This window comes from Alteromonas sp. ABE4_545 (assembly GCF_056161325.1).
In genome coordinates this window covers 1-57,671 of the sequence record NZ_JBSWYY010000003.1, presented here as the reverse complement: position 1 = coordinate 57,671, position 57,671 = coordinate 1, and the positions used below count along the sequence as shown (strand labels likewise).

General features: G+C 47.3%; 54 protein-coding genes and 1 pseudogene (1 of these 55 running past the window's edge). 22 read left to right on the top strand and 33 right to left on the bottom strand.

The genetic code is table 11. The annotated features are described in order from the left end of the window. Positions 1–165: the 5' portion of an OpgD/OpgG family glucan biosynthesis protein gene (locus tag ACXAH6_RS04155; RefSeq protein ID WP_474875376.1), read on the bottom strand. It extends 1,485 nt beyond the left edge of the window; only the first 165 of its 1,650 coding nucleotides appear in the window; it begins with the start codon at positions 163–165; its stop codon lies off the left edge, out of view. 367 nt (positions 166–532) lie between these two features. On the opposite strand from ACXAH6_RS04155, the gene ACXAH6_RS04150 reads away from it, so the two are divergent. Beyond that, a complete protein-coding gene (locus tag ACXAH6_RS04150) occupies positions 533–1,081 on the top strand; it encodes an outer membrane beta-barrel protein (RefSeq protein WP_474875375.1) in 549 nt (182 codons plus the stop codon). A 17-nt stretch (positions 1,082–1,098) separates the two neighbouring features. Here the strand turns inward: ACXAH6_RS04150 and ACXAH6_RS04145 are convergent, their stop codons facing one another. Genes ACXAH6_RS04145 through ACXAH6_RS04130 form a run of 4 tightly spaced genes read right to left on the bottom strand, consistent with a single transcriptional unit; the run spans position 1,099 to position 4,768 of the window. Next, positions 1,099–1,344, bottom strand: coding sequence for a YheU family protein (locus ACXAH6_RS04145; RefSeq protein ID WP_474875374.1), 246 nt, complete (start codon positions 1,342–1,344; stop codon positions 1,099–1,101). 2 nt (positions 1,345–1,346) lie between these two features. After that, a complete protein-coding gene (locus tag ACXAH6_RS04140; RefSeq protein WP_474875373.1) occupies positions 1,347–2,357 on the bottom strand; it encodes a hydrolase in 1,011 nt (336 codons plus the stop codon). A 15-nt stretch (positions 2,358–2,372) separates the two neighbouring features. Then, positions 2,373–2,861: a TIGR02444 family protein gene (locus tag ACXAH6_RS04135; protein ID WP_474875372.1), complete on the bottom strand. Its 489-nt coding sequence runs from the start codon at positions 2,859–2,861 to the stop codon at positions 2,373–2,375. Then, positions 2,858–4,768 carry an ATP-binding cassette domain-containing protein gene (locus ACXAH6_RS04130; RefSeq protein WP_474875371.1) on the bottom strand — a complete coding sequence of 637 codons (1,911 nt, stop codon included), beginning with the start codon at positions 4,766–4,768 and terminating at the stop codon, positions 2,858–2,860. The genes ACXAH6_RS04135 and ACXAH6_RS04130 overlap by 4 nt, the downstream gene beginning before the upstream one ends. Positions 4,769–4,888: 120 nt before the next feature. Between ACXAH6_RS04130 and ACXAH6_RS04125 the strand changes: the two genes are divergently transcribed. Together ACXAH6_RS04125 and ACXAH6_RS04120 are read left to right on the top strand one after the other, a co-directional pair. Beyond that, entirely contained in the window at positions 4,889–5,095 is a 207-nt protein-coding gene (locus ACXAH6_RS04125; protein WP_474875370.1) for a YheV family putative zinc ribbon protein, read from the top strand. A 14-nt stretch (positions 5,096–5,109) separates the two neighbouring features. Beyond that, entirely contained in the window at positions 5,110–5,622 is a 513-nt protein-coding gene (locus ACXAH6_RS04120; protein WP_474875369.1) for a YgjV family protein, read from the top strand. 26 nt (positions 5,623–5,648) lie between these two features. Here ACXAH6_RS04120 and ACXAH6_RS04115 read toward each other — a convergent pair whose 3' ends face one another. Both ACXAH6_RS04115 and ACXAH6_RS04110 read right to left on the bottom strand, forming a co-directional pair. After that, positions 5,649–5,897 carry a SlyX family protein gene (locus ACXAH6_RS04115; protein WP_474875368.1) on the bottom strand — a complete coding sequence of 83 codons (249 nt, stop codon included), beginning with the start codon at positions 5,895–5,897 and terminating at the stop codon, positions 5,649–5,651. 3 nt (positions 5,898–5,900) lie between these two features. Further along, positions 5,901–6,875, bottom strand: a complete 975-nt coding sequence (locus ACXAH6_RS04110; RefSeq protein ID WP_474875367.1) for a WD40 repeat domain-containing protein — start codon at positions 6,873–6,875, stop codon at positions 5,901–5,903. Between the two features lie 120 nt (positions 6,876–6,995). On the opposite strand from ACXAH6_RS04110, the gene ACXAH6_RS04105 reads away from it, so the two are divergent. Further along, a complete protein-coding gene (locus ACXAH6_RS04105) occupies positions 6,996–7,760 on the top strand; it encodes an FKBP-type peptidyl-prolyl cis-trans isomerase (RefSeq protein WP_474875366.1) in 765 nt (254 codons plus the stop codon). Between the two features lie 240 nt (positions 7,761–8,000). Here ACXAH6_RS04105 and ACXAH6_RS04100 read toward each other — a convergent pair whose 3' ends face one another. Then, positions 8,001–8,294, bottom strand: a complete 294-nt coding sequence (locus ACXAH6_RS04100; protein WP_474875365.1) for a hypothetical protein — start codon at positions 8,292–8,294, stop codon at positions 8,001–8,003. Between the two features lie 245 nt (positions 8,295–8,539). On the opposite strand from ACXAH6_RS04100, the gene greB reads away from it, so the two are divergent. Together greB and ACXAH6_RS04090 are read left to right on the top strand one after the other, a co-directional pair. Next, positions 8,540–9,031 carry a transcription elongation factor GreB gene (gene greB, locus ACXAH6_RS04095; protein ID WP_474875364.1) on the top strand — a complete coding sequence of 164 codons (492 nt, stop codon included), beginning with the start codon at positions 8,540–8,542 and terminating at the stop codon, positions 9,029–9,031. A gap of 177 nt (positions 9,032–9,208) precedes the next feature. Further along, positions 9,209–11,539, top strand: coding sequence for a Tex family protein (locus tag ACXAH6_RS04090; RefSeq protein ID WP_474875363.1), 2,331 nt, complete (start codon positions 9,209–9,211; stop codon positions 11,537–11,539). A gap of 111 nt (positions 11,540–11,650) precedes the next feature. Here ACXAH6_RS04090 and ACXAH6_RS04085 read toward each other — a convergent pair whose 3' ends face one another. The 3 genes from ACXAH6_RS04085 to bioH all read right to left on the bottom strand — a co-directional run bounded on the left by ACXAH6_RS04085 (position 11,651) and on the right by bioH (position 13,877). Continuing rightward, positions 11,651–12,619 carry a putative metalloprotease CJM1_0395 family protein gene (locus tag ACXAH6_RS04085; protein WP_474875568.1) on the bottom strand — a complete coding sequence of 323 codons (969 nt, stop codon included), beginning with the start codon at positions 12,617–12,619 and terminating at the stop codon, positions 11,651–11,653. A 36-nt stretch (positions 12,620–12,655) separates the two neighbouring features. Then, the gene (locus tag ACXAH6_RS04080) at positions 12,656–12,988 is read right to left on the bottom strand and encodes a hypothetical protein (protein WP_474875362.1); all 333 of its coding nucleotides are present in this window, start codon (positions 12,986–12,988) and stop codon (positions 12,656–12,658) included. 73 nt (positions 12,989–13,061) lie between these two features. After that, complete coding sequence (gene bioH / locus ACXAH6_RS04075; RefSeq protein WP_474875361.1) at positions 13,062–13,877, bottom strand: pimeloyl-ACP methyl ester esterase BioH; 816 nt, start codon at positions 13,875–13,877, stop codon at positions 13,062–13,064. A 37-nt stretch (positions 13,878–13,914) separates the two neighbouring features. On the opposite strand from bioH, the gene ACXAH6_RS04070 reads away from it, so the two are divergent. Next, the gene (locus ACXAH6_RS04070) at positions 13,915–14,640 is read left to right on the top strand and encodes a ComF family protein (RefSeq protein ID WP_474875360.1); all 726 of its coding nucleotides are present in this window, start codon (positions 13,915–13,917) and stop codon (positions 14,638–14,640) included. A gap of 22 nt (positions 14,641–14,662) precedes the next feature. Here the strand turns inward: ACXAH6_RS04070 and ACXAH6_RS04065 are convergent, their stop codons facing one another. Next, complete coding sequence (locus ACXAH6_RS04065; RefSeq protein WP_474875359.1) at positions 14,663–15,043, bottom strand: hypothetical protein; 381 nt, start codon at positions 15,041–15,043, stop codon at positions 14,663–14,665. A gap of 143 nt (positions 15,044–15,186) precedes the next feature. Between ACXAH6_RS04065 and ACXAH6_RS04060 the strand changes: the two genes are divergently transcribed. Further along, positions 15,187–15,891, top strand: coding sequence for a response regulator (locus ACXAH6_RS04060; RefSeq protein WP_474875358.1), 705 nt, complete (start codon positions 15,187–15,189; stop codon positions 15,889–15,891). Beyond that, the gene (locus tag ACXAH6_RS04055; RefSeq protein WP_474875357.1) at positions 15,888–17,303 is read left to right on the top strand and encodes an ATP-binding protein; all 1,416 of its coding nucleotides are present in this window, start codon (positions 15,888–15,890) and stop codon (positions 17,301–17,303) included. The genes ACXAH6_RS04060 and ACXAH6_RS04055 overlap by 4 nt, the downstream gene beginning before the upstream one ends. 65 nt (positions 17,304–17,368) lie before the next feature. Here the strand turns inward: ACXAH6_RS04055 and ACXAH6_RS04050 are convergent, their stop codons facing one another. The 4 genes from ACXAH6_RS04050 to ACXAH6_RS04035 form a co-directional block, all read right to left on the bottom strand. Next, the gene (locus ACXAH6_RS04050; RefSeq protein WP_474875356.1) at positions 17,369–18,733 is read right to left on the bottom strand and encodes a TolC family protein; all 1,365 of its coding nucleotides are present in this window, start codon (positions 18,731–18,733) and stop codon (positions 17,369–17,371) included. 2 nt (positions 18,734–18,735) lie between these two features. Further along, positions 18,736–20,676, bottom strand: coding sequence for a MacB family efflux pump subunit (locus ACXAH6_RS04045; RefSeq protein WP_474875355.1), 1,941 nt, complete (start codon positions 20,674–20,676; stop codon positions 18,736–18,738). Further along, entirely contained in the window at positions 20,666–21,844 is a 1,179-nt protein-coding gene (locus ACXAH6_RS04040; RefSeq protein WP_474875354.1) for an efflux RND transporter periplasmic adaptor subunit, read from the bottom strand. Before ACXAH6_RS04040 ends, ACXAH6_RS04045 begins: the two co-directional genes overlap by 11 nt. Before the next feature lie 118 nt (positions 21,845–21,962). Beyond that, positions 21,963–24,569 carry a M14 family zinc carboxypeptidase gene (locus ACXAH6_RS04035; RefSeq protein ID WP_474875353.1) on the bottom strand — a complete coding sequence of 869 codons (2,607 nt, stop codon included), beginning with the start codon at positions 24,567–24,569 and terminating at the stop codon, positions 21,963–21,965. Between the two features lie 125 nt (positions 24,570–24,694). Between ACXAH6_RS04035 and nfuA the strand changes: the two genes are divergently transcribed. After that, on the top strand, positions 24,695–25,273 hold the full coding sequence (nfuA, locus tag ACXAH6_RS04030; protein ID WP_474875352.1) for a Fe-S biogenesis protein NfuA: 579 nt from the start codon (positions 24,695–24,697) through the stop codon (positions 25,271–25,273). Positions 25,274–25,285: 12 nt separating this feature from the next. Beyond that, a complete protein-coding gene (locus tag ACXAH6_RS04025; protein ID WP_474875351.1) occupies positions 25,286–25,540 on the top strand; it encodes a hypothetical protein in 255 nt (84 codons plus the stop codon). Here ACXAH6_RS04025 and ACXAH6_RS04020 read toward each other — a convergent pair. Beyond that, on the bottom strand, positions 25,512–26,780 hold the full coding sequence (locus ACXAH6_RS04020) for an MATE family efflux transporter (protein WP_474875567.1): 1,269 nt from the start codon (positions 26,778–26,780) through the stop codon (positions 25,512–25,514). The two genes, ACXAH6_RS04025 and ACXAH6_RS04020, sit on opposite strands and share 29 nt — an antisense overlap. Before the next feature lie 123 nt (positions 26,781–26,903). Between ACXAH6_RS04020 and ACXAH6_RS04015 the strand changes: the two genes are divergently transcribed. Continuing rightward, entirely contained in the window at positions 26,904–28,004 is a 1,101-nt protein-coding gene (locus ACXAH6_RS04015) for a polysaccharide deacetylase family protein (RefSeq protein ID WP_474875350.1), read from the top strand. Here the strand turns inward: ACXAH6_RS04015 and ACXAH6_RS04010 are convergent. From ACXAH6_RS04010 to ACXAH6_RS03985, 6 genes are read right to left on the bottom strand one after another with little or no spacing between them, the layout of a single operon-like run. Further along, positions 28,001–28,636 carry a GNAT family N-acetyltransferase gene (locus ACXAH6_RS04010; protein ID WP_474875349.1) on the bottom strand — a complete coding sequence of 212 codons (636 nt, stop codon included), beginning with the start codon at positions 28,634–28,636 and terminating at the stop codon, positions 28,001–28,003. The genes ACXAH6_RS04015 and ACXAH6_RS04010 overlap by 4 nt on opposite strands. Before the next feature lie 3 nt (positions 28,637–28,639). Continuing rightward, positions 28,640–29,287, bottom strand: coding sequence for an SCO family protein (locus ACXAH6_RS04005; RefSeq protein ID WP_474875348.1), 648 nt, complete (start codon positions 29,285–29,287; stop codon positions 28,640–28,642). Continuing rightward, on the bottom strand, positions 29,284–30,195 hold the full coding sequence (gene cyoE, locus ACXAH6_RS04000) for a heme o synthase (RefSeq protein WP_474875347.1): 912 nt from the start codon (positions 30,193–30,195) through the stop codon (positions 29,284–29,286). The genes ACXAH6_RS04005 and cyoE overlap by 4 nt, the downstream gene beginning before the upstream one ends. 6 nt (positions 30,196–30,201) lie before the next feature. After that, a complete protein-coding gene (locus ACXAH6_RS03995) occupies positions 30,202–31,179 on the bottom strand; it encodes a COX15/CtaA family protein (RefSeq protein ID WP_474875346.1) in 978 nt (325 codons plus the stop codon). A 9-nt stretch (positions 31,180–31,188) separates the two neighbouring features. Further along, positions 31,189–31,752 (bottom strand): hypothetical protein, encoded by a 564-nt coding sequence (locus ACXAH6_RS03990; protein ID WP_474875345.1) that lies wholly within the window; start codon positions 31,750–31,752, stop codon positions 31,189–31,191. Further along, complete coding sequence (locus tag ACXAH6_RS03985; protein WP_474875344.1) at positions 31,749–32,456, bottom strand: SURF1 family protein; 708 nt, start codon at positions 32,454–32,456, stop codon at positions 31,749–31,751. Before ACXAH6_RS03985 ends, ACXAH6_RS03990 begins: the two co-directional genes overlap by 4 nt. A gap of 27 nt (positions 32,457–32,483) precedes the next feature. Here ACXAH6_RS03985 and ACXAH6_RS03980 point away from each other — a divergent pair, with 27 nt between their 5' ends. After that, positions 32,484–32,693 (top strand): DUF2909 domain-containing protein, encoded by a 210-nt coding sequence (locus ACXAH6_RS03980; protein ID WP_474875343.1) that lies wholly within the window; start codon positions 32,484–32,486, stop codon positions 32,691–32,693. Positions 32,694–32,703: 10 nt separating this feature from the next. Here the strand turns inward: ACXAH6_RS03980 and ACXAH6_RS03975 are convergent, their stop codons facing one another. The 5 genes from ACXAH6_RS03975 to lexA all read right to left on the bottom strand — a co-directional run bounded on the left by ACXAH6_RS03975 (position 32,704) and on the right by lexA (position 37,946). Beyond that, a complete protein-coding gene (locus ACXAH6_RS03975) occupies positions 32,704–33,582 on the bottom strand; it encodes a cytochrome c oxidase subunit 3 (protein ID WP_474875342.1) in 879 nt (292 codons plus the stop codon). Between the two features lie 11 nt (positions 33,583–33,593). Continuing rightward, positions 33,594–34,184 carry a cytochrome c oxidase assembly protein gene (locus ACXAH6_RS03970; RefSeq protein ID WP_474875341.1) on the bottom strand — a complete coding sequence of 197 codons (591 nt, stop codon included), beginning with the start codon at positions 34,182–34,184 and terminating at the stop codon, positions 33,594–33,596. A 10-nt stretch (positions 34,185–34,194) separates the two neighbouring features. Then, the gene (gene ctaD, locus ACXAH6_RS03965; RefSeq protein ID WP_474875340.1) at positions 34,195–35,802 is read right to left on the bottom strand and encodes a cytochrome c oxidase subunit I; all 1,608 of its coding nucleotides are present in this window, start codon (positions 35,800–35,802) and stop codon (positions 34,195–34,197) included. Positions 35,803–35,811: 9 nt separating this feature from the next. Next, on the bottom strand, positions 35,812–36,927 hold the full coding sequence (coxB, locus tag ACXAH6_RS03960) for a cytochrome c oxidase subunit II (RefSeq protein ID WP_474875566.1): 1,116 nt from the start codon (positions 36,925–36,927) through the stop codon (positions 35,812–35,814). A gap of 395 nt (positions 36,928–37,322) precedes the next feature. Further along, a complete protein-coding gene (gene lexA, locus ACXAH6_RS03955) occupies positions 37,323–37,946 on the bottom strand; it encodes a transcriptional repressor LexA (protein ID WP_474875339.1) in 624 nt (207 codons plus the stop codon). 197 nt (positions 37,947–38,143) lie between these two features. Between lexA and plsB the strand changes: the two genes are divergently transcribed. The 5 genes from plsB to ACXAH6_RS03930 all read left to right on the top strand — a co-directional run bounded on the left by plsB (position 38,144) and on the right by ACXAH6_RS03930 (position 45,562). Then, positions 38,144–40,597 (top strand): glycerol-3-phosphate 1-O-acyltransferase PlsB, encoded by a 2,454-nt coding sequence (gene plsB / locus ACXAH6_RS03950; RefSeq protein WP_474875338.1) that lies wholly within the window; start codon positions 38,144–38,146, stop codon positions 40,595–40,597. A 173-nt stretch (positions 40,598–40,770) separates the two neighbouring features. Next, on the top strand, positions 40,771–41,154 hold the full coding sequence (locus tag ACXAH6_RS03945; RefSeq protein ID WP_474875337.1) for a MerC domain-containing protein: 384 nt from the start codon (positions 40,771–40,773) through the stop codon (positions 41,152–41,154). Positions 41,155–41,286: 132 nt separating this feature from the next. Next, positions 41,287–42,063, top strand: a complete 777-nt coding sequence (locus ACXAH6_RS03940) for an HAD family acid phosphatase (RefSeq protein ID WP_474875336.1) — start codon at positions 41,287–41,289, stop codon at positions 42,061–42,063. Between the two features lie 12 nt (positions 42,064–42,075). After that, a complete protein-coding gene (locus ACXAH6_RS03935; RefSeq protein WP_474875335.1) occupies positions 42,076–42,645 on the top strand; it encodes a nucleotidyltransferase family protein in 570 nt (189 codons plus the stop codon). A gap of 100 nt (positions 42,646–42,745) precedes the next feature. After that, positions 42,746–45,562: a trypsin-like peptidase domain-containing protein gene (locus ACXAH6_RS03930; protein WP_474875334.1), complete on the top strand. Its 2,817-nt coding sequence runs from the start codon at positions 42,746–42,748 to the stop codon at positions 45,560–45,562. A 104-nt stretch (positions 45,563–45,666) separates the two neighbouring features. Here the strand turns inward: ACXAH6_RS03930 and ilvA are convergent, their stop codons facing one another. Genes ilvA through ACXAH6_RS03915 form a run of 3 tightly spaced genes read right to left on the bottom strand, consistent with a single transcriptional unit; the run spans position 45,667 to position 50,009 of the window. Continuing rightward, the gene (gene ilvA, locus ACXAH6_RS03925) at positions 45,667–47,208 is read right to left on the bottom strand and encodes a threonine ammonia-lyase, biosynthetic (RefSeq protein WP_474875333.1); all 1,542 of its coding nucleotides are present in this window, start codon (positions 47,206–47,208) and stop codon (positions 45,667–45,669) included. After that, positions 47,205–49,055: a dihydroxy-acid dehydratase gene (gene ilvD, locus ACXAH6_RS03920; RefSeq protein WP_474875332.1), complete on the bottom strand. Its 1,851-nt coding sequence runs from the start codon at positions 49,053–49,055 to the stop codon at positions 47,205–47,207. Before ilvD ends, ilvA begins: the two co-directional genes overlap by 4 nt. Before the next feature lie 21 nt (positions 49,056–49,076). Further along, positions 49,077–50,009, bottom strand: a complete 933-nt coding sequence (locus ACXAH6_RS03915) for a branched-chain amino acid transaminase (RefSeq protein ID WP_474875331.1) — start codon at positions 50,007–50,009, stop codon at positions 49,077–49,079. Positions 50,010–50,503: 494 nt separating this feature from the next. Here ACXAH6_RS03915 and ACXAH6_RS03910 point away from each other — a divergent pair, with 494 nt between their 5' ends. Further along, positions 50,504–51,118 carry a trimeric intracellular cation channel family protein gene (locus ACXAH6_RS03910; RefSeq protein ID WP_474875330.1) on the top strand — a complete coding sequence of 205 codons (615 nt, stop codon included), beginning with the start codon at positions 50,504–50,506 and terminating at the stop codon, positions 51,116–51,118. A 79-nt stretch (positions 51,119–51,197) separates the two neighbouring features. Then, positions 51,198–52,712 carry a YifB family Mg chelatase-like AAA ATPase gene (locus ACXAH6_RS03905; RefSeq protein WP_474875329.1) on the top strand — a complete coding sequence of 505 codons (1,515 nt, stop codon included), beginning with the start codon at positions 51,198–51,200 and terminating at the stop codon, positions 52,710–52,712. Here ACXAH6_RS03905 and ilvY read toward each other — a convergent pair. Further along, positions 52,694–53,557, bottom strand: a complete 864-nt coding sequence (ilvY, locus tag ACXAH6_RS03900) for an HTH-type transcriptional activator IlvY (protein ID WP_474875328.1) — start codon at positions 53,555–53,557, stop codon at positions 52,694–52,696. The two genes, ACXAH6_RS03905 and ilvY, sit on opposite strands and share 19 nt — an antisense overlap. 152 nt (positions 53,558–53,709) lie before the next feature. On the opposite strand from ilvY, the gene ilvC reads away from it, so the two are divergent. Both ilvC and ACXAH6_RS03890 read left to right on the top strand, forming a co-directional pair. Continuing rightward, positions 53,710–55,191, top strand: a complete 1,482-nt coding sequence (gene ilvC, locus ACXAH6_RS03895; protein ID WP_474875327.1) for a ketol-acid reductoisomerase — start codon at positions 53,710–53,712, stop codon at positions 55,189–55,191. Between the two features lie 303 nt (positions 55,192–55,494). Then, positions 55,495–57,381: a CocE/NonD family hydrolase gene (locus ACXAH6_RS03890; RefSeq protein WP_474875326.1), complete on the top strand. Its 1,887-nt coding sequence runs from the start codon at positions 55,495–55,497 to the stop codon at positions 57,379–57,381. A gap of 48 nt (positions 57,382–57,429) precedes the next feature. Here the strand turns inward: ACXAH6_RS03890 and ACXAH6_RS03885 are convergent. After that, positions 57,430–57,671: pseudogene (locus ACXAH6_RS03885) on the bottom strand (IS4 family transposase); the annotation flags it as partial.

The window sequence follows — 57,671 nt, the reverse complement described above, 5'->3', positions numbered from 1 at the left end:
TAGGTTTTCTTGTGTTACCTCATCAGCGCTACTGATACTTGCACTAAGCAATGCTACTGCAGAAACGGTACAGGTAAGTAGTCGGCGAATACCCAAGCCTTTCTGCAATGCTTGAAATACTTTTTTTATAGAAAATGCATTGTGTTGGCTGTTGTTGGAAAACATAAAAAACTCCGTGAACAAGATTCACATTGACTAGAGCAATTGTCGTTCCAACATGGTAAAAAACTTTAATAATACAATAATTACAAATACTTACACTAAACTGAACGGTTTTTCCGCGGCTTTCAATTAGGTTTATTATACTTTTGGCTAATCTCACTGTTGGCTTTTAGCGACACTTCAGTACTAACTCTAGCGATATTTACACCACAGTGATAACACTCATGAACATACCCAACACAACCAAAGACAAGTAACTATATATTTTTAAAGGATAATTTTATTTTTCTTTGCTTTTTTATTAATTCTGGCCTGCCCTTTGCGAGAGTCTAAGCCACAGCGTAGTTATAAATCGAAAAAGGAGACACTCATGCGCAAATCAACAACGGCTTTAGCATTACTGATTGCAGCAGGTACATTTTCAACAGCAGTTCTGGCCAATGGCCCTGCATGGCGATATGTAGAGGGTGGCTACACCTCATTAGATGGTGACGGGGGTTTAGATGCTGATGGTGCTTTTATTGGTGGTAAGTATCAGATTAACCCAAATGTATATTTAAACGGTGAATTCACCTTTGTTGAAGAAGGCAGCGCCGATATTAACCTACTCACTTTAGGTGGGGGCTACATCGTACCTTTGAATACCACCACAGACGCATACGCGGGCATTAACTTTGAACGAGTAGACACTGATGGCTATGACGATAACGGCTACAGCTTGGCGGCAGGCGTTCGCTCAATGGTGACAGACGTTGTTGAAGTAACAGGTGAGCTAGGCTATTACGACGTCAGTGACGGTGATATGACCTTCAAAGTGGGTGGTAACTACTACATCAGCCCAGAACTGTCGGTTGGTGCGAGCTACAAGTTTATGGACGGCGGCGACATTATGCAACTCGGCGCACGTTACGCATTTTAAATAGCAAAAGGGCTGGTTTATTCCAGCCCTTGATATTCTTCTCCGTCTAGCGTGACTTGGTCTTTCGGCCTGATATCAACCGTTTCATGTAATTCAGAATACACAAGCACGGCTTCTTTACTGGCTAATAGCCCCAACACTTGCTCAACTTTATCCTCAAAACTGGCTTCTTCTTCACCGTAATCGGTCCCTTCTCTCAACACGAAAGCTTCAGCAATATTACGTAGCGTGTCTTTTTCTATTTCATCAATAGGGATAATCATATTCAGGCTCTCGGTAAATAGTCCGCCACAAAACGGCGTACTCGTTCATGTAGCCATACAGTTGGCTTATTGAAAGCACCTTGCATAAAGCCAACATGCCCACCTTCTTCACTCAATTCCAATGTGACAGCACGTGCCAACTCTTGTTCCGATGGAACAATGACCGGCGACATAAATGGGTCGTCGATAGAGTGTAAAATCAACGTAGGACAATGAATCGCGCTGAGAAAGTGATACGCACTGCATTTCTCATAATAGTCTTCTGCGTCACTAAAGCCATGTAGTGGCGCAGTGATCAAGGTGTCGAAGCGTTTAAAGCTATGAATGGTGTCGACGTCGTCGTGGTTAAGCTGGATCAAGTTGCGATAGTCGATATGCGCCATTTTCTTCAGCAGTGTGCGTTTCATGCTCGCGAGTAGATACTTCTGATACACTCTTGAGAAACCACGATCGATACTTTGCGCACATTCACCTAACTTCAAGGGTGCAGAAATGGCAATAGCGGCGGAAAGCCAGTGTTGTGAGGGGTTTTCGCCCAGCAATTTGAGCAACATATTGCCCCCAAGTGAAAATCCAATTCCCACCATAGGCAACCCTGGGTAACGCGCGGCAAGTAGCTCCAGCACATAACTCGGATCTTCCGTTTCACCTGAGTGATACGCACGCGGTTTAATATTCGGCTCGCCACTACAGCCGCGATAATGCATCAAAACAACTTGCCAACCATCGCGGCTTAACGTCGCCATCATGTCGTTTGCATAATGGCTCTTAATAGACCCTTCCAAGCCATGAAATAAGACCACAAGCCCTGTGAGTTTTTCCGGCTTTGGCCCCCATGCTAAGTCGAGAAAGTCCCCATCCGGCAGCGAGATACGCTCGGTGGTATACGTGAGGGGCTGGCGCTTTTGTAAAAAGCGTGGCCAGATTGTTTGGATGTGGCGATTCTTCGCCCATTTAGGCGCCACAAAGCTACTCTTGATAATTCTGCCGTGGGCGAGATTTTCCTTGATCATGTATTACCTAATACGTCACACCGTGTTAAAAATCACATCTATCGCTTGTTGCGCTTGTTGTTGGTTTTGCCAGTGATAGTGCGCAATAAGCACCTGAGTATTCGACAAGTTATCTGGCGCACTGGTGCGCACTTCCGCAGTGTTCAATTCAATTAAACACTCGACTAGCAGCTTTTGCTGCTGTTGCTCTAAAACCAGCTCTTGTTGTTTGTAATCTTCGTATTTGTCTGGCTCCGCCACTTTCGCTTCTCGGCGTTGCATACGAAATACCTGAAGGGCGTGATCATTGCGTTTAATTTTGGCTTCCAGAGAAGCCACATCATGCGGTGACAACGTTAACCCTAAACTATCACACCACAGCACCAACAAGCAGAGATTTACATTCGCGCCATAGGTATCTTGCAAAAACAAACACTGACTAGCGATACCTTTACGGGCATAAACCGCAAGGCTAAAGTGCCAAAATGCTTGGTCAGTCAGTTGCGAAGACGCAGGGAGCTTCATGCAGACGCCTGTTCAAAGGCCGTTTTTGCTGCTTCCAGTTGTTCTTGCGCATCAAGCCAGGCCATTTCTTCTTCTTCGAGCTGCTGCTTCAATACCGCTTGTTGATCCAATAACTTCAGCAATTGCGCTTTATTGGCTTCGTCATACAAGCTGGCATCACCCAAACTCGTTTCAACTTCGGCCAACGCGGCACCATGCTTGTCCATAGCCTTTTCGTGTTTGTCGATAGCCTTTCTGAGCGGAGCAGTGGCTTGCCTAAACTCAGCCTCGCGACGCTTTTCGGCTTTGCGGTCTATTTTGGGCTTATCTTCACTATTAGAGACAGGTTTGTCTTCTTGTTGCTGTTGCAAAATCCACTGTCGGTAGTCATCTAAATCACCATTAAAGGCATCCACTTGACCACGATCTACCAAGTAAAACTCTTCACACACTGAAGCAAGTAAGAAGCGGTCGTGAGAAACCAATACCATAGCGCCATTAAAGCCTTGCAAGGCGAGGTTCAATGCATGGCGCATTTCTAAATCTAGGTGGTTGGTCGGTTCATCGAGTAGCAGTAAGTTCGGCTGTTGATACACGATGAGCGCCAACACCAAACGCGCTTTTTCTCCGCCCGACATGGGCGCGACAGGGGCAACCGCATTGTCGCCATGAAAGCCGAAACCACCGAGGAAATCGCGTAGCTCTTGTTCGGTTGCCTTATTATTCAGGCGCTGTAGATGTAACAAAGCAGATGCGTCTGGGTCGAGATATTCCAATTGGTGCTGTGCGAAATACCCGACCTTCAGCCCTTTAGCGGTATTGAACACCCCTTGCATAGGGTCATGAACGCCGGCTAACAATTTGATCAGCGTTGATTTACCTTGCCCATTGCGCCCAAGTAGACCGATCCGACTACCTGGCACCAAATTCAATTTCACTTGTTCGAGAATGATCTTCTCGCCATACCCAAGCTGAACCTTTTCCATTTGAATCAGCGGGTTGGGTAAAGAAGCCGGCTCTTTAAAACTAAAGCTGAATTCACTCTCACTGTGCGCGGGTAACAAGGCTTCCATTTTTTCGAGTTGCTTGATTCGGCTTTGCGCTTGCTTGGCTTTACTGGCTTTGGCTTTAAAGCGATTAATAAAGGACTCTAAATGAGCGCGTTTATCTTGTTGTTTGCGATATTCAATATCTTGCAAGCGCAAGCGCTCTGCACGTTGGGTTTCGTAGCTCGAGTAATTGCCCGTGTAGGTGACTAACTTTTGTTGTTCAACACTCACGATTTGCTCTGCACAACTGTCGATAAAGGCTTTGTCGTGAGAAATTAGTAACAGTGTGCCAGCATAGCGCTGTAACCAGCGCTCAAGCCAAATTACGGCATCGAGATCCAAGTGGTTTGTAGGCTCATCCAGCAATAATAAATCAGAAGGGCAGAGTAGCGCTTGAGCGAGGTTTAGTCGCATACGCCAACCACCAGAAAAGTCCTTTACCGGGGCGCGAAGTTGCTCGGTACTAAAGCCTAAACCGGCCAAAATGGTGGCCGCACGCGCTTCTACATCATAGGCACCGGCTTGGGCCAATTGGTCGTGTAAGTGGCCAATACGCTCGCCCTCATGGGCCGCTTCGGCCTTTAGCAAATCAGCCTGAATTTGGCGTAGTTGTTTATCGCCGTCAATCACATACTCTATGGCTTCCCGTTCAACAGCAGGGGTTTCCTGAGCCACACTGACAATGCGCCATTGCTCTGGAATATGCACGTCACCGGCGTCAATGGCCAACTCTTGGCGAATCAGTGCGAATAAACTCGACTTTCCACAGCCGTTCTTACCGATAAGCGCCACTTTATGGCCCGGATAAATTTGTGCCGACGCGTCTTCCAGCAATACTTTGCTGCCACGCATAAAAGTGATGTTTGAAAGTTGGATCATACCGCTGCTAATGATTGCCTAAAACAAGGCCGGCTAGTGTACCAAATACACGCCCGCCTCGCGTAGTGAAGAAATTAAAGGCATAATACCCTATCTTTGTTTTCAATGTGATTGAGTCTTATGTCTACACGCCAAAAACGTCGATTTATTGCCGGCGCCACTTGCCCCAAATGCAAAGCCCAAGACACCATCATGTTGTTTATGGAAAACAACGTTGAAAAGCTCGCTTGTGTAGAGTGTGATTACACTGAGTCGCAAGCCGATACACAAGTGCAAGCAGCCACACGGAAAGAGGAAAACGTCATTGGTGTGTTTAAACCTGACTAATACGAGAGCCCATTATGCTCGCTAGCCTGCCAGAACTGACTATTGCACAGGGCTTCGGTTTACTGAGTTTTGCTATTGGTATTGCCTGTTTTTACCAAAAACAGGATCGCCAATTGAAAATCATACTTGCCATACTACAACTTAATAATGCGATTCATTTTTTGCTGATGGGTGCAATTCCAGCAGCACTCGGCACCACCTTTTCCTTAATTCGTACCGGTGTTGCACTTAAAACCTCGTCAGCCCCCATCGCCTATATCTTTATTATACTCACCGCCCTCGTGAGCGGTGCTTTTGTGGATGTATGGTGGCAGTGGTTTTCAGTGATAGGCGCTTGTATTGGTACGTACGCAGTATTTTGTTTAACAGGTATTGCCATGCGCATAGCATTACTTATCGGGGCATGCTGTTGGCTGACCAACAATATTTTAATTGGCTCAATCGGCGGTACTATGCTCGAGGGCACGCTGATAGTGGTTAATTTAACCACTATTGCGCGACTGTATTTTTTCCCTAAGCCCGAATAAACACAGACAGAGCCAAATACGCTGAATCAATAATGAGGCGGAGGCGTTTCTTCCGACATTTTCGCAATGTTCGAAGGTTCCATCGCTTTGAGTTTGTCGGTGGTCACGCGCAACACCGATTGCATCTTGTCGAGCTGATGCTGTTGAGAGGTAAGGGCATCGTTAAGTTGGTCAATGGTGTACTCTTGAAAGGCAACCTTAGTTTCCAACTCATCAATTTTTGCTTCTGCTGCTTCCAATTGAGCCGCTAAGGTTTCTAACGTGTTATTCGACATGTTTTATCTATCCCAGTATTCGGCAAGGCCGCTACTACTTACCGTGATAATTTGATTGTTTGGTTCAAAACCCACCGCATACACTACCGCTGTTGGTAGCGATTGGCCTTCTCTCGGCGCCACTTTCCAACTGCTCACTTGCTCGCCTGTTTTAACATCCCACAAAGTCACATTTCGGGAGGGCGAACCAGTAAGCAAATACTTACCATCATCAGAAAACACGGCATCGGTGAATATTTTCTGGCGCGCAATATACTGCAAAGTACTAATGGGTTCACCTGTTTGTACGTCCCATATTTGCGATTTTTGCTGACTATCGGCGGTGAACACATAGCGCCCTTGGTCATCTAGGGCCACTTTTGACACACGGCTCGGGTGCGGGAAGGTATGAATCACTTGCCCCGTTTCGGTATCCCAAAGATAAGCGACATAATCATTGCCACCGGACAGGGCATACCGGCCATTGGGAGAAATATCTACGCTATTAATTCGTTCTTGATGCCCTAAAAACTCGATACGACGCCCTGTCGCAGGCTCGAAAGCCATCACTTTACCATTAGCGCGCCCCACCAGTACGACACGACCACCATCTGAAATAGCGACATCGCGAATCGTCGACTCGTCAATGCGCCAAAAACCTGTAGGTTCGCCTGTTTCCACACTCCAAATAGCAAACGCTTCACGGTCGGATGTGACTACGTATTTTGCGTCAGCAGAAATGTGAACATTGGCCACCAAGTTATTGCCTTCACCTTGATGACTCCAATTAAATAAGGGTTTGTTGTCAGGTAGCTGCCAGACATTAATGCCATTATCCACACCGGAAACCACGCTTATCGTGCCATCAGGAGAGATATCAGCCGCGTAGGCGCCTTCTTTGGCCTGCTGAAACACTTCGTCAGGCTCGGTTTCCGGCAGACTGCACGCTGTGAGAGACAAACAGCCAGTGATTATGGTGAACAAATAGAGGTATTTCATGTCCTATGGGTTTCGCTTTACCGCTGCTACGTTTACCATAGCACGGAATCTATCGAATTTGACATTGCGTGAGGCCACCAAATTGAAATCTCGCAATTTACATTAAATATGGAGAAGTATATGCGTAAGTCGCTTGTTGCCTTATCTACCGTTGCTGCATTGGGTTTGTTTGCATGTCAGCCAAACACACAAGAAAAAGCCGACGCACCAGCACTGTCAGCAGAAAAAATGACCGAGACACAAAAGCAATCCTACGCCATGGGCGCGAGCATGGGTTTGTTCATCGCTGATCGAAAAGCACAATTTGAAGAAATGGGCTTAGAATTCGACGTTGCAGCATTACAACAGGGTTTTGCTGAAGGCATGGCAGACACCGCGCAATTTGATCGTCCACAACTACAAGAACTAGCACAAGCTGGTGAGCAAGCGTTCCGTGCAAAACAGCAGGAAAAAGCACAAGCAGCCGCTGAAGAGAACATTGAAAAAGGCGCAGCATTCTTGGCTGAAAACGCGAAGAAAGACGGTGTTGTTACTACTGAGTCAGGCTTGCAGTACGAAATTATCGAACAAGGTGAAGGCGCAAGCCCTGCGGCTACTGATACAGTAAAAGTACACTACCGTGGCACTTTGATCGACGGCACACAGTTTGACTCTTCATATGATCGTGGCGAGCCTATTGAATTCCCACTTAACCATGTTATTCCGGGCTGGACTGAAGGTGTTCAACTAATGCAAGAAGGTGGTAAATTCCGTTTCTACATTCCTGCTGAATTGGGTTACGGCGCGCGTGGCCAGGGCCAGATCACACCAAATTCTACGTTAATTTTTGATGTTGAGTTGCTAGAAGTCATCAAGCCTGAAGCAGACACAGCTGAAGGCGAATAAGCAGCCGCATACGCTGTAAAGACAAAAAGAAGAAAGCCGGCTTACGCCGGCTTCTTTACATCTTACAAGCATCTGTCCATGCTTAACTGGAAGTCCTTAGACTTACTTCGCTTCCCCCGCCACATTTCGGGGCAAGCATATGCCCAAATAGATGTTCGGGCCTTGGCTTAACGCAGTTTGTTTGTCTCTTTAAAACTAGTACAAATTCGAAAAATTTCCCGCGAAATTTCACTATTTTTGCTAAATCGCAGAATAATAACGACTTCTTCTTCTACCGTTTTTTCGCTCTCGCTGAGATAACAATGGTCTCGTCGCACATTTAAACAATACGAACCGCCCGAGCTTATACGCCACAAAACTGGCAACGAAATACAGCACTACGTTAATTGTTGGGGCCACAAAAAGCATTTCCATAACCGTTATAGCCAACAACAACACACCCGACGTCATCAAAACAAACCCCAGTAGCGTGGCCAGCACCGACTTTTCCTGCGGTGACGATTTTGATGTTGTATTACGCGATGACAAAGTCATAGTCTACACTCCCTGAATAGGTACGACGGTTGAGACGAAATTTACCTTAGTGCTACTCTCCAAACGACAATATTGCACAATATTTACTCCATGCAATCTATCAACTCTTTGGGTGTTACTCAAGTGATAGTAGGTAAATACCCACCAACAAGTTATCCACTCACGTTATCCCATTCTTTGTGTATTGAGTTGCAACACATTGCCCATATAAAACAAGGAAAGAAGCAAGGCACAGTTAAAGCAGAATGGCGAAAACAAACTTGGTCACCCGAGAAGGGTATAACAAGCTCAAACAAGAGCACGATGAACTATGGTTTAAAAAGCGACCTGAAATTACCAAGATAGTCCAATGGGCCGCTAGTTTGGGTGACCGCTCCGAAAATGCCGACTACACCCACAATAAGCGTCTGCTGAGACAAATCGATCGAAGAGTGCGTTTTTTGCGCAAGTTTTTACCCGACGTAAAAGTAGTAGACTACTCGCCAGAACAAGAAGGACGCGTATTTTTCGGTGCCTGGGTTGAAATAGAAAACGACGAAGGCGATACCAAGCGCTTTCGCATCGTTGGCCCAGAGGAAATTTATGGTGAAGCGAAAAACTATATTTCTATCGACGCCCCGATGGCGCGCGCACTCATCAAAAAAGAAGTAGATGAAGATGTGACTGTACCCACACCGGAGGGGCCAAAATATTGGTTTGTCACTCAGATACATTACACAAACCCCAATTGGGATTAACCGTGAAACAAACTATGCCGCTGATCTTTGTTTTACTGAGATCTCACGAGTCAGACTAGCCTGATTATGCAACAGTGCTATACTGCGCAGCCATAAATTGAACATATCGGTTGTATCTCCTGTACATTGCCTAGTGAGGATACAACTCGTCGACAACATCACGCCATAGAGCTAACTATGATCATAGATATAATCGCTCAAGAACTTGCCGTTAAGTCAGGACAAGTTGAAGCAGCAATCAAATTGCTAGACGAAGGATCGACCGTCCCTTTTATCGCTCGTTACCGTAAAGAAGCCACGCAAGGATTAGACGACACCCAGTTGCGTACACTGGAGCAACGTTTGACCTACTTGCGCGAACTGGATGATCGACGTCAGGTCATTTTGAAATCTATTGATGAGCAAGGAAAACTATCGAGTGAATTGAAGCAAAGCATTCTCAATGCCGATAGCAAAACCACCCTTGAAGACTTGTATTTACCTTATAAGCCTCGTCGTCGCACCAAGGGCCAAATTGCCATAGAAGCAGGATTAGAGCCGTTGGCAGACAAACTGTTCGCCGACCCTACCTTAGATCCTGAAAGCACAGCTAATGAATTCATTAATACTGACAATGGTGTTGCCGACACAAAAGCGGCACTAGACGGTGCGCGCTATATTCTGATGGAGCGTTTTGCTGAAGACGCCGCTCTGTTAGCAAAAATTCGAGATTACCTGACTAAAAACGCATTTGTGCGTAGCACTGTCGCTCCCGGTAAAGAAAAAGAAGCAGTGAAATTCAGTGATTATTTTGATCACAATGAAAAGCTAGCAACCGTGCCATCTCACCGCGCGTTGGCGATGTTCCGCGGTCGCAACGAAGGCATGTTACATATTCAGATGGACGCTGACCCTCAACAAGACGACAGCACCAGCGGTCCATCACAGTGTGAAAGCATTATCGCCGCTCACCTAAACATTCGTAATCAAGGGCGTGCCGCCGATGCCTGGCTTGCTCAAGTCGTGCAGTGGACATGGAAAATCAAAATTAGCCTACACATGGAAACCGAACTGTTTGGCACCTTAAGAGAGCGAGCAGAAGAAGAGGCGATTAACGTTTTTGCTAAAAACTTGAACGATTTATTGATGGCTGCACCTGCTGGTGCGCGTGTAACCTTGGGACTCGATCCGGGTTTGCGTACGGGTGTAAAAGTAGCCGTTGTTGATCAAACAGGTAAAATATTAACTACCAATACTATTTTCCCACATGCACCACAAAACCAATGGGATAAGTCGATCCGCACCTTGGCGAATATCTGCAAGCAGCACAAAGTGGAATTAGTCAGTATTGGTAACGGCACAGGTTCTCGTGAAACCGACAAACTCGTCGGCGAATTGATGAAAGCAGAACCCAGCCTCAAGCTACAAAAAATTATGGTGAGCGAAGCCGGTGCATCGGTTTACTCAGCGTCAGAGTTAGCATCAAAAGAACTGCCAGAACTCGACGTATCATTACGTGGCGCGGTGTCGATAGCCCGTCGTCTACAAGATCCATTGGCAGAACTGGTAAAAATTGAGCCCAAAGCCATCGGTGTAGGCCAATATCAACACGATGTAAGTCAGAGCTTACTTGGGAAATCTCTCGATAAGGTGATTGAAGACTGTGTAAACGCCGTCGGTGTAGATGTGAATATGGCATCACCTGCACTACTTAGCTATGTGTCAGGTTTGAATAAAACCCTTGCGCAGAACATTGTAAACTTCCGTGACCAAAACGGGGCCTTCACTAGCCGCAAAGCACTAAAAAATGTTGAGCGCCTAGGGCCGAAAGCCTTTGAGCAAGCGGCGGGCTTCTTGCGTATCGTAAATGGTGATAACCCTCTCGACAGCTCTGCCGTTCACCCTGAAGCCTACCCAGTCGTTGATACCATTATTCAGCGCGCTGATGTGGCAGTGAATGATCTTATCGGCAACACGGATTTACTCCGTAAACTGCAACCAGAAGACTTCACCACCGACAAATTTGGTGTACCTACAGTAAAAGACATTTTTACCGAATTAGATAAACCTGGCCGCGACCCCCGCCCTGAATTCAAAACCGCAGCGTTTAAAGAAGGCGTAGAAACCATCCAAGATCTTAAACCCGGGATGATACTTGAAGGCGTGGTTAGCAATGTGGCGAACTTTGGGGCTTTTGTTGATGTAGGTGTTCACCAAGACGGTTTGGTGCACATTTCGGCATTAACGAATAAGTTTATCAAAGATCCTCGTGAAGTCGTTAAAGCCGGTGACATCGTTAAAGTAAAAGTACTAGAGGTGGATGTACAACGTAAGCGCATCTCTTTCACAATGCGTTTGGAAGACTCACCCACTCAATCGAACAGTACAACAAAGGAAAACCACACCGCCAAACCCAAAGGGCAACATCGCGGTAATAAGCCTAATCATAAATCCAAGCAAAAAGACCCGCAAAATAGTGCCATGGGCAATGCCTTTGCCGACGCTTTTGCTAAGGCTAAGCAAAAGTAAGTACTAACAGCCAAGTGGCAAATGCGGTGCGTTTGCCACTTAATCGTTGCACCTTAACAAGCTATTTCGCGAGATAATATTCGGCTCTAATTAGGGAATGAAGCCGTGTCGTTAGGCGCTGGCGCTGAATCCACCAGCTTGTGGCTCAGACACCTGTTGATAGAATGCCTGAATACGTTGATTACGCGCACCCATAAGCTCTTGGTCGATTTCGAGTGTGCGAGAGACACTGGCTTCGAACCCGCCCCCAGAAGACTCTAGCGCTTCATCCAACGTACGGTTTGGACTAGTAATCCCCCCATTTTCTACTATTTCTTCGAGCGTAGGCACGTTAACAGCAAAAGGATTAGCACTGGTCCCTTCAACGTCGTCCGCTTGAACTTCATTACTGGGGTTTTCGGCTCGTGATTGAGGGGCTGATCTTTCGCTCTGCTGCTCGGCGAGTTCAGCCCGAGCCTCAAACGCTAATTTAGACGCTTCATTTGCGACACGTAAATCCTGTGGAGAGGGTTCTGCAGGCGCTAAAGCTGCGGCTCTAACTTGCTGCATTTTTTTAATCGTTTGCTGAGGTGTTTCAGCCTTAGACACATCGATCGACACTTCGCCGTCTACGGCATAACGTTGCCCATTTGGCCCTGTTTCAAACTCGTAACTCGGCGCTGACGCATACTGCCCCCCCATAGCGGCATGTGCCTGTTCATGGTTGCGCACCTCGGTATCACGCTGCTTGAGTTCTTGTACTTCGGCCTCTTTGGCTTGTTGTTGCTGACGCTCTGCGTCTTCTTTTCCCGCGCTTTCATCTTGCGCGTTGTCTTGATCAATAGACTCACCAGAGCCTTGCTCTGCGCCAATAACACCAGCGTTAGACTGGGGTTTTTCGTAAGTAACGGGGGCAGGTTTTTGTCCATTGCGTTTAAGTTGGTCCGACTCCGACCCCAAACCTTGTTCGGCTGCACCTTGATCTGAACTAGCAGATTCAGGAATAGTTTCGCGCAGGACATTTTCCCGACGTGCAGCCTCGGTTTGAATATTGGCCGTAGGAAAGGCCATTGTGGATGGGATCGGCGTAACGATGTTCATAGTCAATCAAATGCTTAATAATCTGCCAAAGCGCAGTTAAGCAAGCGTATCTATAATACTTCCAACGGTGTCGTTAGCCACGTCGATCACTTTCGCTGACGCTTGTGCATTTAAGCTATTAAGCTGCATCGAAATTAAGTCTGACGTGAAGCTATCGCCCGCTTTAGGCAATACATCTTTAATTCGGGATAGACTCTGCATCGACGCATCTGCTAGCAACCCGTTTACGCCATTATTCGCCACGCTATCTTGCGCAGCGCGTTGTGCAATGTTCACGGCAGCTTGAGACATCCCCGCTGACGCTTTTTGTAAACCGAATTGACCAGACAAAATCGCCGAATTGATATCACTACCAATGACGCTTGACATAACACTACCTCTTTTACCTCATGGTTAATTATTAACCATTTCACTAAAAAAGCAAGTGGATCTTTGCCCCTTCTTACCCTCGGCAAACCTCTTCGGGATGCAGGTTAAATGCGAAGTGAACCAAAATGTCAGCGGTTTTTTCTGGGTGAGAAATAAAAGGCGCATGAGAGGCATGTGGCATTACCACACTGTCGGCGCCAGGCTGCAATTCATGTATGCGATCAATACCACAGGTTGGCACCAAAGAGTCTAAGCGGCCATATAACCGCAATGTTGGAATACGGATACGACCAATGTCAGCACGTAAATCAACGCTCGACAATAAACGTAACCCTTCAGTAAGCGCAACAGGATGAGGAGCAGGAAATTGGTCTATGTTGGCCTTGATGATTTTCATATCCTGCTTCGCCGTTTTGCTGCCCATGGCTTGAATAGCCAGAAAACGTTCTAAAGTGCGCCCGTAGTTCTGGCTCAATTGTGACTCAAAGGCTTTGAGGACGTCGGGTGCGATCCCTGACCAACACTGACTCGCCACAAAACACGGCGTAGAAGCAATGGTGATCAAACCGCGTAGTTTTTCAGGGTAAGTAAGAGCGAGACGCTGTGCAACCAAACCGCCAAGCGACCAACCCGCTACAATGCAGTTTTCCGGCAACCGAGCAACCACACTGTCTACCAACGCGTCGAGTTCATAAGTATCGGGAATGGTGTCGGCCTCACTACCAAAGCCGGGTAAGTCCAGCGCAATCACTGGTAAATGGGCAGAGAGAAGAGGAGAAAATTCGGAAAACGCGCCCCGATTCATCCCCCAACCGTGTAATAGCACTAACGTTAATTCTGAACTTTCGGCCAAGGTCTCAGCCGCGCTGCTGGATGATAATGTATTCACAATACGTTCCCTGAATATTGCCTATATTGAGTTTATCATGGGTCGAAGACATGACTCCCCCTACACGTGCCTCCAATTTACCTTGAGTAAACTGGCAGATCTAGTCCCAAATTACGCCTGTGTGCTCTGCCATCAACACAGCCGAACATCCATTTGTACCTACTGCCAAGCTGACGTAAAAGATTTGTTTTCACAATGGGGAATAATCAACCTACTTCATGTGCCTGAAATCGCGTCCGGATTGTTACCTCCCGTATACGACACACTATACGCTGCGGGGCGGTATGAATGGCCTTATGACATCATGGTGCATAAACTCAAGCACCAGCGCCAATCATTGGGTGCCAATTGGTTAGTGAATGCATTTACAGAAAACGTATTAGCACATTGCCCCACGTTACCAGACGCGTTAGTCCCAGTACCTTTATCTGTTTTTCGTTTATGGCATCGACAATTCAATCAAGCAGCCTTGTTAGCCCACCAATTGAGCACAGTTGTCGGTTGTCCTGTGGTTCACGGTGTAAAGCGTGTCAGGCACACCCAACGACAACAGTTTTTGCGGCGCACAAAACGACTAGAGAATTTACAACATGCCTTTCAAGCCTGTGAGTCACTTCGCCACTATAACCACATTGCTATTGTCGACGACGTAGTAACAACGGGAGCTACGGTTAATGCAGTGGCCTCAGCCATAAAACGGCAATGCCCAGACATCCAAATTTCAGTCTGGGCAATGGCCATCACAGCCCAAGTATTGCGCTAAACATCAATACAGAGCCTAGCCTCTAGGCGTTCTCTTCTCGGGTTTGCTTGTCTTTGCGCTTGCCTTTATTGTGATGCTGGCGAGACGATTTATCCCCGCGATGTTTTTTGTGCTTTTTCATTGACGCTTTGAGCATTGCGTTTTTTTGTTCTTCAGTAAAAACCGCCCAAAACTCATCTTGTAACGCTTGTTTACGAGCGTGCAATGCCTGTAGCTTGGCCAACTGTTCTTCTGATAACGCCAACTCGTCGGCCATTTTCTCAATTTGTCGGGGTAACGCTGGGCTGCCCATTTCCTCAGCAGTAGGTTCTGCTGCTGCCGCTAACCCTAATCCGTTAATACCCGCTCCCATCATAGTTGCAGCAACAGCGACAATACCGAGTTTTCGTAATGCAGTTTTCATAAAGTTCTCCTGATTCATTCGCTTTTTCTCACTTTAGAAATTTGAGTGTACGCCCTCGGCGGTGAGGTAGCGTTAAGATGTGCAAAGGTGCTGTGAACATAAGAAAAGTCAGGCATTATTTAGCTTCGATAAGGGTGGTAAAAATGACGATCTTACTAATTGAAGACGACTTAGGACTGGCTGAACTGCTCAGTGAGTTTTTAGACATGTCGGGGTATAAAGTATTGCACTGTGCAGACGGAGAAGCCGGTTTAGAGACCGCCCTGCACAATACTGCGATAGATTTGATTCTATTAGATGTAATGTTACCCAAACTCAACGGCCTAGATGTACTCAAAGCACTGCGAAAAACCAGTGAGGTTCCGGTTCTCATGCTCACCGCTCGCGGTGACGACCTAGATAAAGTGCTCGGATTAGAGCTAGGCGCAGATGACTATTTAGCTAAACCCTTTAATGACAGAGAGCTACTCGCCCGTATCCGAGCAATAATGCGTCGCACACAAGATAAGCTCTCAAGCACTAATGCCGCGGGTATTCAGGAAAAACGTCAAACGATGGAATTTGGTGATTTACAGCTCGACTTGCACCGCATGGAAGCCCGTAGTGATACCCAGTTATTAGAGCTTACCGGCAGTGAATTTGCCTTACTCAAGCAGTTAATCTCCTCTCCTGGTGAATTAATCAGTAAAAACCAGCTATCAGAACATTGTCTTGGCCGAAAGTTACAAGCATTTGATCGCAGCATAGATACCCATGTCAGTAACTTGAGAAAAAAAATGAACGTAGCGGGTTCTCGATGTGAGATTAAAAGCCAGCGCGGCAGAGGGTATGGAATTTTTAACGCATGATCAGCCTAACACGAAGCTTTAACCTCAAGGTGTTGGGTTGGTTTTGGCTTACGCTCCTCCTTTGTACGTTGTCGATTATTATCCCCGCTTATGTCATTCAACAACTGACTGACAATGATCACTTGCGCGCCAAAGACCGCGAAATAGTGAAGCAAATGGTGGTGCGTATTGATGAGGCCATAGCCGCCAATAATGGCAATATCACCGCGCTTGATCACACGGTTGGCATCATAGAGCGGCGCATGCCTTATCAGTGGTTTGTGATCGACAACAATATGCAGGTTGTGGGCAAGAGTGCTCCTCTTAGCAAATCTCTAGTGGCACGGTTTGACAGTCGCCGGTTTTGGTATTTTATGCAAAGCGACTATTTACGCGACGTGAATATAGAATGGACGCGGTTAATGGGGCCTGCGCCTTTGCCGTCTCACCCCGAGTTAAAAGTAGTACTTTGGCGCTCGGAGCGGCCTCGGCTAGGCGATATTTTCCGCAGTATGCCGTGGTGGAGTATGGCGGCTATTTTTGTGCTAGTGACCAGCCTCATGAGCTATTTACTGGTACGCTCTATCGCCGCTCCTCTCAATCGACTAGGACAAGCCTTTAATGCGGTCGGGCAGGGGCAGCTGTCGCACAAGGTGAATATTGATCACCCCAAGAGTCAGGATAAGCGATTCGCAGCGAACGCCCAATTTGCTCGCTTGTTTGAGCAATTCAACGATATGACCGCGAGAATTACGGCGCTGATTCAAAATCAAAGACGACAAAGTGCCGACATATCCCATGAATTGCGTACCCCGTTAACACGGCTCCAAATGACCTTGGCACTGGTGCGAAAAAAATCGCATGATGAAACCATACTCCCGCTGCTGGAACGGGCCGAGAGAGAGAGTGAGTTACTGAATTTGCATATTAAACGCCTCAGCGATCTCACCACCATGGAGGCACAAGCCATACAACAAGGGCGCCAATTACTCAGTGCAAATGAGCTACTTGATGCGCTGTGTGAAGACGCCGCCTTTGAAGCCAAAGGAATAGGCATCGATTGGCAACACACCCTTTGCGATGCAACCTTATACGTATATGAAGAACCCTTTGCCACCGCCATAGAGAACGTGGTTCGCAACGCTTTTAAATATGCACGTTCCGCCGTTACCTTGTGGTGTGAAAAAGACGCACAGCACTTTACTGTGATCATCTGTGATGATGGCCCAGGTGTGGCACCCGATGAGCTAGACAAGTTAACAAAAGCTTTTTATCGCACAGACAGTGCTCGTAATAGCGACACGGGCGGGTTAGGCCTTGGCTTGGCAATTACGGCTGAAGCTATGCGTCTGAACCAAGGCGAGATTGCCTTTGCGCTGACAAAATCAGGCGGGTTAAAAGTGACATTGACCTTTGCGCTACATCAAGGGTAGCGGTGTCGCACTTTCCCTCGGTGTGGACCATACCGAGGGAAGACAATTAAAGGCCGCCCCTTAAATTAGGGCTGCACGACGACTGGTTCTCCTCGCGCCGCGGCATACACGTCTACAGAGGCGTTAAGCAGTGACTCATAGCGATTAATTAAGCTCAGTTGGGCGCTGAACCAACTGCGTTGAGCATTGAGTAAAGTAAGAAAATCAGAGTCGCCCGCTTTGTACTTAGCTTGCGCAAGATGATACAAACGTTGATTGTTATCGAGCTCCGTCAAATCAATGTTGTACGCCTCTTTTTGATAGGTGTAATTGTCTGAGGCATCCATCAGTGCCTGACTTGCATCTAATACCACCGATTTAAGGTTGTTTAATGCAATCTCTACGTTCTTCTTAGCAATATCTTCCGCTCGACGGCGCTTGCCCGCATCAAATAACGTGGCAGACGAACTTAACGCCGCGCCGATAGACCAGCCACTAGAGAGGCTTAGCAAATCACTCAAACTCATACTGGCGCTCAAACCAATACCAGGTAAGCCTGCAATGCTGGCTTGATAAACGCTAATGTCTGCCTGTTGTAAGGCGATATAGGCCATTTCTACATCGGGGCGTTGACGCAAAACCGCTGCCGGTAGTGACAAGTCGATCTGTGGCTGTGCGATAGTGTCGATACGCTGCACAAACGAAAACGCCTTAAATTCGGTATCGGCTAGCAATACGCTCAAAACCCTTTGGTTGAGTTTTAACTGGTTTTGTAAATTCAGTCGTTCAGCTTGAGCGGCTAACAGAGTATTGCGCTGTTGCGCCACTTCGATACCCGAAGCACTGCCCGCGTCATACTGCAAATTAATAAGCTGAAGTAGTTGCTCAGATGCAACGAGGTTTTGTTCCGCTATCGCCAAACGTTGCTGTAGCGACAAGCGCGCAAAGTAAACACTAGCAAGGGTTTGTTGAAGGGTTACCGACTGATTTCGCAAAGACAAATTCGCGCTGTTGATGTTGAGTTCAGCCGCCAGAATTTGTGCCTGTCTGCTCCCCCAGATATCCACGTCATAGCTGGCCGACACGGCCCCCGACGAACTCAAGGAGCTGTTGCCATTATCAGGTGAATGCGTGCCGCTGCCAGATAACCGTGCACTGAGGCTAGGGTAATTATCGGCCTGCTCTGCTCGCAATTGCAACGCGGCCTGATCCAAACGCAAACGCGCCGTTGCCAAATCTAGGTTCTGGCTCTCCAATGCCGCCATTAAAACATTCAACTCAGGCGAGTGATATTGCTCCCACCACCGCGTATCAATGCGCAATGCTTCTGCTTCGGGTTGCGTCAAATTAGCGGTTTGCCAAGGGAGGGTATAGTCAGGAAAAGCCCTGTCTGGCGTATAGGCACACCCGGCGACGATAAACGAGGCCAGCGTGAAAAAAACAAATTTCATAGTTAATCCTCTGCGAGCGCATCGATGGGGTTTAGGCCAGCAGCTTTATGAGCGGGGGCAAAGCCAAATACCACCCCCACTGCCAGCGACGTGATAAATGCCAACACCGGAGGGAGTAGGGTATACGCCACCGATATCCCCAGCTGAGACAACACAAAAATGACGATATAGCCGATGAGTATTCCAACAACACCCCCTAAAATGCACACGACCCACGCCTCAATATTAAACTGCTTCAGAATATCGCCAGGCTTTGCCCCAGTAGCCAAACGCAAACCAATTTCGCGCTTGCGCTCAGACACGTTCACCAACATGATATTCATCACGCCAATCCCGCCGACAAACAATGAAATGGCAGCGACTGAGGCGAGTAACCAAGTGAGGGTATTTTGCGTTTCGGTTACGGTTTCAACCAATGAATCGGTCGTGCGTACCATCACGTCCTCTTTGCCATGACGAGCGGTCAGTACCGATAAGATCTGCGCTTGAATTGTATTGACGTCATCCGTTGACGTGGTTTTTATTGTAATGGAACTGAGATAGGGGCGACCAAACGCTCGCAGCCTTCCTGTGGTAATGGGGATCAGCACCTCATCATCCATGTCTTCTCCACCAGCGCTAGCCCCTTTAGATTTGAGAATGCCTATCACTTGATACCACGCGTCCTTCATCCATATGTATTCACCAATTGCGTGATACTTATCGCTGAACAAGGTCTCGGCAACAGTATCGCCTAATACCACAACGGGTGCGTACGAGTTAACGTCGTCTTGTGTAAAAAACACGCCTTGTGCTAACTGCCAATCTTTGGCGTGAAAATAGTCTTGTGTCGAACCTTTAATACGGCCAGAAAAGTCGTTTTCACCATATCGAATAGTCGCTCTAGTAGAACGTTCAGGAGCAACGTATAACACACCAGGTACGGCTTTTATCGCTTGAGCGTCATCAAGGGTAAGCGACGCAATATCACCCGAATTACGCATGTTTTTGCCGCCGGGGCGAATTGAGATCAGGTTAGTACCAATAGACTCAATTTGTTTCAGTACATCCTGCTTGCCTCCCTCTCCAATCGCCATCATGGTCACCACTGCCGCAACACCAATAATGATCCCGAGTAAGGTTAAAAAGGTTCTAAACCAATTTAATCGCAAGGAACCAAAAGCCATCGACAGTGCCATGCCAATCGAAATACTGGAAAACGGCGTTACACTTGGCGCTGGGCCGGTTTCATCCTGCTTAACTTGCTCATCGTGATAGCTCCCACTGTCGGCCACCACTTCGCCATCTAACAAGCGAACCTGCCGCTGTGCAATTTCAGCGACGGCAGGGTCGTGGGTGATCAGAATGATGGTTACGCCTTCCTGATGCAGGGCAGTAAGCAAATTCAACAATTGTTCGCCGCTGGCAGAATCTAACGCACCGGTTGGCTCGTCGGCGAGGATGACCTCTGCGCCGTTAATTAATGCCCGAGCCACCGACACACGTTGTTGCTGTCCACCTGATAATTCTCCGGGGCGGTGATGAACTCGGTCGGCCAACCCCAGTTTTTCCAGTAATTGCTGTGCTTTTTGTTGTCGTTGTACTTTGGGGGTGTTGCTGTAAATAGCGGGTAAGGCAACGTTTTCTTCAGCAGTTAAGGTAGACAACAACTGATAACGTTGAAAAACAAAACCAAAGGTTTTCAAACGCAACGCAGCCAATTGGTCGTTATTAAGATCGGCTACCGATTGACCATGAATGCTATAAGTACCCACTGTAGGTTTATCTAAACACCCAAGGATATTCATCAGGGTCGACTTCCCTGAGCCTGACTGGCCCATTATGGCCACAAATTCGCCCTTGTTAATGGTTAACGACACGTTTTTCAGCGCCGTTACCACTGACCCTTCTGACTGATAGCTCCGAGAAACATTGTTCAGTGTAATGAGCGGATTAGAAGCCACGACGTCCTCCACCAGGCGGCATATTGGCTGGTGGACCTCCAAACTCACGAGTACCGCGGGTCGTCGCGCCCGATTTAGCGCCAATCACCACAGATTCCCCTTCGCTTAATCCATCGACCACTTCCGCCACAGTGCGGTTTTGAATCCCCACTTTCACCTGACGGCGCTCTTGCCCATTATCCCCCATCATCAGCACAAACTGACGCTTCGGCGGACCTTTGATCGCGGCAAGCGGTACTAACAGGGTGTTGGCCTTTTGCTCTTTTAAAAAGAACACCTGCGTAGTCATCGCATCCATCAACTTTCCGGTGGTATTTTCGATGTCGATTAACACCTGATATAGCACCACATCGTTAACGATGGTGGGCGTAGGAAGCACTTGCCGTACTGTAGAGTGGTATCGCGTTTTTGTATCGCCAAGTGTAGTGAAATACACAGGCATACCTTTGTAGATATTGCCGACTTCAGCTTCTGATACTTCGGCTCTCAAGGTCATGGTTTTTAGGTCGGAAATTTGTAGCAGGGTAGGCGCGTTCTGGTTGGCATTAAGGGTTTGCCCCTGTCGCACTTCTATTATCGCCACTGTGCCCGCAATGGGAGCGTAGATTTTCGCAAACCCCAGGGTTGCTTTATCACCAGCTAATGACGCCTCATCAGCTTTAATTTGAGCCGCCGATGCCCGTATTTTGGAATCCAGCACTTTAAGTGCGGTGTCGGTGCTAAACACGTCATCAGCGCTAACCGCATCTTGTTCGTGGAGTTGGCGGTTTCGCTTAGCTCGCAAAACCGCTAACTCACGCTCGGCTTTCAGTTGCTCTAGTTGCGCGCGTTTGTTTTCGAGGTTGGCTTCTGTCGTTTGTACTTGAGTACTAAACACAGTGGCGTCTATCTCAACTAAAAGATCGCCCTTTGCAACAACGTCTCCTTCCTCAACGTGTATGGCGTCAACCTGACCAGATACCTGCGCACCAACCACAACGTACTGTTTGGGCTCTAGTTGACCGGTCGACACCACTGTTGTTTCAATGTCACCGCGATAGACCTTGGCCGTTAATACATCTTCCACTTGCGCATCGGTAAAAAACACGCGATTCAGTGTGTAAATGAGCGCAATGATGACCACTAGAATCAGTAATATTTTTATAATTTGGCTTGAAAGCCGCGCCATCCTAGCCTCTCTGAAATTCTTGTAAATATTCGGAATATCAGACTTTTATCAGATAGCACAAATTATAAAAGAAACTTAACACACCTTTGCATTCCTTTGCCTTTCTTCGTCGCGATGGCTACATCAACGGAGACATAAACAAGGCATTGCTCATCAGCTTATTGGTGCCTAACCAAAATCCTCTAAAGTGAACATTGTCAACAAGACCAATCACTTTCCCGTCTCCCATGCTCTCAACCAACACAGCAGTAGACTCACTGATCATGTTCTGCATTTCATCAGCGCTGTAACCTGCTAACAAAGGCGACTGGGTGTAATGTGCGATTGTTTTGAATGGGTCGTCGTCTGTCGTCACAACCATATTGCTGGTTTTAAACAGCGGCAATTGCGCCTTGTCGTATCCAAAAAACAAGGGATGAGTCAGGTCTACGTCGGCTTGGTACACTGCGCCAGCGACTAACTTTTTCGCACGCAGTGCATCTCGATCAGCAAAGTGCATGCCTTGGGTAGAAAAGGCTTTGTCGATGTCATTGCCCGACGATACATTGGCGTGTAACCAGCCCTCTTGAGCAAATAAGCGTACTGCCGACTTCTGACCAATCAGTGTTCCACCCGCTTTTACCCAGTTTTTGATCGCCAGTCTTTCGCTGTCATCCAAGCGACTGTAATAGCCATTGACCATCACAATATGGGTATATTTTGCTAATTCAGCGTATTTGAGCTTTTCAGCTTCAACAATAGAAACGGGCAAGCCAACGCGAGTATCCAAGTAATGCCACACTTCACCCACTTCATATTGTGAAACGCCATTGCCCCCAATAATCATAACATGGGGTAACACCGCGTTTTTCCATGAGCGGCTTCCTACATCATTGCCCACAGGGGTAAAACCTGATTGAATCGAATAAACAGGTACTTGGCTTTGTTTGCTCATTTGCGAAAGCAATTGGGTGAAATTCTCGGGTTGTGACAGCGCACGAGGGATCAACACGGTCCCCGCCGCAAATTCGTGTACCTCACCATCAAGTTTGGCGGTAAACGCGCTGTTAGTAAGCTTAGCTTTCACGCCGTTACGTAATAATTGCTGCAATAACGCTGGCGCATTGTAGTTATGCCACTCAATCGCGTACGCATAGGCTTGCGTATCAATAGCTAATAGCGCTTTATTCGGCTTATGGTACGCAGTCGGGCTTACCTGACGCGCTTGACGTTTAGACACAGGCGCGTATGTCAAATTCAATGCGTAGGGCAAATTCCATGTCGACACATCGTAGAACGTATTGTCTGCGAAGCGCTGTTGTTTTGAAAACAGCGACTTCACTAACCGGTATTGCAATTGATCCAAAGGCACAAACACACTGGTCAAAGCACTGAATTCCGTTCCATCCAAACTGATGGCCTTTTTAGTGCTTTGATAAGTAATGTGATGGGCATCAAAAATATCCAGCATGGCTTGTAAACGCACACCGTCTGTTGGCGCTTCAATGACATAGCCGCCTTCGTCGTCTTTTTCGATGGCTTCTTGTGTCTCATCGTAGAAGGCTTTTTGGTACTTTAAAATGGCAGGTTTATTAGCCAATGCGCCTGCGAATGTACTCAAGGTCATCCGCACCTGATTTTGAATGGTTTGGGTAAAATTGAGCGGGCCATTATCTGTAGCTTGCAAATGACCGCGGCTGCTGGCTTGTTCAAACAAGATACCAATACTGCCTTGCGCATCCGGATAGCTAGAGCCCTTGCCATAAAAGAAGTCATCAAACCCTTCTTGGGTGTAATACAGGGTATTTGCACTATCAAAAGCCTGTGCATGATACTCAGCCAATGCCTCGGTCAATGTGACATTGCCTTCAGGCGTTAGCGGATATTTACGCGAGCGCACACCGGGCTGGAAAAAATACGTGCCGTTACTGCCCATCTCGTGAAAGTCGGTGAGAATATGCGGGCGCCACGCTTGAAACTGGGTGATACGCGCTTGAGACTCGGGGTGCGTTAACATGAGCCAATCGCGGTTTAAGTCAAACCAGTAGTGATTGGTGCGCCCCGACGGCCAACCTTCGTCATGCTCTCGATGCGACGGGTCGTCACTCAAATTGTAGCCTTTGTGCATATTTGCCCATTGTGCAAATCGAGACAAACCGTCTGGGTTAAGAGACGGGTCCAACAGCACTACGTTATTGCTTAGTAAATCTTGTACTTTCTGATTTTGGGCTGCGGCCAAATAGTAAGCAATAACTAACGAGGCATTAGCGCCAGACGGCTCATTACCATGCACACTGTAGCCCATATACAAAAATAGCGGCGCATCAACACTCACTGACTCACCAGTTTGAATGGCTTGTAAATGGGCCTGACGCCACGTTTCTACCTTACCTTGGTTATCGGCGGCGGTAATAGTGAGAAGCAACAAGGGGCGATTCTCATGGGTACGGCCGGTTTCAGTTAACGTCACTCGGTCTGACGCAGCAGCTAATGCCCGCATATAACTGACCAACTGATCGTGACGTACATGCCAAGCCCCGACCTGATTACCCAATACCGACTCTGGGGTAGGGATACGAGGGTCGAACGTTGTGCCCTCAGGCAAATAAGCCGTTGTGGCCTTGCCCGTCTCTGTTTGCAATGTAAAAGGGAAGTTTGCCTGACCGAATGCTGTTCCGGCAAACAGCAAACTCAACGGAAGAAATAGTCCAAAATGGCAAATTTTTTTCGATATTTTTAATAACATAGCCATACCACAGTTGTTTTTTAATCAAATGCACATACATTGAACATTCGAGCAATACCTGAGTGTTTTAGTCAGGTAAGTTTGTTATTATACGCTCAATAATAGATTTTAAGCAGGACTCTACTATGATCACTATATCAGAAGATGCGCAAGCTCACTTTGGAAAATTGCTTTCAAAACAAGAGTCTGGCACGAATATTCGCGTATTCGTCGTAAACCCCGGTACATCTACGGCAGAATGTGGTGTGTCTTATTGCCCACCTGACGCTGTCGAAGACACAGATATTCGCCTAAATTTCAATGGCTTCGATGCGGTTGTAGACCAAGAAAGTGCGCCATTTCTTGAAGACGCAGAAATCGATTATGTCACTGACCAAATGGGGTCTCAATTAACGCTCAAAGCACCTAATGCCAAAGCGCGAAAAGTGTCTGATGATGCGCCGCTAGTCGAGCGTATCAATTACATGATTGAGAGTGAAATTAACCCACAACTAGCCGGTCACGGCGGTCAGGTTAGCTTAATGGAAATTACCGAAGACGGCTTTGCAGTGCTGCAATTTGGCGGTGGCTGTAATGGCTGTTCAATGGTAGACGTCACACTGAAAGAAGGCATTGAAAAGCAGATGCTACAAGAGTTCGAAGGTGAACTTAAAGGCGTGCGCGACGCAACAGAACACCAAGCTGGCGAGCACTCTTACTACTAATCGAGTTAGCAAATGCGCCATTGGCTACGCCAGCTAAGCGAGAATCCACAACTTAGCTGGCAGCATTTCATCAAAGGCTTTGTTGTCTTTGTTATTGGCTTAGCGGTCATTGCCGCTGGGCTGAATATTCACCCAGCAATATTCTATCTCGGCCTTGCGATTATGTTGCCAGGCTTTCTGTGGGCCATGTACGGATATCTCGGTATTTTCCTTTACCGAATGTCTTTTGGTTCGCGCCTTAAAAAACCACCTTCTCGTCGCGACTAATACGATAAAATTTCCACCCCAGCGTAGCTCCTCTCGCCAGTAAGAAGCTCAACAACGCGTACCACAGTGCAACATTGCCCATTCCCGAGAATAAATACCAAACAGGGAAGTAAACACACACAGCACTGATCACCATACTATTTCGCATATCTTTGGAGCGGGTCAAGCCAACAAAGACTCCGTCGTAGAGAAAACACCAATGGGCAAGTAGGGGAAGCCATATCATCAACTCAAGGTAGTCAGCAGCAGACTGCTGCAATGCCGGAATATCAGTAAGTGCGCCAATTATCTTCTCACCGCCGAACGCAAAAATAATCGCATACACACCCGCCATCACTGATGACCAGAACAGCCCTCGGTAGGTATTAGCGCGCAATGCCTGAGGGTTCTTAGCGCCTGAGGCCTCTCCCACCAATGCTTCAACGGCATAGGCTATGCCATCTAGTCCCAGGGCAATTAACACAAAAAACTGCATTAAAATGGCGTTAACCGCAGCTTGAGTTTCGCCCAGCCGCGCACCTTGTAGGGTTAAAAACGCTAAACACGCCTGTAGCGCTAAGTTTCTCAACAACATATTGCCATTGAGGTTCAAGGCTCCGAGCAATTCTTGTTTATTAAACCACTCGATTTTAATACGCGTCGCTGCAATTTGCTTGGCGGCGACCCAAAGGCCCGCCACACACATCACGTACTCAGCAGCCATACTCGCAAAAGCCACGGCTTGAACCCCCATATCCAAACCATAAACCAGATAAATATCTAGCACCGCATTCACTAGGTTACCTGCGATTTGAATAATTAACACTGCGCGGGTTTTCTGCTGACCAACCAGCCAACCAATGAGTGCAAGGTTCAGCATTGCAGCAGGGGCTCCCCACACCCTCACGGCAAAATACTGTTGGCTAAATGCCGCCATATTTGGCTCTGGTGCCGCTAACCACAACCCTGTGTGCAGAATCGGGCTTTGTAAGATTAAAAGGGCAACACCAAGCACTAACGCCAAGGCTCCCATTTGATAAAGCGCTTTTGCTGCAGCGTCTGGCGCTGACGTTACCTTCCCCTTAGCTTGGGCACTCAAGCCTGTCGCCGACATACGCAGAAACCCACAAACCCAATAAATTTGGGTAAGAATCAGGGTGCCAATCGATGCACCGGCTAATTGCGCCGACGAATCCATATGCCCAAGTACCGCCGTATCCACTAATCCGAGTAAAGGCGTGGTAATATTAGCCAGTATCATGGGCAAAGCTAACATCAGCATTGTGCGATGCGCCGGCCAACCTTGTTGCTGAAAAGATGGGGTCAAAACCTATCCCTATAATGAAATTGCGAACCATAAACGGGTTCGCGAAAAGGAGCAGATGTGAAGTTTAACACGGTAACTTGTGGTAAAAATACCAAGATGACATGGCGGCTATTAGGCCTTGTCTTTGGACTATTTTGCTGTCAGACAATGGCAGTAGAAAACCCCGCCAACTTACATAACGCCGTTGTACTGTTATATCACCATGTTGATGATAATACGCCCCAAAGCACGTCTGTTACACCGGCACAGTTTGAAGCGCATATGGCCTACGTGCACGAAAACTTTATTGTTAAACCCCTCGATGAGGTGATTACCGCCTTACGCAATCACACCCCTTTGCCCGACAAAACGGTTGTGATCACTTTTGATGACGGTTACGACAATATATACAAAAATGCGCACCCGATTTTGCGCAAATACGGCATGCCTTACACCATATTCATTAATCCTGATGTTATTGGTAAACAGGGTAATCAGTTGACTTGGAATGAAGTCAGTGCCATGCAAAAAGAGGGCGTGAGCTTTGCCAACCACACACTCGATCATTTGCACATGCTAAATAAGCTCCCGAACGAAAGCCAAGCCGATTGGCTTGAACGCGTTTGGCAAAACGTGGAGCAAGCAGAAGCCGACATTGCTAAGCATACGGGGCAATCGTTGCGGTATTTGGCCTATCCCTTTGGCGAGTATAATCAGGCCTTAGCGCATGCGTTAACAGAACATGGCTATGTGGGTTTCGGGCAGCAATCTGGTGCCATTGGTCCATCGAGTGATTTTACCGCACTGCCTCGTTATCCCGCGGCTGGACCTTACGCCAACCTCAACTCTTTAAAAACAAAGCTAGCGAGCTTGGCGATGCCCATTGACGAGCTGAGTATTCGCAACCCTGAGTTAACTACCCGACAACTCAGTGACTCTGTTTCTTTTCGTGTAACTAGCAAGGATGTAGGGATGCACGGGATGACCTGTTATTTTCAGGGCCAACCCATTCCTTTGGAGAAAGACGGAAACAAAGTGAGTTTTACCCTAAGCAAAGCCCTGCCAATAGGCAGATCACGGGTTAATTGCACTGCACCGTCGAAACAATTTAGTGGGCGGTATTATTGGTATTCAGTGCCATTTTTCATTGCCAATGACCAAGGGCAGTACCCCGATTAAAAAGAAGAAAAGCGGTTTTGGATCTCTTCGCCTAGGTGTTTAACCACACGAATGAGTTGTACAAAGGGCGGCGTAGTTTGGTGAACACCAAAGCCGCAGCGTTGATAAAATGAAACCGCGCTGTCGTTGTCAGACAAGACATTCAGTACAAGGGCGTTTTTCTTGAGGGAGTGGGCGTAGTCGTGCATGTGTTCGAGCAGCATTCGCCCTACACCTTTGCGGCGGGCTGAACGGTGCACAGCCAAATGCCCAACACACAACTCCGTTGCCATGGGGGGTTCGAGTGTAGCCATATACACTTGACCGCGCATAACCACGTCAATTGCGCCATCTAAACCGTAATGATCGGTGATGGAGCTTAACGTAGCGCGATCAAAATCTTTCGGTAAACGACTATGCCAGCCACAAATCAACCCAACCACTTTCTCATCAAGAGTAGCGACAAAATGGTTTTTGAACCCATATTGGCCTGAGCCATATTGCCAAGCATATTGAAGATATGACAAAGCTTGGTCTTCGTCACCGAGACCAAACACATTCACCAACAAGGGATCACCGGCAGCTAATAACAGGGGTACTGCATCTGTTCCGTCAGCTGCCGTTGCTTTTCGAACAACGATACTACTGGTCATTGACTAATTATTAACGATACTCGGCAAGTCGGCAAGAATTTGATCTTTGTCACTGATCGCAACCTGACCGGGGATATGCTCTGGTTTAAATCGCCCTACTGCCAATCCTTCTGGATTAATAAGTACAATAGAAGCACTGTGATCAACAAGGTAATAATCTTGTTCCGTATCGTCAACCATCGCATACATCAAACCCAAACTGCGTACAAGCGGGAAGAGCTGAGCGTGCTCACCCGTTAACGCGACAAACTCAGGGTTAAAGTAATTGACATATTCGTGCAACCTTTGTGGCGTGTCTCTTTGCGGGTCAACTGAAATAAACACCACTTGAATAGTTTGAGAAGTTTTAACATTTTGTAAAGATGGGTAAATTTGATTTAGCGCGGCCAAAGTTGTGGGGCATACATCAGGGCAAAAGGTGTAACCCAAAAACAGCAATGTCCACTTATTATCAAATACCGAATTGGTCACTGCTTGGTTATCTTGATTTACCAATTGAAAGGTCGCGAGCTGCCGTGGCGCAGGAAAAGTTTGAAAATATTGAGGCGTATTTTTATCCTCTTTAGACAGAGAAGTAGACAACCACACACCAGCTATAAGCGCACTCAAGGCTACGCACACTAGCGCCACCACTGTGTTTTTAACTGTCATAACACTACGTAATGATCCAATAATAAAACCACAAACAATACCATGAGATGCAAGATAGAAAAGCGGAATGTCTTCATTGCCGTATCAGCATCAGGGAAAAACTTTAGTTTGATCGCCCAATATAAAAACCCTGCGTTTAATATGGTCGCACCGATTAAATATATTTCCTCTGTCATTCCCACCAGGTAGGGAAGCCAACAAACCACCATAAGCAATACTGTGTAGAGCAAGACGCACGTTTTGGTAAAACTAACGCCATGGGTCACAGGTAACATAGGCACCTTTGCATTGGCATAGTCTTTTTCTCTGTTTATCGCCAGCGCCCAAAAATGAGGGGGCGTCCACGTAAAGATAATTAGCACTAACAGCAGCGCATGAGGGTCAATGGTATTAGTAACTGCCGACCAGCCGAGCAGGGGAGGAGCTGCACCAGCCACGCCTCCAATAACAATATTCTGCGGTGTCGCACGCTTTAGAAACCCCGTATAAATTCCTGCATAAATCACTAGGCTTGCCAATGTTAACCAAGCGGTAAGCGCGTTAGTTCCAAACCATAAAAAAACGAAACCAACAACAGCAAGTACTGCGGCAAACACTAAGGCATCAAGTGTACTCACTCGCCCTTTAGCAACGGGGCGGTGCCGGGTTCGCGCCATGTTCACATCGATATTTTGGTCAACGACATGATTAATCACTGCCGCTGACGCCGCCAGTAAACCAATACCGATCAAGCCTGTGGCTAAAACCTGCCAGTCCACCCAAGTAGGTGTTGCCAAGCACATTCCTACTAACGCGGTCAGCAACAATAACATCACCACTTTAGGCTTGGTTAACTCGTAATAATCACGCCAACGAGAAACCGTGAGTCCATGCTGATTTTGAACTTGAGAAAACACGCGCGCCATCATCGCCTCCTAACAACGTCGATACAGCAAGTAGGCAAGTGTTACCATCAACAGCAGCAAACACGCTGCAACGATATTGTGCAACACAGCTATCGGTAAGGGTAAACTGAAGACCACATTGCTTACCCCTAACATCAACTGCGCCATCAACACACTGCCTATTCCTACAGCCAATTTACGTAACCACGTATGCTTGGTGTGAGTAAACAGGCTGATAGCTAGCCAAGCCAGATAAAATAGAGTGATAATCGCGCCAGCCCTATGCATGATGTGCATGGTCATTCGCTCCGAATAACCGTGCACACCATATTCATAATTTTCAGCCTCTGGAACACTGTATGCGCCTTTTAAATCAATACGCTGCTCCCACCCGCCCTCACAAACAGGGAATTCGGTACACGCCAGTGCCGCATAATTCGCCGAAGTCCACCCTCCCAAACTAATTTGCGCCACAACTACACCAATACCAATAATCGCGTATTTGCCATAAGCTTTTACTCGACTGTCGCTAAGCCCCAAACGCCACCCACTCAGGCGCAAATACAATAAAAATAAGCCGCACAGTACGCCAAAGCCACCTAGCAAATGCCCAAGCACGACTATGGGTAAAAGGTTGAGGGTTACGGTCCACATTCCCAACAATGCCTGAAACCCAACCAAAGCCACCAGAAAAAGAGGCAGACGCAAGGGCATACCTTCTCGGTGTTTGACCACCGCAATGGCGGCGATCACCATAATCAGCAAGCCCAAAGCCCCCGCAAAGTAACGATGAATCATTTCATTCCATGCTTTGTGCGCTTCAACAGGGCGCTCGGGAAACGCGGAATTCGCTATATCTATATGTTCGGCTTGCTGAGGAACAATTAAATATCCATAGCACCCCGGCCAATCAGGACACCCCAACCCCGCATCGGTCAGTCGGGTGTAGGCACCCAACATAATGACAACAGTTGCCAACAAAATACCAACCAATACGAGCTTTTTCATAATCGCTCCTCAACCGATACGCGATAACTTCAACAGCTTTTTCAAATCAGCAAGCATTGCCCTGCTGTGCAATATCGCTTCTTGCTGATCTTGATATAAGGGGTAACGCAGCATGGCATTATCTTGGGTGTCGACCACGTAAATGTTATTAATAGGGAGGCTTAACAACACATTGGATAGCGTTGCCTCATCCACACTGACAATTGAAAAAGACGCGTTTTCCACTAATTGGGCTAACGCCGAACTATCGCTGTGTGAGGTAACTAAAACCACGGGTTTCGCCCGTTCTGCCTCTCTGCCCAACGCTAGCCATACCTGCTGAATACTTATGAGCGCGTTGTCACAGGCGGCATCACACTCTGAGGGCAGGGTATAGACCAAGCGCCAATGTTTAGACTCATTGCCAAGCACTGGGGTCATCGAAACCACAGGTTGCAACAAGGTGCCTTTATTGGTCGCACCTTGTTCAAACCATTGCTGCTCAAGCGCGAGCTTTGCCAATACCACCGGCATCACAAAAACAGCTACCAGCGCCAGTAAACTGCGCTTTTTACTTAAGCGAGTGTGCATCATCGACTCCTTTTAAATAGTGCAATGGCCCCTATCACTAAAGCGGCTAGCGCTAAACCGAACCACTGAATGGCATAGCCCAAGTGTTTTTCGGGAGGCATAACAACCGCTTGCCAATGGGGCACCGACATGTTGTAAAGGGGCTCTGTGGTCACGAGAACAATGGGTAATAGAGTATGGGAAAGCAGTTCATTTAACTTTGCGAACTCAACTTGTTGAATGCGCATAGGAAAAGAAGCAACAGGTACAAACGGATCCGAAATAAACGGGTTTGCGCTCGGTTGGGTAATTACAGCCTGAACGCGTACCCGCTGCCGCTGGGTAAACGGCTCAGGTATTGCTGGTAATTCACTACGTAACTGTGGAGCGGGTAACCAGCCGACGTTCACCAATACGGTGTCTGCTTGGGTTTGCAATGGCATTAGTAAGTAATACCCCACCACACCGTCTTTCACCTGATTGTCTAGCAACAACGCGTGCATAGGGTCAAAGACCCCTGTTACCACAACTGGGATATCTCGCAGGTCGCCCGACATCGCCATTGCTGCCGCTAAGCTTAACGGCGCAACCTGTTGTTTTTCAGCTATGCTTGATAAACGCTGTTGCTTTTCGTCCATGCGGGTTAGTTGCCACATCGCCAAACTTAACATGATAAGCATGGCTAAAACCCAAACCCCAATGGCTATCAGCAACCGCAATGACATCATTGAAAACCCTAGACTCGGAGTAAGGCGATGTGGATAAAAATTGTCATTATGTTGATGCTCGCGTTTATGGTGTTTAACCTGTTTCGCGCCATGCGTACCATGATGCAAGGCGACACAAATGGTGAACCAATGAGCAAATTTATTGGCCGACGAGTACTCACCTCGGCCGCTATCGTCGCCTTGATTTTGATTGCTATAGCCTTTGGTTGGATCACACCAAACCCACGCCCTTATTGACATGCGTCACTCACAATACGTAAACAAAGAAATAAAGCATCACCCACACCACGTCGACAAAATGCCAATACCAACTGCCTGCTTGAAACGCAAAGTGGCTATCTGGAGAAAAATGCCCCTTCATTATGCGAGCAAACAAAACCATCAAGATAACCGTGCCAAGCGTTACATGAAGTCCGTGAAAGCCGGTCAGTAAAAAGAAGGTGTTGCCATAAATGCCACTTTGAAAAGTCAGCCCAAGATCGTCATAAGCGTGAATATATTCTTGTACTTGTAAGGCGAGGAATACACAGCCCAGCACAATTGTTAGTGCGAGCATACCTTTTAGCTGAGTACGCTTATTTTGCTCTAACCCCACGTGAGCGAAATGCAAGGTAATCGAAGACGCCAGTAAAATAAGGGTATTGATAGTCGGTAAGCCAGCCCAACTCATGGCTTGTGTTTCGGTTCCACCCGGTGTTTTTACTAGCGGCCAAACCGCTTCGAACCCAGACCACAACACTTCGTTGGTCATGGCATTATTACCTTCACCGCCTAACCAAGGCACTGCGATATTTCGGGCGTAGAATAGAGCGCCAAACAACCCGACAAAAAACATCACTTCAGAAAAGATAAACCAGCTCATGCCTTGTCGATAAGAACGGTCTAACTGCTTGCTGTACAAGCCAGCCATCGACTCATCAATTTGATTTTTAAACCACCCCGTCAACATAACGAGTAGAGCGATAACGCCAGAGAGTAAAATCCACTTTCCTGGCCCCTCGGCGTCTTTAGTACTTTCGATCACTACGTTACCTGCGCCCACCGCAATTAAAAACAGCGCAATCGCCCCGACTATTGGCCAAGGGCTTTGTGCTGGCACGTAGTATTTTTCATAGTGTTGTTGCATCGGATTCTCCTTTACTCTGTTTGCGCTATCGCTTCAGAGTTTAAGTAAGGATTAGTTTGTTCCCCGCCTTTGTCATCACCTGTCACATCAAAGAGGGTGTACTGCACAGTAAAGTACGTTATGTCTTTGGGAATTTGAGGATCGACATAAAATCGCATTGGCATTTCTGCTTCGGCGCCGGCGGATAAGGGCTGTTGGTTAAAGCAAAAACACTCGGTTTTATTCAAATACAGTGCTGCACGCCCTGGTGAGACAGACGGAATCGCTTGGGCCACCATCGCCTTATTTGATGGATTGCGTACATAAAACGTAACTTCGTTTAGCTGCCCCGGGTGCACCTTCACTTTTTGAGTTTGCGACGAAAAGGCCCACGGCATACCCGTATGAGTCCGAGTTAAAAATTCCACCGTCACAAAGCGGCTCTCGTCTAACATTACTGCGCTGTAGGTATTGGCTTGATTATCGGTTTTACCATTGATTCCGGTTAGGTCACAAAACACGTCATACAAGGGCACCAGCGCGAAACCAAAGCCAAACATACCAATCACAATAATGACCAGTTTTATCATCAAAGATCGGTGTATTGAGGCAGGCTGAGTCATCGCTAGTCACTCACTTTATTTCTGGTGGTGTATCAAACGAATGATAGGGAGCCGGAGACGGCAGGGCTTCCCATTCTAGCCCTTCAGCCCCTTCCCATACTCGTGCATCAACTGGCTCGCCAAGCTTGCGACACGCCTTGATCATTACTACCAAGAAGATCAGTTGTGACAACCCAAATGCAAAGCCACCTAAACTGATCCATTTGTTGAAATCAGCAAATTGCAAAGCATAGTCAGGAATGCGTCTGGGCATACCCGCCAACCCGACAAAATGCATAGGGAAAAACAGTACATTAACCGAAATTAGCGAGCACCAGAAATGCCACTTCGCCAAGGTGATATCGAACATGTGCCCAGTCCATTTAGGAAGCCAGTAATAGACCGCTGCCATAATGGAAAACACGGCACCAGTGACCAATACATAATGAAAATGGGCAACAACAAAGTAAGTATCATGGTATTGAAAGTCGACGGGAGTGATCGCTAACATCAAGCCAGACAGACCACCAATGGTAAACAACACCACAAAGGCAATGGCAAACATCATCGGAATTTCAAAGGTCATTGAGCCGCGCCACATAGTAGCAACCCAGTTAAACACTTTTACTCCGGTCGGTACTGAAATTAGCATAGTGGCAAACATAAAGAACATTTCCCACTGCACAGGCATGCCCGTTGTAAACATGTGGTGCGCCCACACAACAAAACTCAGCAAAGCAATAGAAGCCGTGGCATAGACCATAGACGAATAACCAAACAGTCTTTTGCGCGCAAACGTGGGGATAATCTGAGAAATAATTCCAAACGCGGGCAATATCATGATGTACACCTCTGGATGACCAAAGAACCAGAAAATGTGTTGGAACATAACAGGATCACCGCCCCCTGCGGCGTCGAAAAAACTCGTACCGAAATACTTGTCGGTGAGTACGGCTGTAACCGCAAACGCCAGCACAGGCATAACGGCAATCAGCAAAAACGCGGTAATTAACCATGCCCACACAAACAGAGGGAGTTTCATCCATGTCATACCAGGCGCACGCATGTTGAAGATGGTCACGACCACATTCATCGCGCCCATAATTGAAGAGATCCCCATAATATGCACAGAAAAAACAAACAGCGCGGTACTGTCGCTACTGTAAGTGGTGGAAAGTGGCGCATAAAAAGTCCAGCCAAATGCAGGGCCGCCACCTTCAACAAACAGTGATGATAATAAGATCAAAAACGCACCGGGTAAGATCCAAAAACTCCAGTTATTCATTCGAGGCAGAGCCATATCCGGAGCGCCTATCATCATAGGGATCAACCAGTTAGCCAACCCTGTAAACGCGGGCATCACAGCGCCAAATACCATAATCAGGCCATGCACCGTGGTCATTTGATTAAAGAAGTTAGGTTCGACAAGCTGTAAACCGGGCTGAAACAGTTCGGCACGGATCACCATAGCCATGGCACCACCGACTAAAAACATAATGAAGGCGAACCACAAATACAGAGTGCCAATATCTTTGTGATTGGTTGTGAGCACCCAACGCATAATGCCTTTAGGCGGACCATGATGATGAGCTTCGTGAGGTACTTGGCTGTCGGTATTGACGAGTTCAGAACTATTCATATTGGGCTCCTATTTACCGTTAGCCACATCATTAACGTCTTTGGGTTGCACTACATCGCCGGTATTGTTGCCCCATGCATTGCGCTCGTAAGTCACAACAGCAGCAATTTCTCGTAGTGACAGCATTTTTCCGAACGCTTGCATTGCAGTACCGGTTTTTCCGTTCAGTACAATATCGATATGCCCATATTGATCATGCTTCACCATTTCACTGCCCTTCAACGCCGGAAAGACGCCCGGTAATCCTTGGCCATTTGGCATATGGCAAGCCGCGCAGGTGGTGTCGTAAACGCGTTTCCCCTCTGTCATCAGTTCGTCCATCGACATACTCATGGCTAATAGTCGCTGCTCTTCTTCCTTTGCTTCCCGTTGACGGGTGGCTTCTGCGGTTAACCATGCTTGATAGTCGTCAGGGTGCTTGGCTATTACCACCACGGGCATAAAGCCGTGATCTTTGCCACACAGTTCTGCACATTGCCCGCGATAAATGCCTGGCTGATCAACTTTGGTCCACGCCTCATTGATAAAACCGGGGTTTGCGTCTTTTTTCACGGCAAAGTCAGGCACCCACCAACTGTGGATCACATCTTCAGAAGTAATTAAAAAACGTACTTTTTGGCCGGTAGGAATCACTAATGGGCGGTCGACTTCGAGCAGATAATTCGTGCCCTTGGTAAATTTGTTTTCGATTTGCTCGCGTTGTGTTGCGAGTAAGGAGTAAAATTCAACGTCATCGTCGAGGTATTGGTAATGCCATTTCCACTGCGAGCCTGTCACAAGCACGGTCATATCAGGCTCAGAAGCATCTTCCATCGCGATTAAGGTTTTGGCAGCAGGAATAGCCATACCAATGAGAATCAGAAAAGGAATGACCGTCCAAGCAATTTCCACTTTCACGCTCTCGTGAAAATTAGCGGGCTTAGCTCCTCGAGATTTGCGATGCAAATACATCGACACAAACATCACCCCAAAAACGATAAGGGCTATGGCTACGCAAATACCGAACATCAGCATGTGTAAATCATAAACCTGACCGCTGATCTCAGTAACGCCAGTGCGCAGGTTTACGTCAGACGACGCATTATTCGTGGTATCGGTTGATGCAAGTGCTTGCTGACACAGCATTAAGCTCAATACCACTATTGTCTTAACCAAACTACCCGCTACGCAAAGAGTACTCGTTTTCACTTAGCACCTCCATGATGGACAAGCTACCGGCGAACGTGTCTCCTTTCACCGTTGTGTCTCACCATTAACTTGCGCTCACGACTTCTCACATGTGAACTTTAGTTAAATTATTGTTTATTTTTTGTTAATTGAATTAAAGAATTGCGCAATAATTGGCCGATGTCTAGTTTTTCGGTCAATTTCTTTTCGCAGAAAAGCGATAGGTAAGGGAGGGGCAATACCAAGTATTGAATGACAAAAAAGGAGAAATTCGAGCTTGTTAATCAAACGACTAACAAGCCCTAAAAAATCACAAAAATATCAGCAGTGCGCGAATAAAAAGTAAAGGCTTACTACATCCAATCTGCGTTTCTAATTACGCCTACAGCAATACCTTCTATATGAAATGGCTGACTGGTTAAATCAACTCGAATAGGTGAAAAGTCTTCATTTTCGGCGTGCAATAACACCTCATGACCTTTCTTTTCTAGCCTTTTTACCGTTACATCGTCTTCAACCCGTGCCACAACAACTTGACCATTGTGTACATCAGTTGTGCGGTGCACCGCCAATAAGTCGCCATCCAGAATACCTATATCTTTCATACTTTCGCCGTTTACGCGAAGCAGGAAATCAGCTTGAGGATGAAACAAACTAGGGTCGACCTTGTAATGCGACTCTACATGCTGTTCAGCGAGTATTGGTTCACCCGCCGCAACACGCCCAATAAGCGGTAACCCCATCTCTTCTTCTTCATCATCAAGTGGAATATTCAATTTGATCCCGCGTGATGTGCCGGGCAGCATTTCGATCACCCCTTTACGGGCTAGCGCTTTCAAATGCTCTTCTGCTGCATTTGCAGAACGAAAGCCAAGCTCGCGCGCAATTTCTGCACGGGTGGGCGGCATACCCGTTTGTTGCATTGTCGACTTGATGAGGTCAAGCACTTCCTGTTGTCTTGGAGTTAGTGGACGCATAAACAGCCTGTTTTTCTATACAGTTACCTGTCAGTATATACACTATCGATAAAATGACAACGCTTAAATACCGTGGTTCTGCGTTGTATACCGGCTATTTCGTCTCGTCATTTAATCGATACATAACCTTGTGTCATACACACTGAATGGTTTCATGCTAAAATGCGCGCGTTATTAGTTCTACAGGAATCCAATACATGTCGTGGATGCGCAAAACGTTGCTGTCAGCGTTTCATTTCCCAGTAAAATGGCTGGTTCGCACCAAAAGTATTCCCGCAGATGTGGAGTCAGAATTGGGCATCGATAAAAACAAGCCCATCGTCTACTTGCTGCAATCTGACTCGGTGACTGACCAACTTGCCTTGCGCATGTCAGCAACGCAGTTAGGACTACCGAGCCCAACAGAATCTGTCACCCTAGCCGGAACAGAATATCCGCGTAGTTTATTTCTGCGCAGCACTCGCCCTTTGTTCCGTGCAAAAGGCGCCAAAACAGATTTAGAAGATCAGTTCACCGAATTACTTCACTTGCACAAAACACACAAAGAATTGGCCGTGCAAGTCGTCCCAGTATTTGTTTCCTGGGGACGCGCACCGGGCAAAGGGAAGCCAGGTTTTGGTGACCTAATTGCCGATCAAGCAACCCCAAGTTGGTTGCGCAAACTGTTTATTGTGATTTTTCTCGGTCGCGACAACTTTATCAGTTATAGCAAAGCCGTATCGGCCCGCGCCATGGCCGACAATGTTGACAGTGAAAAACACTCCGCTCATAAACTTATTCGTGTAGCAAGTACTCACTTTCATAGAAAGCGCCAAACACTGACTGGCCCTACGCTGCTTGATCGTCAAGAGCTGCACAATGCGGTACTGGGGGCGGATTCTGTCAAAAAAGCGATCGGCGAAGAGAGCAAGGGTAAAAAGCTATCTCATGATCAAGCCCGTGATCGCGCGGTGGAATACATCAACGAAATTGCAGCCGATTACCGCGAAGGTTTGATTCGCTTTGGCGAACGTTTATTGACGCGAATTTGGAATAAAATCTACAACGGCATAAGTGTTCAGCATGCTAACCGAATTCGCGAACTAGCCAATAACGGTCATGAAATCATTTATGTGCCCTGCCACCGCAGCCACATGGATTACCTGTTGCTCACCTATGTTATTTATCACGAAGGCATGGTAACGCCGCATATTGCAGCCGGTATCAACCTAAACTTTTGGCCAGTGGGCAAAGTATTTCGTCGTGGCGGTGCGTTTTTCTTGCGTCGTAGCTTTGCTGGCAACAAATTGTACACAGCGGTATTCCGCGAGTATTTAGAGCTGTTGTTCAACAAAGGTTACGCCGTTAAGTACTACCCCGAAGGAGGGCGCAGCCGAACAGGTCGATTACTTCCCCCTAAAACCGGCATGTTAGCCATGACATTACAAGCCGTCGCCAAAGGTGTAAACCGCCCTGTGAGTATCGTGCCTGTTTATATCGGTTACGAGAATGTCATGGAAGTCAAAAGCTACCTCAAAGAGCTAAAAGGCAGCTCGAAGAAAAAGGAATCAACCGGACAGGTCTTTTCAGCCATTCGCAAGTTGAAAAACTATGGTCACGGTTTTGTGAACTTTGGAGAGCCTTTATCGATCACTCAATTTCTCGATAAACAAGCCCCTGAATGGCGTGAAACCAATATGGCCAGCGATAAAAAGCCCGCTTGGTTAACCCCTACGGTTAATGAACTCGCCAATAATGTAATGGTTAGGATCAACAGCGCCGCCGCCATCAATGGCATGGCATTAGCATCGCTGTGCTTGTTATCGTCAAAAACTCATACCATGACCGAGCAGGAATTGCGTCAATCAATGGCCGACTATTTGCAAATGTTGCGAACCGCGCCATACAGCAAAGACGCCACCTTGCCAGAAGCCAATGCCGATACCCTGTTACAAGATACGCTAAAGCTGAACCGCTTTGATATTACCGAAGACGAATACGGCAGGCTGATCAGCTTGCAGAAAGGCGGGGCGGTATACATGACCTACTACCGCAACAATATTCTGCACATGTTTGCGTTGCCAGGACTTATTCAATCTATTGTGTTTGCTCATAATGGCGCACATAAAAATACAATTCTTCAACATGTCGCGGCTTTGTATCCTTTGCTACAGAAAGAGTGGTTCTTGCACATGACACAAGACGCAGCTCTGGCTTACACCGAAACCTTGTTAAATACCTTTGCACAACAAGGTATGCTCAAGGCACAGGACGATATGTACTTTATTCCTGAAGCCACCAGCCCGCAGTTCCATTCTGCGTGGCTATTAAGCCGTTGTATTCAAGAAACACTACAACGCTATGCTGTGGTGTTGACGGTATTGAAAAAAGAGCGTGAGATCAGTCGTGCGAGTTTAGAGCGCACCAGCCGGAACATTGCTGAACGGTTATCAACTTTGTACGGCATGAATTCTCCTGAGTTTTACGACAAAAATGTGCTGTCGAGCTTTATTGTCTCGCTAAAAGACAATCACTGGCTCGACTCAACGGCAGATGGCGGCTTGCGTTATTCAGAAGAAGCGTCGGCGTTACACAAAGATGTGATTGCCTTAGTGTGGCCAGAAATAGCCCAGCATCTGGAAAAGGCGATTCTCGAAGACGCATCTCATTAACCCCAGAAACGGCAATTCAACAATAGGGGCGGGTGTTTGCATTCGCCCCTGTTAGCCTTAATAAAACGTATTTTTTCACGCCCAATCCCAAGATAACAACGATCAGTGATACCTTTCTGCTCACCAACAATGTTATACTGTAACACTTACAAATTCATATTGAGGTACATACGTTGAGAGATATATGGGGAATGGTGCTGTCTGTACTTTGCCTTGTGCATTGTTTAGCTGTACCTGCAGTATTGATCGTGATGAACGGCAGCATTTACCTACATCAAGATCATGTTGATTGGACCCACTACATCTTAATTGTGCCTGTGGTACTACTCGGTTTATTTGCCTTCCCACAAAACTATCGGCGCACCGGTTCCAAGCGCGTATTGGTACTTGGTTTGCTGGGGTGTGTATGCTTGGCCGCGGGGTTAATCTTCCATCAGTTCGAAGTATTACTAACAATCCTTGGCTCTATTGGCATGTTTATCGCCCATCGACACGGTTATGTCACAGCCAAAGCACTGAAGCAGCAGCTAAACAAAGCCCAAATCCAAACAAATTAGACCAAATAGTCCAGTTTTTTTCATTAACTGTTTATTTTTATCTCAATTGTTGCCAATCTAACCGTGTTTATCCGTTAAGTTTCTTCAATCTCCGTAAAATAGACCATTAATTTGCCCACAGAGCGAACCATTATGACTCACATTGTAAAACGCACACTTCTTGTTGCTATCACCGCCACTCTTGCTTTTTCCGGCGCAGTATCGGCCAAACCGAATAAAGAACTGCCTCTTACTTCGGCAGTGAAATGGCAACGCATCAGTAAAGAATACAAATTGATCACGACGTCGCTTTATCACAATGCCGCCGACGCACTAACCAACCGCGAAATTAACGCTGAAAATTGGGTCGTGGTAATGGATGTAGACGAAACCTTACTAGACAACAGTGAATTTCAACGCCGCCTGGATACAAGCGGTGGTAAGTACACTTCTGAAGGTTGGGCAAACTGGGTGAAAGAAGAAAACGCAGATGCGGTACCCGGCGCGGTTACGTTCGTTAAAGCGTTTTTAGCCAAAGGCGGCAAATTAGCTGCGATCACAAACCGCCCACAAGCGCTTGATAGCCACACATGGGCAAACCTAAAAGCCGTCGGTTTTCCAGTAACCCAAGACAACACATGTTTAATGGGCAGAAGTAAGGAAGACAAAGCCGCCATTAATCACAACGACATTATTAACGATAAAGATCGTCGCCGCGCCATGATAGAAGCGGGTAAAGCGGAATGTTTTGAAGCGAACACACCCGTGCCAAGTGTATGGCGCAAACCTGCGGTCATTGAGATGCAAGTAGGCGACAACATTGAAGACGTGCGTTTTGTTACCCAAGAAGACGCCGACATTGAGGCATTATTGCCGCGTCAAGGCCACAACATCCTTATATTACCTAACCCTATGTATGGTTCTTGGTAATACTCCCGTCGTATGAGTGACAGACAAGCCACATTGCAACAGTGGCTACAGCAAGACAAGGCGCGCTGCGATATTGTTAACGCAGCGCGACAACTGCAATTACCAGACAGTTATCTTGCTGCTGGTTTTGTGCGAAATATGGCATGGGACAACCTACACGGTGTTGCTTCACCCACGCCGTTGAACGATGTAGATCTGATCTACTTCGACAACACCGATTTGTCTACCGAGACGGAAATCCAGATTGAATCTTCACTTTCCCACCTATTACCCGATGTGAATTGGGAAGTGCGCAATCAGGCACGTATGCACCTGAAATACCAAGATCCTCCCTATTCAAACAGCCTAGATGCAATGAGCTATTGGGTAGAACTAGAGACAGCCGTTGGGTTGCGGCTCCACGATCTCGTTTTTGCGAGCGTTTATGGCCTTGAGCGACTCTTTGCTCTCACGGTCACACCGAATAAACGTCGCCCATTGCACGTCTTTCAGCAGCGAATCAGCAAAAAAAATTGGCTGACATTGTGGCCAAAGCTAGCCGTAATCAACGACTCAGCAGATCTGCCCACAACACGAGATTAAACAGAGGTAATAAAGACAGAACCTTACTGCGTTCAAGGACTTGGTTACGCAAACAAAATCATGTAACTTGCTATTTTAAATTGATGTTTTTGGAAATGTTATGACAAGGATAGGCGTAAAGGCAGTAGTGTTCATACTCATTGCTGGGTTGTGTGGCTGCGCAGCCACACAAAGTGAAAACACGCAAAAGCAAAATTGGAATTCAACCATTGAACGCGTTTCTAACGGCGTGGTGAGCATTCAATTTGATGTGCCGGTGAGTTTTGACGGTAATTGGAACACATCAAGCTATGCCACAGGTTTTATCGTGGACGCAAAACGCGGCATCATCTTAACCAATCGCCACGTGGTTACGCCCGGCCCAGTGACAGCAAAGGCAATTTTGCTCAACAACGAAGAAATCGAATTAACCCCGATTTACATCGACCCTGTCCACGATTTTGGTTTCTATCAGTACAACCCTGAAGACATTCAATATGTTACTCCCCATGAGTTTGAACTCGCTCCCGAGAGCGCCCATGTAGGACAGGACATTCGCATTGTTGGTAACGACGACGGACAAAAGCTGTCAATTCTCGATGGCACCATTTCGCGACTGGATCGCGATGCACCAAACTATGGGGCGGGGCGCTATAACGACTTCAATACCTACTACATACAGGCATCAACGGCTTCAACCGGCGGCAGTTCAGGCTCGCCAGTGATCAACGTAGAAGGGCAAGTGGTAGCCATTAACGCGGGAGCGGCATCTCGCTCAGCCAATGCGTTTTACCTTCCCCTTAATTCCGTTACTCGTGCGCTGCACAACATCCAGCAAGGCAAAGCGATTGCTCGGGGCGGTTTGTTAACCACTTTCATATCAACCCCTTATGCAGAATTGCAACGTCTTGGTTTAACGCCAGAATTAGAGAAAACCTATCGCGCGACTTTTGCCGATTTGAAAGGCTTGCTCACCATCAATACCATTTTGCCTGGCAGCCCAGCAGACACCGCGTTAGAGGTGGGAGATATTTTACTCACCATCAACAACGAGCCGGTTGCCGATTTCGTGAGTTTAGAGCAATGGTTTAACCAACACGTGGGAGAGTCTCTGTCGATAGAAGTGCTGCGCCAAGGTGTTGCGCAAAGCTTCGATATTGAGGTGAGTGATTTAACGGCGTTGATGCCCACGACCCTATTAAAATTTGATGCCAGTGTGTTTCATGACTTGTCATATCAACAAGCAAGACACATGGATAAGCCTTTAGAAGGCGTGTTTGTCGCGCTTGCCTCATCTGCCTTTAAAGCCGCCAATATTCCCAACCATGCAGTGATCACCGAATTTAATGGTGAGCCTATTGCGAATTTAAGTCAGTTCAACGAGATTTTGTCACGTACTCCTGACCGCACGAAAGCGCATATTCGCTATTTCGCTAAAAGCGCCCCCAAAACATCGCAATATGCCTTCGTTGAAATAAATCGCCAGTGGTTTGAACACAGCTTCTGTCACTTTAATGCAGAATTAGGCTATTGGCCTTGCGATGTCATTGCCAACACGCTTCCTCCGGCAAAACAAACCGTGGCAGAAGATCTAACGCCACTCCCGGTCGCTAATCACACGGGCTTGGAGAGTGCATTAGTGAAGGTAACGCATAGCAGCCCATATTCTATTCTTGGTCGCTCAGGCAATGAGAAAACCTACGGTACCGGTGTTATCGTTGATGCCGAAAAAGGCTGGATTGTGATTGACCGTACTATTGTGCCCAGTGTGTTGGGCGAGGTTAAAATTACCTTCAATAACCAGTTAGAAGTTGATGGTAAAGTCGAATATTTGCATCCATTGCACAATCTCGCATTAGTGAGCTACCCCACAGAGCTCCTTGGCCAGCTACCGGTCGCGGAAGCCAAATTGGCAACTCGACCACTTCAACGCGACGACGCCATTCTTCAAATGGGGTTGAATTACGATGGTGAGGTGGAATACCGCGGCACCAATATCGATACCGTGCAGGAGCTATGGCTAAATCGCGCAAACGTGCCTCAATTTGCTGAGAACAATATTAAGGTCGCGCACTTGGTTAACCCTAACGGCACTATCGACGGCATTATCCTCAATGAACAAGGCGAACTCGCGGCTCTTTGGGCTACCTTTACCCAAGGTGGCGATAAGGGTGAGGGCCGCCAATATTTTTCAGCTGGGATAACCGCTGACTATATTCAAGAGCTGATTGATCACGCCACCGCGCAACAAGGTTTCTATTCACTGAATATTAATTTAACCCAAATTGCACCAGTGAACGCTTTGCAGCGGGGCCTACCTAACGAGTGGCTTAACAAGATTATCAATGGCGATACTGTTAACAATAAGCTCTTGATGATTTATGAAATCATGCAAGATTCGCCAAGCTCGGCCCATTTCGAGCGCGGTGATATTCTGTTGGCGATAAATGATCAGCCTGTTACTTCATTTAAAACCTTTGAGGCTTTGTCTCAAGCGCCCTCGCTTCGCGTGACCTACCTTCGCGAGGGTCAGGTACAAAATACTGAATTAGAAACGTCTTTACTCGCAGGGGAAGACATTGATCGGGTGTTGTTCTGGGCTGGTCTAACACTACACAGACCACACCGCGCCGCTCTAATGCAACGCGGAATAGACGGTGACGGCGTGTATATCGCGAGTTATAAATATGGCTCTCCCGCAAACCGCTATAACGTTTACGCCATGCGCCGTATTGTTGCAATTGATGGTCAACCCACAGTGACCCTAGATGACTTTATTGCCCAAGTGAAAGACAAGCAGCACCGAGAATCTGTGAAGCTGAAAACACTGGATATCAATAACGTTGAAGAAGTGATCACCTTGAAACTCGACACCCACTACTGGCCATTTTTCGAGGTGCGCTTAGTAGATGGTGAGTGGCAAAAAGTCATGTACTGAGCCACTTTGAGTTAGCTCATAAGGCTAATCAAAAAGCAAAAAGGCGATGAATTGATTCATCGCCTTTTTTAATCGTGCTACGCCTTCAACAAGTTCAGGCTTTATCAGAGTTTGGGGTCTGATAAAAAGAACTGATAAGCCGGATCACTCGTCACATCATGGTGCTGATAATTGAGGTCAGCAAGATGGGTTTCAAACGCCTCACGACTCTCTGGCGGAATATCAAAGCCAGCCATCACCAGCCCTTCAGCCGCACCGTGGTTACGGTAATGGAATAAGGTGATATCCCAACGCTCTCCCAAGGTATTCAAGAACTTCAACAACGCGCCTGGATGCTCTGGGAATTCAAAGGTAAACACGCTTTCGTTCAATATTTTAGGCGGACGTCCACCCACCATATGACGCACGTGCAGTTTTGCCAACTCGTTGTCAGACAGATCAAAGCACGTGTAGCCTTTGTCTTCTAACTCTTGGGTTAACGCCTCAAACTCTTCACGACCACGCTTGAGTTTAATACCGACAAAGATGTGTGCTTCATTTTCACTGGCAAAACGGTAGTTAAACTCGGTGATATTGCGGCCACCCAGATACTCACAAAACTGCTTGAACGCACCGCGTCGCTCTGGAATTTTAACCGCGAACACCGCTTCTTTTTGTTCGCCTAATTCACAGCGCTCAGACACATAACGCAAGGTGTGAAAATTGGTATTGGAACCACACAAAATCCCACCTAACTTTTGGCCTTTTAAATCGTGTAGTTTGGCATATTTGCGAATTGCCGCTACTGACATAGCGCCAGCAGGTTCGGCAATCACGCGGGTATCGTCAAAAATGTCTTTAATCGCCGCGCAAATCTCGTCGTTCGACACTGTGATAATTTCATCGACCACACGGTCGCACAAGCGAAAGGTTTCTGAGCCCATCAACTTCACCGCAACGCCATCGGCAAATATGCCCACAGACGGTAGCGTTACTGGCTCACCTGCGGCTTTTGCCGCCACAAAACAGGCTGACTCTTCAGACTCTACCGCCACAATCTTAATTTCAGGTTTAAGTTGCTTGAGGTATACGCCAATGCCGGCCGCCAAACCACCGCCACCCACAGCGATAAACAGGGTATCGATGTTCGGGTTTTGTTCGAGTAGTTCTCGGGCTATGGTGCCTTGTCCAGCAATAACATCCGGATTATCGAATGGCGGGATCAAAGTGAAGCCTTCGCTCTCACACAAAGATTTAGCGTGCTGACTCGCTTGGTCAAAGTTAGTACCGTGCAGCACAATATTCACGTGCTGACCGCCAAAGGTACGCACCGCATCAACTTTGATATCCGGCGTGGTTTCAGGCATGACAATTGTTGCCTGAATCCCTTTCATATTGGCAGAGTAAGCCACGCCTTGAGCGTGATTTCCCGCCGATGCAGCCACTACGCCAGCGGCTTTTTGCGGCTCAGACAAGTTGGCGATGCAGTTGTATGCACCGCGCAATTTAAATGATTTTACCGGCTGCTGATCTTCACGTTTGAGGTAAACTTCGTTTCCTAATTCAGCACTTAACCGCGACAGCAACACTAAGTCACTGTTCACTGCCACGTCATAAACCGGCGCTAACAGGATTTTTTTAAGATAGTCGTGGTCACTAACGGTCATATATCTTCCAGCTTAGACGGGTCGCGTACTGCGCCTTTGTCTGCACTGGTTGCCAACATAGCAAAGTTGCGCAATGACACAGACACTTTTCGTTCGCGATTAACAGGTTTCCACGGGCGCTCACGCGCTTCCATAGCCTCACGACGCGCTTGTAGCTCTTCGTCGCTTACCACCATGTTGATGGTTCGGTTAGGAATATCAATTTCAATGGTATCGCCTTCTTCTACCAAACCAATACCGCCGCCACTGGCTGCTTCTGGTGAGCAGTGACCAATTGACAAACCCGACGTACCGCCAGAGAAGCGACCGTCTGTGATCAAAGCACAAGCCTTACCCAACCCTTTCGACTTAAGGTAAGACGTGGGGTATAGCATTTCTTGCATACCTGGGCCGCCACGCGGGCCTTCATAACGAATAAATACCGCATCACCGGCTTCGATTTTTTCACCCAAAATGGCGGCTACTGCGTCATCCTGACTTTCAAAAATACGCGCACGACCGGTGAATTTTAAAATCGATTCATCTACACCAGCTGTTTTTACGATACAGCCGTCTTCGGCTAAATTACCAAATAGAACGGCTAAGCCGCCTTCTTGGCTAAAGGCGTGATCAATATCGCGAATACAGCCGTTTTGACGGTCAATGTCGGCATCTGGCCAACGACAATCCTGGCTGAATGCTTTAGTAGTACGAATCCCCGCAGGGCCTGCGCGATAGAATTTATCTGCTTCGGGTTTGTCACCCTGCGTAATATCAAACTCGCTGATCACATCGCCAATAGGTTTGCCCAATACATGAGAACAATCAGCGTGCAGCAAGTTCGCTTTGTTTAATTCATTGAGAATACCGAGAACACCACCTGCGCGGTGCACGTCTTCCATATGATAAAGAGGTGTAGACGGCGCCACTTTACAAAGGTGGGGCACTTTACGCGACAAACGGTCGATATCAGCCATAGTAAATGGCACTTCACCTTCCATTGCTGCGGCTAACAAATGCAGAATGGTGTTGGTAGAACCCCCCATGGCGATATCCAAACTCATAGCGTTTTCAAAGGCCTTAAAGTTTGCGATATTACGTGGCAATGCGCTTTCGTCATCATTTTTGTAATAACGTTCACACAAATCAACAATCACTTTGCCCGCTTGCTTAAACAGCGCTTCACGATCAGCGTGGGTAGCCAACATCGAGCCGTTACCCGGCAAAGACAAGCCTAGTGCTTCAGTAAGGCAGTTCATTGAGTTAGCGGTAAACATACCAGAACAAGAACCACAGGTAGGGCAAGCTGAACGCTCAATTTCATTGCTGTCGGCATCAGACACTTTGTCATCGGCTGCCGCTACCATGGCGTCAACCAAATCCAATTTTATCAGTTGATCAGAAAGCTTGGTTTTACCCGCTTCCATTGGACCGCCTGAAACAAACACCACCGGCACGTTAAGGCGCATAGACGCCATCAACATTCCCGGCGTGATCTTGTCACAGTTAGAAATACACACAATGGCATCTGCACAATGGGCATTAACCATGTACTCAACCGCGTCGGCGATAATTTCACGCGACGGCAGGCTGTAAAGCATACCACTGTGACCCATCGCGATACCGTCGTCTACCGCAATGGTGTTGAATTCTTTGGCTACACCGCCGGCTTCTTCAACACTTTTCGCCACCAGCTGACCGAGGTCTTTGAGGTGCACATGCCCAGGCACAAATTGCGTAAATGAGTTGGCAATTGCAATAATTGGCTTGCCAAAATCGGTGTCCTTCATTCCGGTTGCACGCCACAATGCGCGCGCGCCGGCCATATTTCGTCCCTGCGTTGTTGTTGCAGATCGTAACTTGGGCATAATGCTTATAACTCTCTTAAATTACTTGTAAACCGGTGTTAACCAGTTCCATTTATCTTCTGTTTTGCCGTTAAACAAACCGAAGAACATTTCTTGTAGCTCAGTGGTGATAGGACCACGGCTGCCATTACCAATTGAAATACCGTCAACACTGCGTACTGGTGTGACTTCTGCGGCTGTACCACACATCAAAATCTCATCAGCAAGGTACATGGCTTCGCGTGGAATGTTTTCTTCGCGAATTTCATAGCCAAGGTCTTTTGCCAAAGTAATTACGGTATCACGGGTAATACCCGGCAAAATTGCTGCCGTTTTTGGTGTAGTGCTGATCACACCGTCGCGAATAACAAAGATGTTTTCGCCCGCGCCTTCACTGATATAACCGTTGCGATCAAGGGCAATACCTTCGCCATAGCCGTGGCGACGAGCTTCCATTGAAATCAACTGAGAAGACAAGTAGTTACCACCGGCTTTTGCACCAGTAGGCATAGTGTTGGCCGCTAAGCGGTTCCACGAAGAAATACCCGCGTCTACCCCGTTTTTCAGTGCTTCTTCACCCAAATATGCACCCCACTCGAAAGCAGAGATGGTCAATTCAGTTTCAGTACCGAAAGGCACGCTTAATCCCATACCAATATCGCCGTAAAATGCGATTGGGCGGATGTAGGCTGACTTCAAGTTGTTTTCACGAATGATGTCGATGGTCGCTTGGTTAATCTGTTCCAAGGTGTAGGGGATCGTCATACGATAGATTTTTGCTGAATCTAACAAACGACGGTTGTGGTCATTCAATCGAAAGACGCACGTACCTTGATCAGGGGTGTTGTATGCACGAACACCTTCAAACACAGACGAACCGTAATGAATCGCATGAGTCATTACGTGTACCGTAGCGTCTTGCCAAGGAATGATTTCACCGTTGAACCAGATTTTTTCAGCGAGTTGCTTAGCCATGATAAATCCTTAAAAAACGAACACTCAGGTTCGAGAAGCACATACTTAAGAGTTTGAATGTGCACAATTAATACCGAGACAGATAATACAACACCACTATAGCGTACCCAAATTACACGAAGCTTATATCGCCAGAAGTGTAATCACTGATTGACGATTTACGTGTAAGGGCGCGTTTTGCTCACAGGGTTGCCTGTCGCCGGGTCGACATGACGAGAAGTTTGACTAGAAAAGATAATAGACCGTTATGACACGGTTGTGATGATGTTCGGATAAGTTTCACCACAAACGCATAAGCACTATTGGCTAGATAATGGTTACACCTTTTAAAAAATATCACTGAACCAGAGGGTGGATCAAGGGGAAATCATCAGTTTACGACTAAGGTCTCTGGCGACAAGGAAATTTAGGTTGATTGATCAACCAAAAACAACTGATGCAGTCGTCGGTCAGAATCGCTACCATGAGCCCCTTAATTTCAAACAGGCCGTAACATGATTGATTGGTTTCATTGGTTAAACCTTGCAGGTGTCGCAGTATGTGCCATATCTGGTACGCTGATGGCTTATCAAAAACGTATGGACGGCTTTGGCGTTATCGTACTTGCAAGCGTAACGGCCATGGGTGGTGGCACATTACGCGACATTATGCTCGATGTACCCGTGTTCTGGTTTGTTGAAGTCGATTACCTTTACATTACCCTCGCTGCTGCAGCGGTCACCATCATTTGGCTGCGCTTGAGCCCCCGTTTCCCTTATCACTACTTGTTAATTGCCGATGCGTTTGGCTTGGCTTTGTTTAACGTGGTGGGCATGCAAAAAGCCCTCATCAATGACGCAGGGCTCGTCATTGCCGTAGCCTTAGGTACCATTACCGCTGTGGTTGGCGGCTTGTTACGAGACGTAATTTGCCGAGAAGTGCCACTAGTACTCAATGGTGAACTGTATGCCTTTACCTGTATTTTGGGTGGTGTGGTGTACGGCATCGTGCAATATGCAGGTTTGGACGCTCAATGGTGTGCCATTGCTGCGGTTATTACCACAGTACTGGTGCGTTTAGGCGCCATGCGTTGGCATTGGCAATTACAAGTATTCCCTCACGAGCAATAAATCTGGCACATGGTTCAGTCGAATCCATGTGTTACCCGTTTTAGCATAGCCTTTCGGAATTAAATCAAGAGGACACACCGTGGGCTATGCGGTTGTGATGACGCGGGCAGGGCAAGGTATTGATGCACCGCAAATCAGTGTAGAAGTGCATCTGGCTAATGGTATGCCCGGTTTTCATTTAGTGGGGTTGGCGGAAACCGCGGTTAAAGAAGCTCGCGAGCGAGTGCGCGGCGCATTGCTCAATAGTGGCTTTACCTTTCCTGCTAAACGGATCACGGTGAATCTCGCGCCCGCAGACATCCCCAAAAATGGCGGCCGTTACGACATGGCTATCGCCGTGGGTATTCTCGCGGCAGAAGGCTTTATTCCCTCAGAGGCCATTGCCAACATCGAATGTATTGGCGAGCTAAGTTTACGTGGCGAATTGCGCGGTGTGACCGGCTTGTTACCGGCGGCTCAAGCCTGTGAAAAGGCAGAAAACACCCTCTATATCGCTGAGCCAAATACCAATGAAGCCCAACTGGTTAACGGGCTAAACTTTGTTGCAGCCGATTCAATTCTCACGCTCTTTTTGCATTTAACTGCGCAAGCATCTTTACCGGTTCAAACCGGAAGTGCCCCTTCTCACCTTGATGAAAATAACAACATAGGGTGGGATGACATCGTCGGCCAAGAGCAAGCAAAGCGTGCGCTACTCATCGCCGCGAGCGGGAAGCATCATCTACTTTTCGTAGGGCCGCCGGGCACTGGAAAAAGCATGCTGGCCCATCGCTTAACTCAATTACTGCCACCGATGAGTGAAGAGGAAGCCCTTGAAGCCGCAGCAATTCGCTCTATCAAAGGTGAAGCCTTAAATACGGAACGATGGCGGCAACGCCCCTTTCGCAGTCCTCATCATACGTCTTCCGCCATTGCGCTAACCGGTGGAGGCACTGTTCCCAAACCTGGTGAAATATCTCTCGCCCATCACGGCGTATTGTTTTTAGATGAATTACCAGAATTTGGCCGCCAAACCTTGGACGTACTCAGAGAGCCGTTAGAAACCGGTGACGTGTGTATTTCACGAGCGGCGGGGCAAGCCAAGTTTCCAGCACAATTTCAGCTGGTGTGTGCGCTTAACCCCAGCCCCACCGGTGATGTGCATGATGGCCGTACGCCAGTGGATCAAATATTGCGTTATTTGCAACGCCTTTCCGGCCCATTACTCGACCGTATCGATATACAAGTAGATGTGCCAAAACTGGCTGATTATGTGATGCCGTCGTCAACACCTGTACAAGATTCTTTGCTCGCAGTAAAACAAACCGTACTCGCTACCAGAGCCAAGCAAATATCTCGTCAGGGCAAGCCTAACGGGCAACTCACGGGTGCCGAAATGGCCCAACACTGCCAACTGAGCGAAGAAGACTCATTATTCTTTAAAGAAGCAGCGCACAAATTGGAACTCTCCATGCGTACGTTTCACCGCACGTTGAAAGTTGCGCGCACACTGGCGGATCTTAGTGATTGCGAAGTGATTCAACGTCAGCATTTGGCCGAAGCCTTGGGTTATCGCGCATTGGATAACCTCATTCATCAATTGGTTTCTAACTGAAGTAGGGCATTGATAAGAGGCTCGTGTTGACGCGATTGCAAACAGCAAAGCCCAAGCACGTAAGACTCGATGTCGTCCACCGTTATCTGGGCAACATTGGCAGCGATACTGGAGTGATCCAACACCACTTGGGGAACAAACCCCACACCACATCCTAATGCCACCATGCTAACAATCGCTTCATTACCCCCAACCGATGCGTATACATTGGGGCGAATGCCATGCTCGGCAAACCAGTGGTACACAATGCGCCGAGTCGGCCCTTGTTCGGGCAAAATCACTTTGTGGTGTCGCCAATCAATTTGGCTCAACTGATTAATACGCCAGTCTTTGGGAGCGATGAGTACCAGTGGCACATCGTCTAACTTGGAAAAATACAAATCGGTTGGGAAATCAGGCGTGTGAATAGCAATCGACACATCACTTTGTTTTTGTTTCACATTGCTGATAGCTGCAGCAGGATCGCCAGTCACCAATCGAATATCAACCCCAGGGTAACGTTGACGATAGCGTTGCAACACCGCCGGTAAGTGGCTTTGGCTGGCGGTTACCGAGCAATACAAACTCAACTCGCCTTGCAACGCCAGCTTGTCTTCCCGTAATTCATGCCGCAAAGATTGCCACTCTTGCAATGTTTTATCACTAAACGACAACAACTTATGACCGGCGTGGGTCAATGCCACTTTGCGATTATCGCGCTTGAAGAGTACCGCACCGCACTCTTCCTCTAACCGCTGAATCACACGGCTCAAAGTAGAAGGCGAGACGTACATTGCCTCTGCGGTTTCACCAAAATGTAAACTGTTTGCGAGATGATTAAACAGTTGCAGGCTTTTGAAATCCATTATCGTTTCATTTTTTGCAACACTGTTTTGCAAATATATCATTTTCCAAAACAAAAGAAATCACCTATTCTCCGTGACAAGTCGTCATCGACGAGGTCTTTGCCACGAAATGGCGTGGTAAAAATGACGAAAAGAGATGTTCGGAAAGATTTATGGCTAATTATTTCAATACCCTATCGTTACGTCAGCAACTAGACCAATTAGGTCGTTGCCGCTTTATGAAGCGCGAAGAATTTGCTGACGGCTGTGAGTTCCTTAAAGGCAAAAAAGTTGTCATCGTTGGCTGCGGTGCACAGGGCCTTAACCAGGGTCTCAACATGCGAGATTCAGGGTTAAATGTTGCTTACGCATTGCGTCAGGCTGCAATTGACGAGAAGCGCGACTCATACCAGCGCGCAACCAGTAACGGATTTACTGTTGGCACTTATCAGGAGCTAATTCCAGAAGCGGATTTGGTATACAACCTGACGCCAGATAAGCAACACGCGAGTGTAGTGGAAGCTGTTATGCCTCTTATGAAAGAAGGCGCAGCACTTGGTTACTCTCACGGCTTCAACATTGTTGAAGAAGGCCAGCAAATTCGCCAAGACATCACGGTAGTGATGTGTGCACCTAAGTGCCCAGGCACTGAGGTTCGTGAAGAATACAAGCGTGGCTTCGGTGTACCTACACTGATTGCTGTTCACCCAGAAAACGACCCGAAAGGGGAAGGTTGGCCAATCGCTAAAGCGCTAGCTAGTGCAACAGGTGGTGACCGTGCGGGTGTACTTGAATCTTCATTTGTTGCAGAAGTGAAATCAGACTTGATGGGTGAACAAACTATCTTGTGTGGTATGCAACAAGCTGCAGCTATTCTCGCTTTCGAGAAAATGACTGCGGAAGGTTTAGACGCGGGTTACGCTGCAGCATTGATTCAGTTTGGTCTTGAGACTATTACTGAAGCACTGAAAATTGGTGGCGTTACCAACATGATGGACCGTTTGTCTAACCCTGCTAAGGTGAAGGCATACGAGCTGTCTGAAGAATTAACAGCATTGCTTCGTCCGTTGTTTGAAAAACACCAAGACGACATCATCAGCGGTGAGTTCTCTCGCACTATGATGGAAGACTGGGCGAATGGCGATGCCAACCTACTTAAATGGCGTGAAGAAACTGGTGAATCAGGTTTCGAAAATGCACCTGTTTACGAAGGTACAATTACAGAGCAAGAGTTCTTTGATAAAGGTATCTTGCTGGTAGCAATGATTAAGTGTGGTGTTGAAGTCGCGTTCGACGTAATGGTTGAAGCAGGCATTCTTCCTGAATCAGCTTATTATGAATCACTACACGAAACACCGTTGATTTCTAACACAATCGCTCGTAAGCGCTTGTATGAAATGAACGTGGTTATCTCTGATACTGCTGAATACGGTAACTACCTATTCGCTAACGCGGCAGTACCATTGCTACGTGAACAGTTTATGCCAAAAATCGGCACAGACGTGATTGGCGAAGGCCTAAACGTTGCTTCTAACCAAGTTGAAAACAAACGCTTGGTAGATATCAACGAAGCTATTCGCAGCCACGGTGTTGAGTCGATTGGTAAAGAATTACGCGGTTACATGACGGACATGAAAGCCATCATTGAAGCGTAGACAGTTTCTGTCGTTAGGTGCTTAACCAAGCCCTCTTGCCCAACCATTTTGGTTGGGCTTTTTTATGCCTGTAATAAAGTCACACTTTCTACGCCTGACTCCCTTCCTTCATAGCAAACAAGACAAAGTGTTAGATTCGTAGGCTGAAGCCAGCACGCTACGCCGCATACCACTTATTGAATGTGATAATGTTACAACTCACAGTATTCACTGTATAACAATACGAGTGAGGAAAGGATTAGATGTGAGAAACAACACCAACACCTAACTCACCCAATAAAAACGACAACGATAATGAGGAAAATGATGCGTTATTTTCGCTTTATGTTACTGATCATCAGCGGTTTAATTTGCTTACCAGCGATCAGTGCAGATACCAGCCAGAAGGATTCGCGCGCTGAATATATTCGTTCCCACTATGCGAAATACGAATATCACGTACCGATGCGTGACGGCAAAAAACTGTTCACCTCGGTATACGTACCTTATGATCAAAAAGAGAGCTACCCGATTTTGATGCAGCGCACACCTTATCGCGTGGCACCCTACGGTAGTGATAAATATAAAACCCGCTTAGGCCCGAGCGCTGAGTTTGAACGAGAAGGCTACATTTTTGTTTTTCAAGACGTACGCGGTAAGCAAATGTCTGAAGGTGAATATGTAAACATGCGCCCTCAAAATGCTTATCAAAAAGGCAAAGATGCCGTAGATGACGCCACCGACACCTACGACACTATTGATTGGCTTATCAACAACATCCCCAACAACAATGGTCGTGTTGGCATGTGGGGGATTTCTTACCCCGGCTACTACACCTCAGTGTCGGCGATTAATAGCCATGAAGCATTAAAAGCTATTTCGCCCCAAGCACCAATCGCCGACTGGTTCTTCGACGATTTCCATCGCAATGGGGCTTTTTCTACGCCCATGGCGTTTTTGTTCTTTGATACATTCGATAAACCAAGAGAGCAGCCGTTCCCATGGCGTGAACAGGGCCGTAAAATTCCCACACCTGATGGCTATGAGTTTTTCCGTGATTTAGGCCCTTTGTCGAATGTGAATAAAGATTACTTCCACGGCGAGCGCCCGTTTTGGAATGAACTCACCGAACACCCCAATTACGACGAGTATTGGCAAGCCCGCAATGTATTGCAGCACCTCAATGATGTGAAACCTGCAGTTTTAGTTGTAGGCGGTTGGTACGACACCGAAGACTTGTATGGTCCATTAGCCACATATCAAACCATGTCGAACAACAACCAAAAAGACAATGTACAAATTGTTATGGGGCCTTGGTACCACGGCCAGTGGATACGTGATAACGGCGAAAACATGGGTGAAGCGCAACTGGGCTTTGAGACCAGTGTGTGGTTCAGAAATAACGTGTTGCTGCCATTTTTCGACCAACACCTGAAAACCGATAGTAAAAAGGCATACAACCCAAAAGCCACTGCTTTTGAAACGGGTGCAAACCGCTGGCGTCAATTCGATCAGTGGCCACCGAAAAATACCCAAGCCAAAACCCTGTACTTGGCAGATGGCGAAAAGCTAACAGACAACAAGCCTAAAGTAAGTAATAGCTTCTCAGATTATATCTCTGATCCGAACAAGCCGGTTCCGCACTCGGCAGCGGTTAGCCGTGGCTGGGACCGCCCGTACATGGCTGAAGATCAGCGCTTTACCGCTCGTCGTACTGATGTGCTTGTATTCGAAACCGACGCCATGACTCAAGACATGACACTCGCTGGCTCAGTAGATGTGGATCTATGGGTATCAACGGATAAAACAGCAGCAGATTTTGTGGTGAAGATTGTTGATGTGTTCCCGGGTACCGATGAAAACACCGATAAAATGGATACTGCGACAGGTGATCGTCACGAGCTTGTGCGTTGGGGAATCATTCGCGGGCGCTTTAGAAACAGCTTCACCAACCCTGAGCCCTTCGAGCCTGGAAAACCCACTAAAGTCAGTTTTGAATTGTACGACTTACTCCACGATTTTAAGCGTGGTCATAAGTTACAAATTCAAATTCAGAGTTCAATATTCCCATTTTTGGATATGAACCCGCAAACCTATGTGGAAAATATCTTCTTTGCTAAAGAAGAAGACTTTGTTCGTGCCCAGCACCGTGTGTATCACGATAAGCAACACGCCAGTAAGATCAGCTTTAACATCTTACCTACGCAATAGAACGAACCTCACAAACACAAAGGCCGCTAAAAGTAGCCTGTCTCTTGATCACAAGTCAGCCTCAAGAGAACGGGCCAAATCGTAACCTTCAAGGATGGTTTGTAGTTTGAACCATCCTTCCCATAGGGCTTTTATTGACGCCTTGCCTGTCCTTTTAGTATCTTTCCACCCGCCAAGCCTGGCAAGGTGCTCATAAGCCCACTTTATGCTTGGGGGAGTCGATGGTATTGTTTTACTCTCGTTTTTCAACCACAGTAATTTCCACGCTTTGGGCGATAGAACCTGTTCAC

Excerpts from the sequence above, each read along its gene's own strand:
- ACXAH6_RS04150 (WP_474875375.1), top strand. The coding sequence starts at position 533 with ATGCGCAAATCAACAACGGCTTTAGCATTACTGATTGCAGCAGGTACA.
- ACXAH6_RS04145 (WP_474875374.1), bottom strand. The coding sequence starts at position 1,344 with ATGATTATCCCTATTGATGAAATAGAAAAAGACACGCTACGTAATATT.
- ACXAH6_RS04140 (WP_474875373.1), bottom strand. The coding sequence starts at position 2,357 with ATGATCAAGGAAAATCTCGCCCACGGCAGAATTATCAAGAGTAGCTTT.
- ACXAH6_RS04135 (WP_474875372.1), bottom strand. The coding sequence starts at position 2,861 with ATGAAGCTCCCTGCGTCTTCGCAACTGACTGACCAAGCATTTTGGCAC.
- ACXAH6_RS04130 (WP_474875371.1), bottom strand. The coding sequence starts at position 4,768 with ATGATCCAACTTTCAAACATCACTTTTATGCGTGGCAGCAAAGTATTG.
- ACXAH6_RS04125 (WP_474875370.1), top strand. The coding sequence starts at position 4,889 with ATGTCTACACGCCAAAAACGTCGATTTATTGCCGGCGCCACTTGCCCC.
- ACXAH6_RS04120 (WP_474875369.1), top strand. The coding sequence starts at position 5,110 with ATGCTCGCTAGCCTGCCAGAACTGACTATTGCACAGGGCTTCGGTTTA.
- ACXAH6_RS04115 (WP_474875368.1), bottom strand. The coding sequence starts at position 5,897 with ATGTCGAATAACACGTTAGAAACCTTAGCGGCTCAATTGGAAGCAGCA.
- ACXAH6_RS04110 (WP_474875367.1), bottom strand. The coding sequence starts at position 6,875 with ATGAAATACCTCTATTTGTTCACCATAATCACTGGCTGTTTGTCTCTC.
- ACXAH6_RS04105 (WP_474875366.1), top strand. The coding sequence starts at position 6,996 with ATGCGTAAGTCGCTTGTTGCCTTATCTACCGTTGCTGCATTGGGTTTG.
- ACXAH6_RS04100 (WP_474875365.1), bottom strand. The coding sequence starts at position 8,294 with ATGACTTTGTCATCGCGTAATACAACATCAAAATCGTCACCGCAGGAA.
- greB (WP_474875364.1), top strand. The coding sequence starts at position 8,540 with ATGGCGAAAACAAACTTGGTCACCCGAGAAGGGTATAACAAGCTCAAA.
- ACXAH6_RS04090 (WP_474875363.1), top strand. The coding sequence starts at position 9,209 with ATGATCATAGATATAATCGCTCAAGAACTTGCCGTTAAGTCAGGACAA.
- ACXAH6_RS04085 (WP_474875568.1), bottom strand. The coding sequence starts at position 12,619 with ATGAACATCGTTACGCCGATCCCATCCACAATGGCCTTTCCTACGGCC.
- ACXAH6_RS04080 (WP_474875362.1), bottom strand. The coding sequence starts at position 12,988 with ATGTCAAGCGTCATTGGTAGTGATATCAATTCGGCGATTTTGTCTGGT.
- ACXAH6_RS04070 (WP_474875360.1), top strand. The coding sequence starts at position 13,915 with ATGGGTCGAAGACATGACTCCCCCTACACGTGCCTCCAATTTACCTTG.
- ACXAH6_RS04065 (WP_474875359.1), bottom strand. The coding sequence starts at position 15,043 with ATGAAAACTGCATTACGAAAACTCGGTATTGTCGCTGTTGCTGCAACT.
- ACXAH6_RS04060 (WP_474875358.1), top strand. The coding sequence starts at position 15,187 with ATGACGATCTTACTAATTGAAGACGACTTAGGACTGGCTGAACTGCTC.
- ACXAH6_RS04055 (WP_474875357.1), top strand. The coding sequence starts at position 15,888 with ATGATCAGCCTAACACGAAGCTTTAACCTCAAGGTGTTGGGTTGGTTT.
- ACXAH6_RS04050 (WP_474875356.1), bottom strand. The coding sequence starts at position 18,733 with ATGAAATTTGTTTTTTTCACGCTGGCCTCGTTTATCGTCGCCGGGTGT.
- ACXAH6_RS04040 (WP_474875354.1), bottom strand. The coding sequence starts at position 21,844 with ATGGCGCGGCTTTCAAGCCAAATTATAAAAATATTACTGATTCTAGTG.
- ACXAH6_RS04035 (WP_474875353.1), bottom strand. The coding sequence starts at position 24,569 with ATGTTATTAAAAATATCGAAAAAAATTTGCCATTTTGGACTATTTCTT.
- nfuA (WP_474875352.1), top strand. The coding sequence starts at position 24,695 with ATGATCACTATATCAGAAGATGCGCAAGCTCACTTTGGAAAATTGCTT.
- ACXAH6_RS04025 (WP_474875351.1), top strand. The coding sequence starts at position 25,286 with ATGCGCCATTGGCTACGCCAGCTAAGCGAGAATCCACAACTTAGCTGG.
- ACXAH6_RS04020 (WP_474875567.1), bottom strand. The coding sequence starts at position 26,780 with ATGATACTGGCTAATATTACCACGCCTTTACTCGGATTAGTGGATACG.
- ACXAH6_RS04010 (WP_474875349.1), bottom strand. The coding sequence starts at position 28,636 with ATGACCAGTAGTATCGTTGTTCGAAAAGCAACGGCAGCTGACGGAACA.
- ACXAH6_RS04005 (WP_474875348.1), bottom strand. The coding sequence starts at position 29,287 with ATGACAGTTAAAAACACAGTGGTGGCGCTAGTGTGCGTAGCCTTGAGT.
- cyoE (WP_474875347.1), bottom strand. The coding sequence starts at position 30,195 with ATGATGGCGCGCGTGTTTTCTCAAGTTCAAAATCAGCATGGACTCACG.
- ACXAH6_RS03995 (WP_474875346.1), bottom strand. The coding sequence starts at position 31,179 with ATGAAAAAGCTCGTATTGGTTGGTATTTTGTTGGCAACTGTTGTCATT.
- ACXAH6_RS03990 (WP_474875345.1), bottom strand. The coding sequence starts at position 31,752 with ATGATGCACACTCGCTTAAGTAAAAAGCGCAGTTTACTGGCGCTGGTA.
- ACXAH6_RS03985 (WP_474875344.1), bottom strand. The coding sequence starts at position 32,456 with ATGATGTCATTGCGGTTGCTGATAGCCATTGGGGTTTGGGTTTTAGCC.
- ACXAH6_RS03980 (WP_474875343.1), top strand. The coding sequence starts at position 32,484 with ATGTGGATAAAAATTGTCATTATGTTGATGCTCGCGTTTATGGTGTTT.
- ACXAH6_RS03975 (WP_474875342.1), bottom strand. The coding sequence starts at position 33,582 with ATGCAACAACACTATGAAAAATACTACGTGCCAGCACAAAGCCCTTGG.
- ACXAH6_RS03970 (WP_474875341.1), bottom strand. The coding sequence starts at position 34,184 with ATGACTCAGCCTGCCTCAATACACCGATCTTTGATGATAAAACTGGTC.
- ctaD (WP_474875340.1), bottom strand. The coding sequence starts at position 35,802 with ATGAATAGTTCTGAACTCGTCAATACCGACAGCCAAGTACCTCACGAA.
- coxB (WP_474875566.1), bottom strand. The coding sequence starts at position 36,927 with ATGCTGTGTCAGCAAGCACTTGCATCAACCGATACCACGAATAATGCG.
- lexA (WP_474875339.1), bottom strand. The coding sequence starts at position 37,946 with ATGCGTCCACTAACTCCAAGACAACAGGAAGTGCTTGACCTCATCAAG.
- plsB (WP_474875338.1), top strand. The coding sequence starts at position 38,144 with ATGTCGTGGATGCGCAAAACGTTGCTGTCAGCGTTTCATTTCCCAGTA.
- ACXAH6_RS03940 (WP_474875336.1), top strand. The coding sequence starts at position 41,287 with ATGACTCACATTGTAAAACGCACACTTCTTGTTGCTATCACCGCCACT.
- ACXAH6_RS03935 (WP_474875335.1), top strand. The coding sequence starts at position 42,076 with ATGAGTGACAGACAAGCCACATTGCAACAGTGGCTACAGCAAGACAAG.
- ACXAH6_RS03930 (WP_474875334.1), top strand. The coding sequence starts at position 42,746 with ATGACAAGGATAGGCGTAAAGGCAGTAGTGTTCATACTCATTGCTGGG.
- ilvA (WP_474875333.1), bottom strand. The coding sequence starts at position 47,208 with ATGACCGTTAGTGACCACGACTATCTTAAAAAAATCCTGTTAGCGCCG.
- ilvD (WP_474875332.1), bottom strand. The coding sequence starts at position 49,055 with ATGCCCAAGTTACGATCTGCAACAACAACGCAGGGACGAAATATGGCC.
- ACXAH6_RS03915 (WP_474875331.1), bottom strand. The coding sequence starts at position 50,009 with ATGGCTAAGCAACTCGCTGAAAAAATCTGGTTCAACGGTGAAATCATT.
- ACXAH6_RS03910 (WP_474875330.1), top strand. The coding sequence starts at position 50,504 with ATGATTGATTGGTTTCATTGGTTAAACCTTGCAGGTGTCGCAGTATGT.
- ilvY (WP_474875328.1), bottom strand. The coding sequence starts at position 53,557 with ATGGATTTCAAAAGCCTGCAACTGTTTAATCATCTCGCAAACAGTTTA.
- ilvC (WP_474875327.1), top strand. The coding sequence starts at position 53,710 with ATGGCTAATTATTTCAATACCCTATCGTTACGTCAGCAACTAGACCAA.
- ACXAH6_RS03890 (WP_474875326.1), top strand. The coding sequence starts at position 55,495 with ATGATGCGTTATTTTCGCTTTATGTTACTGATCATCAGCGGTTTAATT.